Raw genomic sequence first — 57,671 nt, forward strand, 5'->3', positions numbered from 1 at the left:
CATTAGATAAAAAGCCAAAAATCTCTATTGAAACGTTTTCGACTACAACAACAGGACTCTTGGCTTTAAGTGATTGGTTAACTACCCTTCAGGTATCCGATGTTGTGATGGAAAGTACCGGAGTCTACTGGAAACCAATATGGAATATACTCGAAGGATCTTTTCACCTTGTTCTGGCCAATGCCAGGCATGTCAAAAATGTTCCAGGGCGTAAAACTGATGTAAAAGATGCCGAATGGCTTGCCAAGCTTCTAAGATGCGGACTTATTGAAAGCAATTTTGTCCCACCAGAGGATATTCGTGATTTACGTGATCTTACTCGTTATCGAAAAAAATTGATTCATCATCGCACATCAGAGCAGAATCGCATTCACAAAATTCTTCAAGATGCTAATATCAAGCTAACATCCGTTCTATCAGACATATTTGGTGTATCGGGACGCCGTATCCTTGAAGCCATTCTAAACGGTGAAAAAATAGAGACCGATGGTCTTCGAAAAATGGTGGATTGGCGAACAAAAGCAAGTATTACTGACATTGCCCATGCAATTAATGGTCGTATTCGCCGTCATCATCGTGATATGTTGCGTTACCATTGGGAGCATATGGGTTATTTAGAAAAAGCCATAGAACAATTGGAAAAACAAATCGATCAACTTCTGTCCCCATATCATAAGGAAGTAGAATTATTGGATAGTATACCTGGTGTGAACAAAGCTGCCGCAGCTACTTTTATTGCAGAGATGGGCGTTGATATGTCCGTATTTAAGTCGGCTAAACATCTTGCCTCTTGGGCTGGTGTGAGTCCCGGAAATTACGAAAGTGCTGGTAAAAAAAAACGAGTAAAACCACACAAGGTAACAAAGCTTTGAAAACGATGGCCGTAGAATGTGTATTAGCGACATCAAGACAAAATAATCGAATTGCTTCACATCGAAAAAGAATTACCAAACGGCAGGGAAAAATGAAGGGACGAATCGCTTCTGCCCATTTACTAGTAACGATTGCTTACAACATCTTAAAAACAGGAGAACCTTATCATGAACTTGGCTCAAATTACCTTGAAGAAAAACAAAACAACAAAGAATTAAAAATGATCGAATACCTAAAAAAGAAAGGCTATACAATTGCTCCATATGAACAACAAACTGCGTAACCAGTTAAAATAACGCAATAGTACATTTACCCCCATCAAAAAAATAATGAGAATATGGAGGGTTTATTTTAGCATGGCTTTTTTACTAATGTATTTTCATACAAAAGGAGCTGCCTTAAAGACAGCTCCGATCTTCAGCTAACGCACCCGTTAGTTCATTAAGGCTTATTGTAGAGTTGGCACAAGCTGCGAAATTATGAAACCTAATTTAATCAGCAACATATTTAGTTAGCTCTTTCAATTCTTTGTCATTAATATACCGATGTTTGTATGAAATCACACTATATTTAGTATATTTTTCTCCTGGTATACGAATAGTCATTTGAATTAACTTAAAAGGTGGGTTGAGGGGTCCCTCATATCCAATTACATGTAATGACACATCATATGTATCATTTTGAATATCTCTTGAAATTTTTTCAATTCTATTAAATGTGAATAATTGACGATCACCGTGTTTTTCCATAACTTCAAGAATGGATCCACCAAGATATCTTAAAAAAGCTAATTCCATAATGGAAGGTGGCTTGTTTTGAGGAATTGTTTCAATTGTGTTTTTTGCTTCAGTAGCACTACTAGACGAAATGAAAAGGATAAGAAAGAGTAAGGCTATTTTTTTCATTATTAAGTCTCCTCGTGAATTATTATCTTATTTTTCACAAGAAGATAGGTTTTATCCATAAAATTCTTTATTGCACATTTAGAATACACAATGCTTGTTGAACTATCCTGCCCCTTAGTTCCATAAAGAAAGAGCTGCCTTAAGACAGCTTCGATCTTCAGCTAACGCACCCGTTAGCCATCCATGAAGCTCTGCTTCACCACAGAATATATAAGATAATTACGTTCTTTCATGGTAGTTGTATAAGCGTTATCACTATCGCCTATACAATAATTGAAGTTGAATTTGAATTTGTTCTTAGTTTAAGTCCTTATTTCTTAAAATAAAGTTATAGTCAACTTCTTCTTCCACGACCGTTTCTGGATAGTAATGTAAAATAACTTTTTCATTAGATATATCTTTTGGAACTCGTAAATATCGCGAATACAATTCAGTACCTGATTGAAGTTTTTCATCAAATAAATTAAAACAATCTATCGACTCTACAAATTTCCATTCAACCATTTCATCATATGGATTTAAGTAATCAATTTCTGCCCTTTTTGCTTCCTTTTCAGCACTTACATAAGCCTGATCAAAAGAAGGGGCCTTAACAAGAATAATGCTTTCCTCAAATGTCTTATGTGTATTAGAGTAATTTTCATCAATTGTTTCTGGAGAAGGGTTTCCTGAGATGTTGCATTCATACAATACCTTTACTGCATACCATTCCCATTCATTGGACAATTTTTTTCGAAGCCTTTTTTTCATGTTCCCCCTCCTAAGGAAAGTCATCTTATCTTATAAAATCTATTATATATTAAATTTCTTAATGAACTAAACTGCCCCTTTAGTTGCATAAGAAAATGGCGCTGTTTCAGCACCATAAAAAAGTAAAGTACCTGTTAGCTCAACAAAAAGCTTTTTCATTTGAAATGGTTCCAAGATACAATCTCGACATCATTAATTTCAACCTCTCCAAGACTTAATAAATGTGGTATGTATGGAAAAAGACCAATTCTGTTACCCTTTTCATTTTCAATTTTGTAATATTCTATTGATGCTGAGGGTATTTCTTTAAGTTCTTTATAAGTCTCAATATTCAATAGCTTAATTTCATCTTCTTCAATTTCTTCAGCTGGACCTTTGTATTTCTCTTTTGTGTAAAGATATATAGCATTCGTATTATTTGTTAGTTTTTCAATTGGGATTTTTAAAAATTGTTGTTCTTCTTTAGTTTTTATTCCTAAGCTTGTGAGAGCTTCGTAAACGTAATAAGGATGTAGAGGTATAAAATGAAGGACATCATTCCATAAACAATTAAGTTTAGGAATTTGTTTTTTTAGCAGTTTCGGTCTCTCAGGGTGGTCAAAATACTTCTTCGTATATTTCTCATACAAATGAGGAGATATCTTACCTAAAGCATTCAATGGTATAAGTTTGTCACCAATCATCTCTTTAGGAACCATATGATATATATATTCTTGCATTGTGGCACCTCCACTTCTAATTATATACACTTCAACAAAAGATCAACATTCTCCTCTTTCATCTCGGTTCTCTTGTTGAACTAACCTGCCCCGTTAGTGCCATAAGAAAAAGGCTGCCGCAGCAACCCCTGTTAATGAACTAAAGCACCCGTTAGTTCCGTAAGAAAAAGGTTGCCGAAGCAACCTACCTTATTGAAGTAAAGTACCCGTTTTTGTTAAATAAGACAATAAATCATTCTCCAACTAAACTGTTTACCTTAATTAAGTAAATGTACTTCAAAATGTTTTTTCACTTTGGCCCATTCTTCATTAATGATACTATACAGGACAGTATGACGAAGTATCCCTTCTTTTCGAATCATATGACTTCGAAGAATACCTTCTTTTACTCCACCAATCCGTTCTATCGCTTTTTGCGAACGGAAATTTTCATGTCCTGTTTTTATTTGTACACGATTAAAGCCTAGTTCTTCAAAACAATATTTCAACAATAAGTATTTACAATTCGTATTAATATTTGTTCGCCAATAAATAGGGTTAATCCAAGTTGATCCGATTTCAAGTCGTTTGTGTTGTTTTGAAATATCGAGAAACCAGGTAGCACCAATTATTTTGTCTGTTTTTTTATTTATAATCACATACGCAATATCTGTACCATGCTCACGTTTTTGTAACGCATCTTGTACATAATGAAGTACACAACTTTTCTCCGTTAAATCAACAGACATATGCTCCCATATACGTTTATCTTGCGTTGCTTCATAAATCCCTTCAACATGTTCGAGTCCCATTGGGATTAAATGTACAACATTATTTTCTAATTTTTTCATTTTTATCACTCCTTGCATATAATTAAAACCTTTTTCTGATATGATAAAAATAACCAAAAATGAGTTTTTATATAATACCAAGGGATGATGAGATGGAACTTCAAATTCTACTAACGGACGACAAACCCAAATATAGGCAAATTTATGAACAAATTCGACAAGCGATTTTAGAAAAAAAGCTATTCGCTCATACTAAACTTCCTTCTAAACGACGTTTGGCTGATCAATTAAACATAAGTATCATGACTGTTCAAATTGCTTACGAACAACTGCAGAGTGAAGGATACAGTTATTCTGTTGAACGACAAGGTTATTTTGTTTCGGAAATTGCAGATGAATGGCACTATACTGAGAATGCTACAACTTCTCTAAAGAAAACGGCGCAATCTGATTATTTTATTAATTTTAAAAATGGTCAGGTTGATGCAGCTGTATTCCCCTACAAACAATGGAACCGACTATATCGAAAAGAGCTTAATGAATTCAACGGATGCAATGCACCGTGGCAAGGAGAATATTCGTTACGTGTACAAATTGCACGGTATTTACAACAAGCTAGAGGGTTAGATTGTCAGCCGGAGCAAGTATTTATTTTTAGTGGATTTCAGCAACAGTTAATGAATATATGTCTATTTTTTAATCGGAAAACTGTTGGAACAGAAGAACCAGGGTTTATTCGAGCAAAATCTGTTTTTGAGCAATTACAACTACAATGTCATGCGGTTTCTGTAGATGAGGAAGGGTGTTGTGTGCCTAATAAGGCAATTAAGCTACTATATACGACACCAGCTCATCAATATCCAACCGGTGCAATTATGTCCATAGCTAGAAGGATACAGTTATTACAATGGGCACTTAAACAAGATGCTTACATTATAGAGGATGACTATGATTCTGAATTTCGTTACAAAGGCGCACCAATTGCAACATTATCTCATTTAGATTCATTTAAACGGGTGCTTTACTTTGGAACATTTTCAAAAACATTGTTACCATCGCTTCGTATGAGTTATCTTATTATGCCAACATCTCTTCGATCGGACTTTGAAGAGTTCAATACTTATCAAAAATCTACCGTTTCAAGAATCGATCAACAAGTCGTCGCAAAATTTATGGAAGAAGGACATTATACAGCACATATAGCAAAAATGAGAACTTTATATCGAACAAAAAGAAGCTGTTTAATTGAAAGCATAACGAAACATCTAGGAGAAGAATTTAAAGTCATGGGCGATGCAGCAGGCTTACATATCATTGTTCAATTACCAGAAAGATTAAATGAATCTATAGCAATAGAGCTAGCGAAATCAAGGGGAGTTAAAGTCGATGCCGTTTCAACAATGTATCAGCTTCACAAGCCAAATCATCAGGTTATGCTAGGGTATGGTGCACCATCCCTGGACGAAATTCAAAAGGGTGTGAGTTTATTAGCTACTGCATGGAAAAATAGCTTAAGTAATTAGCATTTCACTAAGCTATTTGATTTAGTAAGTTGGATGTTTAATTCTGACAAGCCTTGAACTATCCTGCCCGATAGTTCCATAAAGAAAAAGCTGCCTTAAAGACAGCTCCGATCTTCAGCTAACGTACCTGTTGTTATATCTTTAAACAGTAATTCTCTCAAAATATAAATGTAGTTTGTTCTTCCACGAACCTGCCCATTAGCCCAAGAAGCGACTACTCTTCTTGGGCAATCGCACCCTTTCGAAAAACAATTCATATGCCGGAATCTTGTATGCTAACTTTTCAGGCAAATCAGATCCTAATAATAATCAAATATTAATAGGCTTTGAATAACGTATTCAAAAAAACATAAAAACTACGTGAAATTACTTAATTTCATAGTTCAGCCAAACTGCCTTTTGTGCCCCAATTTTGTCATATAACGATTGGGCAGCAAGATTATCATGTGCTGTTTCCCAAATCATATGAGAATAATCATTCTCTCTAATATAATTGACACAGGACTGAAGTAGTTTTTCACCAATTTTTTGTCCTCTTACATCAGGTTTTACAAATAGATCATGAAGGAAAGCCATTCGTTTCACTTCTAATGTATTAAAAGTAAAATATAAAGTGGAAAAGCCAACTAAGTGATGCGGTTCCTTTTCTACAACAAACTGGATACCCTCATAGGGATTTTCAAGTAAATGATTGATCAATTTTTTGAGTGAATCATCACTTGGACGAGGACACTTGTAGAAATCAACGATGTACTGGTTCATTAATTCGAGAAGTTGTGGGATATCATGTTTTGCAGCAGTCCTAATATTTACTGTTTCCATATTATTTCTCCTCCCAATTTTAAACCTTTCAATATTAGGTCATGCAATTTTAATACCAAAAAATAACAGACATATAAAATTAATTCGTATGTTTGCTGAACTAACCTGCCCCGATAGTTCCATAAGAAAAAGCCGCCTCCTTAAAGGCAGCTCCGATCTTCAGCTAACGCACCTAGTTGAAGAAATTATAAATTGTAATAATACCACCCATATTAAAATTAAATCCATCTCTCCGTACAATACACTTTCTTCGCTGTTGCATCTAATTTTATTTTTTTTCCAATTGCTAATGGGTGCATTGGATGCGTGTGACAACAATCAAATTCAGCTAAAATCGGAATATCTTTACCGTCTAGTTGCTCTAATAAAATTTCAAGTGGTTTTCTTCCTGTGCCTAAATCATCAAATCGTTCATGTTTGCCTAAAATAATGCCTGCTACCTTGTCAAATACTCCATGTAGCTTTAACATCGCAAAGTTTTTCTCAACAATTGAAGCATTTTTTGTACAATCCTCTATCAGAAAAATATCTCCCTTTTTAATTTCAGGGAAATATTCTGTACCAATAAATCCGCACAGCGCATTATTATTCCCACCAATTAATCTACCTTTTGCAACACCTGATTGTCCTGTTACCCACTCATTTGAAAAAAGGGGTTTCTCTGTCGTTTTTTCAAGCCAGTTAACGGCTTCATCTGACCAAAATGCTGGTATCGGTACCTCATATGGCAGCGTTGATTCTTTCATAAAATAATTTTCAAAATAAGTATATGTATCGTTTACAAGAGGCTCAAATTCACCAAAAGATGGGATCAGAGCTGGTCCATAATAAGTTGAAATCCCTGTTTTTGCATATAAAGCTAAAAGAATAGCTGTTGCATCTGAATAACCGACAACTAGCTTTGGATTTTCCTTCAATGCTTCATAGTCAATATAAGGGAGCATACTATTGGAGTTTGTTCCACCAATCGTGGACATTACCATTTTAATTTCGGGATCACACAACAATGCGTTTAATTCACTTGCACGTTCCTTGGGTGTACCTGAACGATATGTATCGGCCTTTCCTGTTAGTTTCCCTTCTACGATAATAAAACCTTTTGACTCTAAAAATTGTTTTGCTCGTACATAACGCTTCTGAGCCGTTACAGTTGCAGGAGATGAAGGCGTATAAATACCAATCTTATCGCCTTTTCTAAGATGTTGAATCATGTTATTACTCCTCCTTATATTAATTTACCTATTAACTGCCCAAAAGTTTAAATATTCAAATCTTGTAACATATATCATAATATGAAATTCTTACTTTTATTGTACTTTGAACCTTAACAGAAAAACAGCTTGTGATTTTCCCAACCAACAAGCTGTTTTATCAATCCTTTTTATAAATTATCAGAACTTTATTTCAAAGCCACAGTTCTCTCCTCTTAAAGAACTAATGCACCCGTTAGTTCATTACAAAATAACTAACCATTGCGATTAATAAATTCGGTAATCCAATCAATAAAATTGTATTAGTCATTGAAAATCTTTGTTTTCTATCTTCTTTTGATTCAGATTGTAAATTTCTGCCCAACCTATCTCCATCAACAAATGCTCCAGAAAACAATGCACTTATTATTAGTGAGATTAATGCGACCACTCCAGTAATTTTATACAATAAAGTGAAATCCTTCAAAAACACCGAAATAAGCAGGGCTACCACTACGATGCCTATTCCTACCAGAAATTTTTTCATTAACAACACATCCTATATGTTTTGTTTTTAATGAAATTTCGGCTTACCCCTTTCCAAATTATAACATATTCAGATTTTTAAAAACACATTAAATCTCCTTTAACTTAAGCAACTAACCTGCCCCGATAGTTGCATAAAGAAAAAGCTGCCTGTTAAAGACAGCTCTGATCCTAAGCTAAAGCACCCGTTAGTTCACTAAAAGAAAACTAAAAGTAACCTTAGTTATGAATTTATTTGAGCTATTACAACAACTATTAAAATTGCAAAGCCAATTAGCCACAACAACACAGCCCAAGTACGTGAACTAAAAAGATTAAATAATTGAATAGACATTATATCAAATACAAAGTCGGTTAAAACCTCCCAAAAGGGTACTTTCGGGTCTCCCTTTTTCCATAAGTATGATGCTAGTAAGATTAATATTATTCCTAGTAAAAAAAATATAATTCTAATCATTCAAGTCGATTCCACCTGACAGTAATTCTTATTTTAAAACGATATTAACTTTCCTCCGATTGACTTGTCACTGGTAAGTATAGGGAGGATTTGTTATTAAACTACTGCCCCGTTAGTTCTATAAAAAAAGCGATTCTTATTAAAGAATCGCTCCCAATTGTGGAATACAATCTGTTAGATTTTTTCTCTTGCTTTATTTTTTATGACCAATAAATTTCGGTTGCTAAAAACCTCATCCTAACTTCAACGTTAATGTTCCCAAAATAGTTTGTATTATCATGTAACTTTTTAAGCTTGGAATTGTTTTTTCTGAATATCTTTTTGAACGTTTATTCTTCTCACGATAAAGATGAGGACAAATGCACCCAATAAGCAGGTTGCTCCTCCTGCTCCTATCAAAACGAAAGAAACTCCAAGCCATTTGGCAAGAAGAGAGCCCACAGCAGGTGCAATAAGCATAGAGCAGGTTTGTAATGATGTGGCCGCAGCAGATACTCTGCCCATCATTTGCTTGGGTGTCTCCGATTGTAAGGTAAATCCATAAGGGACCGACTCACCGGAGCCCATGAAACCAAGGAAAAATGCGCCAATCACCCAGGCTAATGCAGGAAGATTTACAATCTCCATACTACCAAGCCCCATTACAATGATTAATGAACCGCTAAAAAGTAATGCACTTGACATAAAGTGAATAGGTTTTCTTTTCCAGTGTGTCCAGTTGCCCATTAAAAGAGAGCCTACCACGCTTCCTAGACCTACAGAACTAATCAGTAACCCAAAATTCCCTTCCGTGAAGCCAAGGTTTTGAGCAATAAATACGAATAGTCCATCGTACAGGAAAATGATAAAAAACGCTACAGAGGATAGGATAACTGAGATTTTTAATAATGGGGTATATGAAATGTGCTTAATGCCATCTAATAGTTCTTTCCAATAGTTACCGTTATCCCTATTTTTCTTTTCAGATTTAATGTCAGCATTCATTTCTTTTTCATCCATGTTGGGAAGAGTAAGTAAAATTAATATAGCGATGAAAAAACCTGCAGCTTCAAATAAAAATGGACTTTTTGCTCCAAATAAAGCTATGACACCTCCACCAAGTGCAGGACCAATAATTTTCATCGTATTAACGGAAAGCTGGCTAAGTGTTACCGCCTCTGGAAGGTGGTTATCAGGGACCGTAAACCTAATCATACTTTGTCTTGCTGGGTCGTAAATTGCTGAGACTGTTCCCTTCAAAAACACAAACAATAAAAGGATATAAAGGTTAGGAGCAAAAAACAGTCCTCCTACAAACATGATCCTTAAAAATAAACAAATGATCATCATTTGCTTTTTGGGAAGTCGATCCACGAATACACTTGCAAAGGGACCTATGATGACCCAAGGTAGCCCTAATACAATGATCACTGAGGCAATGGCTGTTTCATCTAGCCCCCAATGATAAGCAACAATAACCTGTAAAGCAATAAAATCGAGCCAATTACCCAGATCAGAAAATAGCTGCGCGCCAAATAATGAACGAAATGGACGGAATTTTAAAGGCTCAAATATTCCAGCTCTCATGAGTTATTTCTCCTTTTCTCCTTGGGTTGCCTCTCTTCGTCTTGCTAGCAGTTTTTCTGTATTCCCATTTGGATCCTGCCCTTTTGGAAGTTGATTATTTTCCAATGCATTTATCGATTCTTCAATCCATTTCAACTCAGCCTCCAGTCGCAATTCGGCATAGCGGATGGTTAGCATACCCACTTTACTGATGTAAGAGATTCCGTTTGTTGGCCAGTCTTTTACAAATTCAAGTAAATCTTCGGTTGTCTCTTTTCTTTTTAGTAGATGACTCATTAATACAGAGCTTTCCATATCTTCGTGCCAAGTGGACATCTTCATTAATAATTCGTCTCTAATAATTGGATAGGCAGGAGGGAGTCGAAGCCAGTTTTCATATTCCTCCCACCCTTTTGGGGTAAGTTCATAAAGTTTCTTTTTACGCCCCTCTTCCTCTTGTTCAATAGGATAAACTAGTCCTTCTTCTTCAAGCTTCTTTAATTTCGGATAAATACTCCCATAACTCATTCCCCAGTATAAGCCGGCAGCTTTATGCTCAAACTCTGCTTTAATATTGTATCCTGTACTGGGCCAAAAGCTTAAAATAGCTAGAATAGAACTTTCAATTGACAATGTAACATTCCCCTTCCACATATCATAATGATATATCAATTCGATATATCATTATGATATGTCTAAGAACAGGTAAAAACAACCATAAATAAAAAACTATTCCATAATTTAGAAAGTTATTTTTCAGTGATTCAATTTTTTAGAGTTATTGTTTATAATCCGGCCCTATTGTTGATCAAAATTCAAACAGCACTCTTGAACTATCCTGCCCCGATAGTTCCATAAGAAGAAGCTGCCTTAAAGACAGCTCCGTTCTTCAGCTAACGCACCCGTTAGTTTAAGTACAATCCTTCACAATCTTGCTAACCTGCCCCGTTAAAAAAAGGCTGTCTAAACAACAGCCTGACTATTACACCCTAAGTTAGTCTTCTTGTATATACTTATGGTCCAAAAAAAATCATAAATAGCATTAGAAATATGTTTAATACTAACAATATCTTACCAAAGAGATTTTTTATTGCTAAAACAGAAAATACAATAGAAATTAAGAATGAAAAAATTGCTAGTTTTGGTGGGAAATACGCAACGTCTAAAATGCCTGACATGGCAAAAAACAAAAGAAAAATGCTAATAAATATAAATATCATTGAAAAAATTAATGCTATCGTAATATAAATAAAAGTCCTGACTTTTTTCAAATGTTGTTTCTCATAACTATTATCAACCATTTTCCCCTCCTGCTTTTAATAAAAATTTCCAATAAATACAATTATATCATTTTATAAACTATAGAGTAAGCATTCTTCAACTATCCTGCCCCTTTAGTTGTATAAGAAAAAGAGCTGATTATTACTTACAGCTCTTATTTTAGCTTATCTGGAATTACAAACATAAAAGTAGACGTGTTTTTTACTTTTTTACATACATTTTGTTAATAAAGGGTTCAACTGAAGAAATGGTTACATCTTGATAATAATAATTTACAATATCCTTATAATTTTTACCCTCTTGTGCCAACCCGTTAGCGCCATATTGACTCATACCTACTCCGTGACCATTTCCCTTAGTAGTAATAACAACCTTACTACCTTCTCTTTTAAATGTGAAATCGGAAGAATTAAGTTTTAGCTTATCTCTGATCGTTTTCCCACTATATTTCTTATCGTTAATTTCAAAAAGTTTTATTCGATTTCCTTTTGATTTTGAGATAACCATCCCGATACTAACATCATTATTCAATTTGATTCCCAGCAACTCTTCAAATCTAGATACTTGAATAGTTGTTTGGTATTGGAACTTAGGTGATTTTATGTCCCAAGGACTTTCAACGCTTTTTAGATATGGCGTTTTATTACCCCAATAATCCTCAGAATTCTCCGTATAGCCATTACTGGTCGAAAAGAAAGAAGCATCGATTGGTTTCTCATCATAGGTTAAAATCTGACCTTTTGTAGCGTTAACTGCTTTTTGAATTTTAGAGATATTTGATTTATAATCTTTTCCCCACTCATTAGCTAGTTCTTTTTTATTTTTATAGACTTGATGGTATTGAATATTATCAGTTATATCTGTACCGTCTGGTAAATTAATTTTAGAATTAGAAAGCATTTGTTTAACCAAAAATGTTCTAGCTGCTAAAGATTGAGCCTTTAAGGCCTCTAATTCAAAAGTAACTGGCATTTCTGAAGCAACAACACCTACAACATATTCCTCCAAGGGCATATTTTCAATTTCTTTAGTGTTTGTCCTATAAACTGACACTTCCATAGATGGTTCCGTAGAATTTTTATCGTTTTTACTTTCGTTATTCTCAATTGATGTAACGGAGTTCTGTTTTGATGATGTAACAATGTTCTGTTTTGTGTTGTTTGAAAATGAAGCTACTAAAATAGAAGGTACTACTAAAATTACTATAAATACTGTAAGAACGATCCATACTAGTGGTTGGAATTTATTCATCATTCCTCCTTAAAAATAAATCATTTTAAAGAAGGATATGAATAAACATTACTATATATTACCAATCGCGGGTTTTTTAAAAAGATAAAGCGTTTAGTGCTACTGATAGGTATGGTTCAAGTCTACTGCAACTAATCTGCCCCGTTAGCTCCATAACAAAAAAGAGCTGCCAAAGCAACTCCCTTATTGAAGTAAAGCACCCATTAGTTCGATTCACTTATTTCTAGTATATTCTGGAGTATCAAAGAGTAGACATTCCTCATATTGCTTTTCCTTTGCTAGAATAAAGTAAATCCCAAGAATAAAAGTAATTATTAAAATGACACAAATTACCCAATACATCAAAGGATATTGATATAGTACTGTTGCTGTTGTAACTCCTGAATTCATATCTGTTGTTGTTATTTTATTCTCAACAGGATCATAAAGCATGTCCACAATTAAGTATGTTAGTAAAGATGAAAGAGTAAGAAATATTCCTATCGCACGTTTCATCATTTTCACCTCCTAAAACCGTTAAACTGTATACAGTTTAACGTAAAGACCTGCTTCAACTAATCTGCCCCTTTAGTTCCATAGGAAAAGGAGCTGTTGATCAGCTCCTGGCATTGAAGTAAAGCACCCGTTAGTTTGCAATAAAAGTGTTTACTCTTTAATCCACTCTAACAATTCCATACGATTACCAAAAGGGTCGGAAATATAGAACCTTTTAGCTCCTGGAAGTTTATCGTCTTCAATAACATCAATCCCGTTTGTTACCAGATGTTTTTTTAATTCCTCTATATTTTCTATTTCAAAAGCAGGATGTGCCTTTTTGGCTGGATAAAATGGTTCTTCGATTCCTATATGTATTTGATAATTTCCAAATTCAAACCAAACCCCGCCACGTTTCTTTAATTCTTCAGGTTTTTCAACTTCGTCAAAGCCTAAAATATTCTTAAAAAACTTTCTTGCAGTTTCCTCACTACCTTTAGGAGCAGCGAGCTGAATATGGTCAATTGATCTAAAAATAAAGGGCATTTATATCCTTCTCCTCTGACTTCAAATGGATATTCCTTTTGATATTTCCAATTTTACGCCAATTGGAATGATAAGGAAATTTAAAAGTTATTATTTATAACCATAAGTCTTCCTTATGGCTATAAATTTTTTGTTTTTCAACTCCCTCAGTTTGATGCAAATATCTCTCGAATGCTCACTTATTCGCAGGATTTCATCACCCTTGATTGTGAGGTCAAAGTTAAATGGAGTGATTTCAGGACATGAGGATTTCGTGAAGGCATAGTGAAATAAAGGAGTTGTACATCACTCCACATTTTACCATATAATGTACATTCTCCACGCCGCCCCTGGAGGCTTTCCCTCCCATGTCTCAACGGGTCAATTGCCCTATCATTCCTTCGTCATGCCTATCCAAGGGGTGGAGGCCAGTTATGCTAACCTGATGGGTCAGTGCCCTTTTGTTGAAGAAACCTGGTACTCCGTACATATTTGAAATCCTACGAATAAGCCAACATTCGTAAAAAAAGTCTATGAAAATAAGTTTTTGAAGGTTCCCTTCGAGAACCCAATTAAAAAATCCCCTTTAAAACTATGCAACCAGTTCAGTAATAGGTTGAACTTTATCTGCACAATAAGCCTCGTTTCTGCGTGCTATTCCAACAAATATCCTGGCTAGCTTACCTACCAATTTCATAATTGATTTCATTTTCTTCATTTTTTTCACCTTAACATTAAGGGAGTGAATAGCTCGAAATTCCGTGTTATTCATCACAAGGCTCATGGTGGCTAAGTAAAGGAAACGTCTTAGCCTGGATCGTCCTCGCTTAGAGATGACAATTTGGCCTTTCCACTTACCAGAGCTTGCTTCAGCCAGATGCAACCCAGTGTGCCGAAGTAAAGAATTACCGTGTGAAAAACCACTTAGATCTCCTGCTTCACCTAATATTCCGGCTAAAGAAATTTCACTAATTCCCTTAATGGCAAGCAGCTTCTTGGCAAAAGGTATTTGTTTTAATACATCCTTAACCTCTTGCTCCACTCTTTCGAGTTGTAAGACTGCGAGATCATACTCCTCTAATAATTGTTCCAAATGAAATTTATACGCTTCAAGAGCCTGTCTTGTGCCGACAGATTTCCTAGCTAACTGAAGAAGTAATTGGGCTTTCCTTAATCCAGGCTGTCTCTTCATTATTGATTTCCATCCTGAAACAACATCATCAGGTTTCAGGGAACGCAGTTCCATTGGAGATGGAAATAAACGAAGTGTGGCAATTGCCCCTTTTCCAGTAATGTCTTTAAATACCTGCCTGAGTTCGGGAAAGACAATATCAACCCAACGGTTTAATTGATTAATAGTGCTAACGAGTCGTTTAACTACCACATCACGGTTAGACATAAGGACCCTAAGTATTTCAAATGATTCTGAAGTGTCCCTGACGAAGGAGTAGTAACCGTTCTTCACCATATCAGCGATGACCAGGGCATCTTTCTTATCACTTTTCGACTGAGTATTATCACGGTTTTCTTTATTTCTTTTTACTAAGTGAGGGTTTACCGTTACTACCTCAATTCCTTGTTTAAATAGCCATTTCGAAAGATTAATCCAGTAATGGCCTGTAGGTTCCATTCCCACGATGGCTACCTCCAGTTTATTTAATCTTTGAAGCTTATCTATCCATTTTAATAAACTAGCAAACCCATCTTCACTATTTTCAAATGTAAGTGGATCTCCGACTACAATTCCACGGAAATTCACTGCTCTAGCCACATGTAATTGTTGGGCAATATCCACTCCAACAACAAGATGATTATCGGAAATTCTTTCTATTAGTTGATTTTGTTTATCTTGCATTTTAAACTTCATATTAGGGTTCCTCCTAAGGTTTTGAGTTAGAGTGGTTTCTTACTCATATCTTACTGAGGAGCCCTATTTTTTTCAAAGCTGAAAAATAACGAACTACAGGAATGCTAACCTGCCCCGTTAGTGCCATAAGAAAAAGGCAGCCTCAGCAACCTACCTTATTTTTAGAGCAAACTGTGCGATATATCTCTAAAATAGAGGATTGGAATAATCCAATCCTCTTTCACTAAACTTTATGCACCTTGTGTGAGTATACCGATAATGTTATATAAGATTGGGAACACAAATAAAACGATATTAAAGATTATCCCAACCAATGAAAGTTTATCCCGATTCATTTTATATCCTACAAACCCTAATGCAGCTCCTATTGGACACAGGATAAACGGAAACACGAGTGGCATTCCTTGAATTTTCAACGATACGATATCAAATAAAAAGTTAACGATCAATAATGTTAAAACAGACGGGATTAGAATGGATATAAGTCCAGGTATTTTTTGCATAACAATTGCTCCTTATGAATTAGATTATAAAAATTTGTGCCCTTAAAAAAATTAACACTACCGTATTTTAACAATAATAAGAGTTTGCGTGAATATTAAACCACACAGTACGAATACACTGCACTTGTGGAACTATCCTGCCCCTTTAGTTTAAGTACATTTCTTCACAATCCCTCTTTATATTAACAAGGCCTTTTTAAACTTTAATATAATTGATCACTCTTTTTTATAAATCTACAATACTAGTCTCTTTTGGGGAGAAAATATGAACACCGCAGGCGTCAATGGTAAATTTCTGACTGATCGACAGGGAGGGAATTTAAGGAGTTGCCTTTTACTATTCCAAAAAGCTGACCCAAATTCATTTGGTTTGACGGTCATTCAAACTAAAAGGATTGACAAGTGCCGAGCGTGCCCTGCCAAGATTGGCGGGGATGGGGTGGTTGATGTTGGTTTTTATTGAATAACAAACTCATTAGATAATGAACAATAAAAAAAGGAGACGCCCATAAAGGGTATCTCCTTCCTTTACCATATTGATACCGGGCAATTTTCTATTCAGTCCAACCAGTTTGGCGCTTAGGCATAACTTCATCTCCAAATTTATTAATTACCTTTTTAAGTATTAAATTCAGATAAGATTTTTTCTGGATGTCATTCCCGGGGTCATGAATTCCTCTCCAGTTAATTCGGATGCTATTTCGTCTATAAATTGCGTTGAGGCATTTTTGATAAACTCTGATAATAACCAGTTATGTTGACTATTTAAATGTTTAGAAAGAATTACAGGTTCATACCTAGATAATTCACTTAACCTATGCATTGCTGCAAATATTAAAATCATTGAATTTCGTGGTATTATTCCATCTATCTCATCTCGTTTGATGTACCACAGTCTTGATAAGCCAGAAATGTAACTAAGTTGTTTTCTCAATTTATAGTGATAAGATGATAATTTTTTCATTTTGTTAGAATCATCATTTTTCCATCTAAATCTTGTTTTGTATCTAACTACAAAAGTATCAGGAAAATTCATATCCCTCTCAAAGTTTTTTTTAAGTTTATTTAGAGTATGACCATTTGCATACTTTGGATCCACTACTGCAGAAAACCAACTTTCTGAAGAACCCTTTTTTTTAACAAAAAATGCTTTGTGGATAGGTATGTATAACTCTTTTTTTGCTTCAGAGGTATATGTTAGACAATAGGCTCTATGAATGAAAGGAAGGTTATAAAGTAAATTTTTCAGTGTGTATTGTTCATTATCTTGGACTGGATCTCCTAAATAATTGCATAAGGCAGAGAAAATCCCAGATGTTTTAAATTTGATATATTCATTACTTAGGGACACACGACTTTCTCTACTCCAACCTGATACTCCATGTAAATCTGAATAAGAAACCTTATTTACGATTAAAAGTGTCTTTACTGCATTTAAAAAACAATAATATATCGTCAACGGGGATGAGGTTAAGGGTAGCATGGTAGAAGCTTCATAAAACTGACGAGACTGCTGCCAATAGAATACAGCTTCATCATTATGATTATTTCTTTTTAGCCACATTTCTACATAATCCCATGGATCATCCACTAAAACGGTTTTCCCTAGAAAATTAGGGTTTTTTATCGACTTATGTAATGTTAGTTCTTTTCCTTTGTAGCTGATAATATCTGCCATTATTCTATAACCTCATTTCACAAATAAAAAACACACGTTCGATTACATTTATTGTAATTGATAACATGTGCTTTTTAAATAACTATACTGTAAATATAACGACTTTATTTGTAATTAAACAACTTTATTGTCACTACACAGAAACCTTGATAAATGATAAATAGTCAATTATGTGCAGTTTTTAATTATGAGCACTGAAAAAGTATTAGATATTATTGTTATACAAAGGAAAGAAGGTAATTTATGAATTATGAACATGGCGTTTTTATAGAGATAAATCAACATCCGTTGCAATGATGACATCCTTGACATCATTGCGATTCAATTGTGTTTTAACCGATTGAAACTGTTTGCCTGATTGCTTGATCACGACCAATTTCAAAGCAGGCGGCAACATGGGCAGGTCCTCAAGGCGCCACGTTTTATATTTTTCATCATAAGATTCCGGATCTGCATGGGTAACCAAATGACCCAGTGCCCAAGTGACGATATACTGATCGCCTTCAAAAAAGCCATTCCCCTTTTTCCCGCAATTCAGCACTTTTGCTATATCTCTTCCGACCGAAGGTTTCTCGGCCAGTACGACTGTTTTACTCATATTAACATCCTTTCGCTTTTAAACTGGTTCCTCTATTATCTCATATAATTTATGACAGGGCGATAATCCACCATGGCATTGGATCGTTTGGTTCAATTTAAGGATTCCCCGTACCCACATATATGTAAATTAATAGATTAGATAGCATTCCCGTGCAGATTTTAGTATGATGAAACGTAGGGATTTTTTCAAATTAATTGGGAGGTTCAATATAAATGAGCTTACTTTCTATAGATAAATTAGCACACAGCTTTGGCGACCGTACTTTATTCAAGGATGTTTCCTTCCGCCTGATGGCCGGCGAACATGTTGGTCTGGTCGGGGCAAATGGTGTCGGGAAATCAACGATGATGAATATCATTACAGGACAACTCATCCATGATGATGGCCGGGTCGAATGGACACCTGGTGTCGAATATGGCTATCTTGATCAACATACGATACTTTCAAAAGGTAAATCGATTCGCGACGTCTTACGGGATGCCTACTTGCCTTTATTCGAGCAGGAAAAAGCACTGAATGAAGTTACGGAGAAAATGGGTACGGCCACTCCGGAGGAACTTGAAGAACTCTTGGAACAAATGGGTGAAATCCAGGACAAGCTGGAAGCCGGCGGTTTTTACAATCTGGATATTAAAATTGAAGAAGCGGCACGCGGTCTAGGGTTGGATGCAATCGGTTTGGACCGTGATGTCTCTGCCCTAAGCGGCGGACAACGGACAAAGGTTTTACTAGCCAAGCTACTTTTGGAACAGCCTGAAGTACTGCTCCTAGATGAACCTACGAACTACTTGGATGTGGAGCATATCCGCTGGCTGAGCAGCTACTTAAAGGAATATCCTAATGCATTCTTATTAATTTCGCATGACACTGAGTTCATGAACGGCGTCGTCGACGTCATCTTCCATCTTGAATTTTCTAAACTGACCCGTTATACGGCAACTTATGAAAAATTCCTTGAGCTGGCTGAATTGAATAAAAACCAACATATTAACGCCTATGAAAAACAGCGCGAATTCATTAAAAAGCAGGAAGATTTCATTGCCAAGAATAAAGCACGCTATTCAACGACCGGCCGGGCAAAGAGCCGACAAAAGCAATTGAATCGCATGGAACGCATCGATCGTCCGGAAACTGCAATGAAACCTACCTTTGACTTTAAAGAGTCACGTGCGAGCAGCCGTTATGTCTTTGAAGGTGAAGATCTGGAAATCGGATATGACCGCCCATTGCTTCCGAAGTTGTCCATGACCATCGAGCGGGGAGAAAAAATTGCCGTGGTCGGCTGTAACGGAGTTGGTAAATCCACTCTATTAAAAACGATTTTGGGTAAAATCGATCCTCTAGGCGGTAAAAGATCACTTGGCGATTTCCTTTTTTCTTCTTATTTTGAACAAGAAGTGAAAGCAGGCGATACGACGCCGATCGATGAAGTATGGAATGCATTTCCGCATCTGGACCAACCGCAGGTACGTGCGATTCTTGCCCGTGTCGGATTGAAAAACGAACACATTACACGTCCGATGAGCCATTTAAGTGGTGGGGAACAAGCAAAAGTGCGCCTTTGTAAACTCATGCTTACCGAAAGCAATTGGCTGTTATTCGATGAACCGACAAACCATTTGGATGTCGTTGCAAAAGAAGAACTGAAACGTGCATTGAAAGAGTATAAAGGAACGATTGTCCTTGTATGCCATGAACCTGATTTCTATGAAGATTGGGTAACCAAAGTATGGGATGTAGAGGAATGGTCGGCCCAAAATTAATTTTTTTCGGGGATGTCGCAGAAGCGGCATCCCCTTTATTGTGGAATAAATAAAAAGCTGACTGAAAACGCTCCTTCAGTCAGCTTTCATTCCCTCATCATGCAGCTTAAACTCGTTCCGCCACTAAGGTATATGTTTTCGGAAGCCCAATATCATGGATTTTATGATTCGGTTCTTCCTCGAGCACTTTAATAACGAGTCCTGATTGACCTATTGACGTTATAAGTTCCCCGATTGTCCATTTACGCTGTACAACTCTTGAAAGGCTCCCTTTTTCCTCATCCGGCATATGCTTCGAAAATGCGACCTCATTGTTTTCGATTGCCGGAGCGAAATAGTTGCCTGTGACTTTGTGCTTTTTACCATTTGAAGTAATGAGCTTTGTTGAAATCGGATGAAATTCATGCAGTACGAATCGGCCTCCAGGTTTCAGCATCATTTTAATCTTTTCAAATAACGGCTGCAGGTCTATTAAGTAATGAAGTACACCGAGCTCCATTAAAACCAGATCCTGATTCCCCGATTCATGCTCGGATGATAGCGAAAGGACATCCGAAACGATATACTCGATGGAGACATTGGCGCCACTTGCCAGCTCATTTGCAAACATTGCGTTTTCCTGGGAAAAATCAACGACTTTCACTTCTGCTCCCAATATGGCCAGTGCAACTGCCTTAACACCGTTCGATCCCATCAAATGTGTGATTTTTTTGCCGGATATTTCCCCCATATATTTATAAAAAGGGTGCAGTCTCCATTTTGGGTTTTGTTTGATTTTTGATGCCAATTCAACGGGATCTCCATAGCGATTGACAAGCGCTAAATAATTATTCTGGTTCCAGGCCTGTTCATTTTCCGCTGTGAACCCCTTCTGCTCGGATGATAAGTAAGCATGAATCTCGGCACTGAACTTTCCCATTTCCTCTTCGTATAAATAACTGTATAACGACCTGCACCAAACCTCCATATCCCCCATCTTTATGGATAAACGATAAGGGTCCGTTTTAATGGTCGTGTTAAACCGGCAGCGAACAGTGACAGAAACCCCCTCGACATCCATTAGAAAGAATGCAGTCTCAGGACTTCTTTCAGGCTTTGTTGGCGCGTATTCGGAAAAAAGATCCAAAGCCTCATTAAAGACATCCCATTGTACATCCATGTCGATTTTCTTATATTCATCGATATCCACTCCTTGTACGAAAAGAGCAGATCGACCTGTATATTGGTAGGGAATATTAGCTTGATCCAATATGTTCGCCATTAATGTGATTGTATGATAATAACTTGCCTTCATATGTACCTCCTAAACATCAAAAGAGCATGACAATTATTCTTCTATAGCAAATTCCAAACCGGTACTCGTAATGGCAATCAGCTCTTCATCTTGGCGATCTATGCCATAAACGAGTAATGTAACAAGCATATATATCGCTCTGAACCGGGCTAGGCTCTCTGTTTCCTTTTCGATTTCACCATAGATTTCGAAAAAAACCCTGCGCACCTCTTTTGGGAAATAACTGTATAAAAAGGAGAAATCAATGGCTGGATTCCCTATATGGACATCTCCCCAATCAATGACACCTGCGAGAACGCCCTCGTCATCAAGTAAAACATTCCGGATATGAATATCTCCGTGAACGAGTGAAATCGGATGCGGAACATCCAATTCACATAAGGTTTCAACAAAATCCTTAACTGCATGCGCCTGTTCAAAGTATCCTAGCTTTATTAAATTCGAGACATTTTCCATAAGTGATTTCTTTCGATAGGGAACATCAAGCCTCATCATCCCATCAGGCTGCACACCCAAACACATAGCCCTTTCGACAGGAAAACTGTGAAGAACCTTCAAAAAGCGGGCAAATCTTTTTGCCGATTCGACCTTATTTGCTTTTGTTCCTTCTACAGGCAAGTATCCCTTCACCATTTTATAACCGGTAAAAGGATAAGGATACAAAGTGCTTGGTTTTCCAAAAAAGATTGGTTCAGGGATAGCAAGCGGAAAAGTGCCTGCAATGGATGGCAAAAGCTGATTTTCCACTTGAATCAGCGTAACTGCAATAGGGCGGCGGGGAAAACGGAATACAAATTGCCCATTGATTTGTATGACTGTGTTATCGAAACCCTCCCCAAGTTGCTTGATCTCTTTCAACTCAATTTCCGGAAACTGCAGCAGGATCAATTTCCTTGCCAGCTCCAAAGAAACTGGATATTCTGCCAACCAAGGCTTGTTCACTCCCGTCTCCCCCTTTTACCGGTTTCTCCCTCTATTAGGGCTGCTGCCAGAACCACCTCTGCGATTAATCGCCCCTTGTGTACTAGATGATCTACGGCTGTCTCTTTGACCTCCTCGTGGATTGTCACTCTTTTGTCCACGGCTGTCTTCCGAGCGGCCACTCCGCGGATTCTCTCGCCTTGGTCCACGGCCGTCTTCCGAACGGCCACTCCGCGGATTCTCTCGCCTTGGTCCACGGCCGTCTTCCGAGCGGTCACTCCGCGGATTCTCTCGCTTTGGTCCACGGCCGTCTTCCGAACGGCCTCCCCGTGAATCCTCACGTATAGGTCCGCGGCTGTTTTCCATCCGGCCTCCCCGTGGTTTCTCCCTCTCGACTTCACGATTGTCCGCTTGATTTACAGAACGGTGACTGCCCCGATTCGGTCCTCTCGTATCAATCCTTTCCCGATGTTTCCTTCCCCCTCCCGAGCGCGGGCGGCGGGTCCCCTCATCAGAAGGATCTTCATGGCGCTTCCTTTTTTGCCTCACCTCATCGGGTTGGAACATTTTCACTCCTTCAATCGTCCTTCTTTCGATTTTCATGGAGATCCCTTTTTCAATATCGCTTAATAGCTGAAGATCCTTCGTTGCTATGAAGGTGACAGCCAAGCCATTCTCACCCGCGCGGCCCGTCCGCCCGATTCGGTGGATGTAACTTTCTGCATCCTCAGGAACATCGTAATTAAACACATGGGTCACGCCTTCTACATCAAGCCCTCGTGCAGCAACATCCGTCGCCACTAAATATTGAAGCTTTGCGTCTCTGAAGTTTTTCATGACACGTTCCCGCTTTGCCTGTGAAAGGTCACCATGAAGCTCTTCAGAATTGAATCCAGCCGCCTTCAGGGCATCATTCAATACCGAAACGCGACGTTTTGTACGGCAAAATATGATCGCAAGGTATGGCTGTTCTTCTTTGATGATGTTGATTAATGAAGATTGTTTGGCACGATCGGTCGTCTCGATGACAAGCTGCCTGATTTTCTCGACCGTTACTTGCTCAGCCTTCACAGCGGCAGTTAATGGTTTAGTCATATAGCGTTTAGCCAATTGATGAACCTGTTCTGGCATCGTCGCTGAAAAGAGCAGCGTTTGGCGCTCCTCTGGAAGCTGTTCCATGATTTCTTCCACTTCCGGTAAAAAGCCAATATGAAGCATTTGATCAGCTTCATCCAGCACAAGCGTTCCAGTTTGTGAGAGATCGATGGTGCCTCTTCGTAAATGATCTAATAACCTGCCGGGCGTGGCGACCACCACGGAGATGTTTCTTGTCAGCTTTTTCATTTGCTGCTCGACATCCTGTCCGCCATAAACTGCAAGCACTTGAAGTCCTTCGATTTCATCAGCGAATTTTTTCAATTCAGCAGTGATTTGCAAAGCCAATTCCCTTGTTGGCGTGACGATCAGTGATTGTATGTGGGATGCGGCGGGATCAACTTTTTCCAGGATTGGCAGCAAAAAGGCCAAAGTCTTCCCCGTTCCTGTCTGCGCCTTCGCGATGACATCCCTTCCAGCAAGGATATCGGGTATCGATTTCTCCTGAATCGGGGTAGGGGAGGATATTCCTATTTGCTTTAATATGTTGTTAATCGCCGGGCTGACGCCAAGGTCGATGAATTCTGTCATGTATGGGCCTACTTTCTGAATTTCTTCATTTAATTTACTGATAAATCCACTTAAATGGTAACAGCTTCCTTCATTTCGAGTCATTATCCTTAGTCTAAGCTATTTGTTAGTATATCATTATCTATTTTCGAGAAAACCTGTACCTTAAAATTTTTCATCCTATTGTACTTTAGTTATTTTTCTAATATAATTTATAAGATTTATTATCCATCTATCGAGCTACTTACTTGAAATAGGGTAAGCATCTCCTCCTTGTAGATTTTTGCAAGGATTTTTTGTATATAAAAAAGGAGTGACCGCATGTTTAAATTAAAAGAACGGAATTCAAATATTAAGACGGAAGTACTTGCGGGGCTTACAACCTTTTTAACACTGGCTTATATCATCGTTGTAAACCCCATGATCCTTTCTGATGCGGGTGTTCCCTTCGACCAAGCATTCACAGCAACCATAATTGCAATAATAGTCGGTACACTATGCATGGCCCTTTTAGCCAATTACCCAATTGTCATAGCCCCGGCAATGGGATTGAATGCGTATTTTGCATACTCGGTATTGGGAACCCATGATATCTCATACACAGTTGCTTTCTCTGCCGTCTTTGTTACCGGTATCATCTTTATCCTTTTATCCTTAACCTCTTTCCGCTCAAAATTGATCGAGGCCATCCCTAATAACTTGAAGCATGCAATCAGTGCCGGAATCGGGCTTTTCATTACCTTCATCGGACTTCGTTTGTCAGGTGTCGTCACAAAGCATGAATCCAACCTGGTTACCCTTGGAAGCTTCAGGGATTCCAGTGTGGCACTTACATTGGTTGGTTTGGTCATAACGATTGTACTGATCGTTCGCAATGTACAGGGAGCGATATTCATCGGAATGATCGTGACTGCCATAATCGCTTTCTTTACAGGCCAATTGGAAATTAACGGTCTGGTTTCCACCCCTTCGTTACCTGAAGGGATAATAGTCGCCAATCCAATCACATCTATCGCTGATGTGATTAACTATGGGCTTTATGGCGTCGTCTTCTCTATTTTGCTTGTCATGCTTTTCGATACGACCGGTGCTTTATTGGGCATTGTCCGTCAAGCTGGATTGCTGAAGGAAAATAAGCTTGAAAAATCCGGCAGTGCCTTCTTTGCAGATTCGATCGGCACTACTGTCGGCGCCATGTTCGGCACAAGCCCGACCGCTGCCTCTGTTGAATCATCGGCTGGTGTAGGAGCGGGCGGCAAGACAGGTTTAACCGCGTTGGTGGTGGCCATCCTATTCCTAATAACCGCCTTTTTCAGCCCGCTGATAGGAGCTGTCTCAAATGTAGCGGCAATCACGGCACCTAGCTTGATCATCGTCGGAAGCATGATGATTAAAAGTATTAATGAAATTGACTGGACACACTTTGATGAATCATTTCCAGCCTTTTTGGTCATTGTCGCCATGCCTTTAACATCAAGCATCGCCAACGGAATAGCACTCGGATTCATCGCCTACCCCATTTTAAAAATGGCAAGAGGCAAATTCCGTGAAGTGCATCCGTTCGTGTACATGTTTGCCGTTTTATTCCTTTACCAACTGATTTTCCTGGCTTGATCATCTTAAGAGGAATCCCTTGTGGTTCCTCTTTTTTTAGCCCCCGCAAAGAAAAAGGAGGATATCCAACTTGTCGTCAGATATCCTCCTTTATGTTCACTGGTTCATTTGATCAAGAAAATCACCCAGGAGATCGTCAAGATTTTCCTCTTCAGGTTCGGTTTCTTCCTCTTGTTGTGAGGGTTCATTCAAATTCCAATCAAAGTCATCCAAATCTTTCTTAGGCAGGTCCTCCTGAACCTCCACGGGTTCCTTTTCCTCGGGCTCGGCCTGCACATACAATTCCTCACTCAATACATTATTATTCAAAGAGGCAAGCAAGGCCGTAGCGCGTAAAGGATCGGATAAAAGGTGGTACATAATCGTTCCAAGCATAGCTTCTGAGTGGGAATGCTTGAGCCAATCACGCTGAGATTTGCTTAGCTTGTTCGGCATGGGCAGGGCAATCATTTCCCGATCCTGATGGGTGGATTGCCCGACTCCATCGAGAACATACTCAGCAATTTTACTGGAAAAATTCCTTCTTTCCGTTTCCTTCAATTTCTGCAGCTGTCTTAACGTATAGTCTGAGACATCCGAAGGGATACGAAAAGTGATGGCTTGTCCTCTTTTAATTTCAGAAGAAGCTGTTTTTTTCATTCTCTCACCTATTTAATGGAACCCGTTCTTTGTTCTTTCTTCTTTTGCTGTGACTGATTCTGTTCCTTTGCATTCCGGCGGCGATTAAAATCCGAAATCAATTTATAATAGGCGTTTGCCATCATCCAAACGCTTTCCCGCTCATCTTCGAAAAAGTCTATATTGTAGCCATCGAAATTTTGGTTCAATGTTTTCAAGTAATCTTTCAAGACAATCGATCCCCCGCCTACAAAATAGCAGATTTCCGTTTGTGAGTTTTTTTGCCATACGTTGCGCAGGTGGCGATATTGCTTTTTGGCCAGTTCTCCCAAAATACGGTCAACGATATCATGAACGCTTGTCCGGCTTCCGCGAACCATGATATGATTGCGATCATTTTTCTTCGTGATGATTTCAACGACGTCGCGCCTGCTATCCAACTCGACACCATGTTTCTTCCTGATTTCTTCACGAATCGATTCAAGGGCTTCAGCTACTCCCAAATTGAATCCTTGCGCTTTGTCATCGTCAACTTTACGATTTTTAATGACAGCGATATCCGTCGATAATCCACCGATATCCTGAATCAGTATTCTTCTATCTATTAATTCACGATTAATGATATTCAAATCTTTATCCATGACCAAATTTATGTATGCTGCAAAACCCTCTGGGTAGACTTTCACTTCATCGAATTTGATATTAATCTTCATACCTTGGTATTTAGGGGTAATTAAAAATTCGACCTGATGGACAGATCCGAGTAATTTCGAACGATACCCGACATCTTTCCCTTCTTTAACCTCCCGAAGTGGCAACCCTGTTCCAAGAGTATAGTTGGCTTCCACAACGTTATTCACTTTTTTGAATGTATCGTTGTCCCCCAACTTGGCAGCGTCTAATGCAAGAGCCGCAAAAAGCATGACTAATGTTTGATCTTCTTCCGATTTACTGCTTCCTAAATCCAATTCGGTAGGATTATCACTTTTTGTCGCCAAGTTCCCAACGCGATAAATCGCATTATTGTCTTGCAGAGCCGGTGAATGGACCCTGATATGAATCCCTTCCAATGGGTTTTTTTCATCAAGTTCCTCAATCCCAATGACCGGACGGTCCTCTATGTCTTTTGCAATGACGTTCGGTATATATAGTTCAGACTCTAGCTTTCCAAAAATAGCCTTGATAGCATCATTTCCTACGTCTACTGCTGCGATTCTAGAACTCATCTAAAAACATCCCCTTTTTCATGGAAAAAATTTAAGTGAAGCATTCCCTTTAAGAATAGGAAAAGTTTCCACTATAGTCAATCCTTCATAAGTTGTAGCTATATTTGTCGAATTGTTTTCAAACTGTTTACAATAGGAACAAATATGTACACACCTTATGTACAGCCATGTGTACGTGTTCGTAAACATGTATATATTTCTGTGTACATACTATCTATTTTTGTTTACATGTATACGTAATTGCAAACAATCCATATAATGTATTTTTTTATATATTTCTTCTTACAAAAATTAGCGGATAAATAGTAGACTTGGGTATGGTAATAACTGGACGATTCACTAATGAACTGTATAGAGGTATTCAACTGGCTGAGAAAACTGCAGAAACTTCCCAAATTCGGGAACACGATTGTCGCAGTCCGTTAAATTCTCCTTCATTATACAGATATCCCACTGACGTCTGCGGGCATGGCGTTCCGTAATTTGCCTTTGAAGAAGTGCATCCTGAACCTCCTGGGACGTCTTAAGCAGCAGAAGCTTATTCGCCATGTAGATTGTTCTATTCCCAACCTTTGTGCAAAATCTTCTTGTGTTAAACCATGCAACTCCAATAGTTTTCCATAAGTCAAAGCTTCTTCAATCGGTGTCAGTTCTTCGGCGGAATTACAGGGAACCAGAAATTAAAGTTACACTGATGGATGCTGGCGAAGTCCTTAACGGAACAACCAACGGGACACACCACATATGGCTGATTTACGATTTTTTTGTTCACTAAAACATGGTGAAGAGAGCCAAACTATATTATGTAGCCAATGCAGAAATAATGGGCTTATAAAAGAATGTAATTTGACTGCAATGCAATGGATACCTATATTCACGCACATACTGATGAATATAAATGTAAAAATCCCAAAAGAACTAACAGCCTATCGAAACTAGCCATTCGCGGGGACCATGCAGAAGAAATTCCTTTCTCCTTTCCTTGTAATTCTTCCATACTCAAACACAGTTTCACCCCTAAAGTATTTAACGGCCCTCCTCTCCACGATTCTGGAAGCTGAAAAAAATTTCCACTATAGTCAATCCTTCATAAGTTGTAGCTATATTTGTCGAATTGTTTTCAAATTGTTTACAATAGAAAAAAATATGTATACACCTTATATATAGCCATGTGTACGCGTTTGTAAACATGTATACATATTTGTGTACAAACTATCTATTTTTGTTTACATGTATACATATTTGTAAACGAACCAAATAATGTATTTTTTTAGTCTTTCTTCTTACAAAAATAAGCGTATAAATAGCGAATTTGGGTATGGTAATAAATGGACGATTCACTATGAACTGTATGGAGGTATTCAAATGACTGAAAAAAATACAGACCTTCCCCGATTTCCGGAACCTTATTGGCGCAGTGCGTTGACATTCCCTTCTTTTTCTAAACTAGATACAGATCTAACCACTGATGTCTTAATAGTAGGCGGCGGAATTACCGGAATCACATCTGCTTACCTACTTGCTAAACAAGGTGTAAAAGTCACACTGATTGAAGCAGGCCAAATCCTTACCGGAACGACAGGACACACTACAGCAAAAATCACGGCCCAGCATGGCCTGATTTACGACCAGTTGATCACTGACCATGGCGAAGAGAATGCCAAGCTTTATTATGAAGCCAATACAGATGGTATGAAGCTGATTAAAGACTTGGTAGAAGAACATTCCATTGAATGTAATTTGACTGCACAGGATGCCTATGTGTACGCAAATACGGACGAATATATAAGCAAAATCCAAAAAGAGCTGAGAGCTTATCAAAAACTTGGCATTCGAGGGGATTATGCGGAGAATATCCCTTTCTCCATTCCATGTAAAGCTGCTGTGATAATGAAAGATCAAGCACAGTTTCACCCATTAAAATATTTAACGGCCCTCATTTCGACAATTCTCGATGCAGGTGGCACCATTTATGAACGGACAACGGCAATGAAAATTGAAGACGGCGATCCACCAACCGTTCTGACTGATACGGGAAATTCCATCAAAAGCAATCAGGTTATCGTGGCCTCCCACTTCCCTTTCAATGATGAGAAAGGCTTATACTTTGCCCGTGTTCATGTAAGTAGGTCCTATGTGCTTGGCATCAGGACCGAACAGGAGTATCCGGGCGGGATGTATTACAGTGCAGACAGCCCTAGCCGCTCCCTTCGCTATACGGAATTGGACAATGGGGAAAAACTTATACTTGTTGGCGGAGATGGCCATAAAACAGGCCAGGGAATCTCGACGATCGAGCATTATGAAGCACTGAAGGACTTCAGTGCCCAGTATTTCGATGTGAAAGACATTCCCTACCGCTGGTCTGCACAGGATATCGTGACACCGGATAATATCCCCTTCGTCGGTCCAGTGACAGCCAACCAACAAAACGTCCTGATAGCTACCGGCTATGCGAAATGGGGAATGACGAATGGATCGATTGCCGCCAGGATCTTAACTGACCGGATTTTGCAAAAAGATAACCGGTATGCGGAATTGTATGATCCTGCCCGTTTAAAAGGCGTGAAGAATATTCTTCAAGATAATGCTGATGTGGCGAAGCATCTCATCAAAGGCAAATTGGCTGTCAATCATAAAACTCCTGAAGACGTAGGAATTGATGAAGGAGCAATCGTGAAGGTGGATGGAGACAAAGCTGGGTGTTACCGTGACCATGATGGCCAGCTTCATATTGTTGATTCCACCTGTACACACATGGGGTGTGAAGTTGCCTGGAATAGCGGCGACCGTACTTGGGATTGCCCATGCCATGGCTCCCGCTACTCCATCGCCGGTGAAGTGTTAAATGGCCCTGCTGTCGAACCATTGAAGAAAATTCGCTGACTGCCAATTTGTGATTTTATCTAATAGTCGACTGGGCCCGCCGTTTTCCTTATACTGAAGTTACTGCATGGTTGAATGGCTGCAAATAACTCTGAAAAGGAATGAATCGAACATGAACGGTAAAAACCGGAAAGATATTACCCCAGGTGCCTCTGTGGAGATTGTACTTAAAGCAGATCAACGCACTGGAAAGCTGACAAGCGGCACTGTAAAGGATATTTTAACCAACTCCAGCACCCACCCTCATGGAATTAAAGTAAGATTGACTGATGGCCAGGTAGGCAGGGTTCAAGTCATTCATAAGTAATGTGCACTCGGTCCAGGCCGAGTGTTTTTTTGTGTGATTGTTCGATGAATTAATGACAAAGGGGGATATTTCAATCATGTTTCCCATTCATAATTCGTACAATAGGGGTGAGATTATCTCTATAAAAAGGCTGGTGTCAAAATGAATCAAGAATACAATGCCCCCTTTAGGGATCATTACCGCACCGATGAACATATATTGAAAGTTTCCGGCTCAGAGACGCTATCTGCCGCTCCGGATCAAGCCACGATCACCCTTGGAGTCATAACAGAGGATGAGGACCCGCAAAAGGCCCAGCAAGCCAATTCCCAAGCAATCGCAAATGTCATCGCATCACTTAAATCCGCAGGCATTCCCGAAGAGCAATTGAAAACGAGTGATTACAGAATCGATCCACAATATGATTATATTGACGGAAAGGAATTGTTCAAGAACTACAAAGTCCAGCACATCATACAAGCACAGACGACCGACATCGAGAAAATAGGCAGCATAATCGACACGGCCGTCAGAAGCGGCGCCAATTCAATCACCAGCATCCGCTTCTCTTTATCCAATCCAGATGCATACTATAACCAGGCACTTTCCCTCGCTTTAAAAAATGCATACGAAAAAGCTCTTTCCATGGCTCGAACGCTAGGGATCTCATTGAACCCAGTCCCTAATAGGGTTGAAGAACTATCTGAAACGGCAACTCCAATGCTTTTTCAAACAAGTACTCTATCAAAAATGACGACTACCCCGATTCAGCCTGGTGAATTGAACATAACTGCCTCAGTAAGGGTGGAATACTCGTACTAGCACTCACTTAATTCCATCCTAAAAACCCCCCTTAACCTAAAGGGGGGTTCAGACTGTAGACAAATTAGAGAAGAACTAATTTACTTTCAATTCGTTTAAAAAGGTTCCAGGTGATTTCAGAAATCCGCTCCCTTGCCGCCGACTGTCTGCCAAGCCTCCTCGCCGGCAAGCGTCTCCGGGGTCTCGGCTAGCCAGTTATTCGGCAGGAGTGTCGCAAATTTCTTCAATCTAGTAAGGTTTTAATTTCTATAATCAAGTTAAAAAACATGCAAGATAATTCATTATTCCACTAAAATCATGGTTCTAGGATGTCAGCAATCCGAACCTCCTTTTGTCGCAAACGGAACCCCCCTTGGCAATCCAAAGGGGGTTTTCCATTTTAAAAGACTACCGTTTTATTTTCATGAACAATGACGCGGTCCTCCAAATGCCATTTAACGGCACGTGCCAGCACCCTGCGTTCAGCTGAACGACCGATTTTCTTCATATCCCCGGCAGAATCACGATGGTCCACACGTTCGATATCCTGCTCGATGATTGGGCCTTCATCCAAATCATTCGTCACATAATGGGAAGTCGCCCCAATCAGCTTAACACCTCTGTCATACGCTCGTTCATAAGGCCGTGCTCCAATGAAGGCAGGTAAAAATGAATGATGGATATTGATGATCCTGTTCGGATGGGCCGCTACGAAATCCGGCGTCAATATCTGCATATACCTGGCTAAAACAATAAGGTCCACTTTGAATTCTTCCAGAAGTCCAAGCTGTTTAGTTTCCACTTCCTTACGTATATCCTTATTGGCAGGAATGTAATAAAACGGGATGCCCATCGATTCGACAATTTCCCTCGTATCTTCATGATTGCTGATGACCAGTGCAATGTCAGCCAATAAATCCCCGCTTTGCCACTCCCATAACAATTCCAGAAGGCAATGGGGTTCCTTCGAAACGAAGATTGCCGTCCTCTTCAGATCACTCACATGATTAAATGTCCATTGCATCGAGAATGCTGTCGAAACTTCCTGGAATGCCAGTTGCATATCCGCTGCCTTGTCATTCAATCCTGGACAATCGAACTCGATCCTAGTGAAAAAGGTACCGCCCTCAGGATTCATCGAATACTGACTCAATTCAACAATATTTGCATCATATTCTTTAAGAAAAGCCGTAACTGTCGAAACAATTCCCGGCTGGTCCGGACATTTTATAATTAAACGGCCTCTATCTTGATTTCTTTCACGATATTCCTGTAACTGCTCTTGCACAAAGTTGCTAACCATTTTCCCAACTGCCCTTCTTCTATTTTGCTATATTATACTTCAATTCATGTCCGAAATTAAAGCCAGTCAATCAAATCGGGACTTTGTTGGTAGACAAAATCAACATTGCCTATAATACTCCACAGTTTTATCCCATCCCATTCATTAGATTTTCGATAGATAAATCATCAGCCTGAATTGTTTCAATCCTAAATTTCTTCTCCTATTAAGGAATTTTTGTCATTTTTTCAGGAAATTACATGTAATTTGGAGGAAATGAAGGCAAAGGCCGAGAACCTTTATGAAATGCATAGTGAAGGGGGATTCTTGGATGAAATGTCGGTATGTGCTGGACAACCTTTTTGGTTTCAGTTTTATTTTCCATAGTTAATAAGGTTATTCATTGCCTCATAAGGGTATAGACCATTCTATTAGTTTTTTCAAAGGGGGAAATGAAATTATCATGAAATCATCCGTTACATTCATTGTATCCATTCTGGCTGTTCTTGGTCTTCTGTCCGGCTGTGCTGAAAAGGACCAGCTGGAGGACGGGAGTAAGCTGATCAATGAGGACCAGTTTGTTTTCGCTGCCTCAGGTGAATTCAAGCCATTCAGTTATGTCAATGATGACATGACCGTAACCGGGTTCGATATTGAAGTTGGCGATGCAATTGCAAAGGAACTCGACCTAGAACCCGTGCCTAAACGGATAAAGTTCAAAGGTATTGTGGAAGGTGTTAAAACCGGTCGGGCAGATGCCGCGGTTGCCAGCCATACAATCAATGAAGAACGAAGTAAACATGTTGCCTTCTCGACCCCTTATTACTACTCAGGTCCTCAAATTTTCGTTCGCCCGGATAGTGATATTAAAACGGTTGAAGATTTAAAGGGTAAGGAAGTTGCTGCTTCTAAAGGCTCCACGTACGCAACCACAGCAGAAAAATATACTACCAATGTAAAAACCTATGACAGTGATATCACCGCCCTGAAGGCATTGAGCGGAGGACGTCATGATGCCGTCATCACCGACTTCGTAACCGGCAAGGAAGCGACCAAGGAAGGTTTCGACATCGAAGGAAGGCAATTGATCGAACGGAGCGAGCAGGCCATCGTACTGCCTGACGACAACCCTCAGCTGCTTGCACGCATCAACGAAGCACTTGAAAACCTCCGTGAAGATGGAACGCTTGCTGAAATCAGCAAAAAGTATTTTGGTGAAGACATCACAACTAAGCCTGAATAAAGATTGATAGAAAGGGAGTCATTACATTGCCAAGTTTTTCACATTTTTTTGATACATTATTTAGCTACTCGGACGTATTCATCCGGGCCATGCTCCTCACATTGGAACTGACGGTAGTCTCCATATTGGTAGGTATCTTCATCGGTTTGCTATTTGCCCTATTAAAAATATCCAATATAAAAATTCTTGCATGGATTTCAGATACATATGTATTCCTGGTACGTGGAACACCTTTAATCGTACAGATATTCATACTCTATTTCGGTATCAGCAATCTCTTCTTACTGCCGGACTTCTGGGCGGCGTCACTTGCCCTGGCCTTCCATAACGGAGCTTATATCTCAGAGATTTTACGTGGTACGATTCAATCCATCGACAAAGGCCAAATGGAGGCCGGACGCTCCCTTGGCATGAGCAATTCGCTCACCTTAAGGAGAATCATCCTGCCTCAAGCCTTCCGCCGCGCATTGCCGCCGCTTGGCAACCAATTCATCATCGGACTGAAGGATTCATCACTGGCAGCCTTCATATCCATGAATGAGCTGTTTAATGTAGCCACTACGTTGGGTTCGAATAATTTCGATGAAATGACTTATTTATTGATTGTAGCGGTCTACTACTTGATTCTAGTGGCTTTCCTGACCATAATCGTCAATTTATTCGAAAAGAAACTGTCCATCAGTGATCGATAGGGGGAATTGAAATGGAACAAAAAGAAATGATTAGGATAAGGAATTTAAATAAGTCGTATGGAAATCTGCATGTACTTAAAGATATTGATATGAAGGTACTCGATAGCGATGTTGTCTGTCTGATCGGACCAAGCGGTTCCGGAAAAAGCACCCTGCTCCGCTGTTTGAATTATTTAGAGAAGAAAGACAGCGGCCAAATCCTCATTGAAGGAACGGAAATCAATCCGGGTACCCATGATATTAATAAAATCCGCGAGAAAGTCGGAATGGTTTTTCAGCATTTCTACCTCTTCCCTCATATGACCGTACTGGAAAATATCATCGAAGCACCGATACACGTCAAAAAAGTCCCAAAGGCCCAAGCGATCGAAGAAGCAAAGGCATTGCTTGCCAAAGTCGGTTTATCAGATAAAGCGGATGTCTATCCAAGCAAACTCTCAGGTGGGCAGAAACAGCGTGTTGCCATCGCCCGCGCCCTTGCCATGAAACCTGATATCCTGCTCTTTGATGAGCCTACCTCGGCTCTGGACCCCGAACTTGTCGGTGAAGTTCTTGCCACGATGAAGGAACTTGCCTTGGAAGGGATGACAATGGTAGTCGTAACACATGAAATGAGCTTTGCACGTGAGGTCGGGGATTGGATTGTCTTCATGCATAATGGGAGGGTTGTCGAAAGCGGACCGCCAAAAGAATTCTTCACCAATCCAAAAGAAGAACGTACAAAAGAATTTTTGCAAACGACGGTCTTTTGATTTTAATTCTAAAACCTGTCTGCCAGCGAGATCATGAGCAATACAGGCGTGAATTCCTGTATTGCTTTTTTTAGATGAAAAAGGTTTAGTTTGTTTCTTTACTATCCAGTTAGGTCGTTCCCTAAATTACATGATCGAAGTTTCAGGGATATTTCCGCTTGGATTGTACAAACTAAATACTTGATGAATTGTTTCAGATAAACCGTGATTCCGGCTCGAACATGGAAAAATATCTGTATTTATGGTATATATACAGGTAAAATTAAAAGAAGTATATAAATGAAAGAGGTCGAATTCAGTTGGAAAATAACTCTTCGAATTTTATTAAAAATATTATAAAAGATGACCTAGAGTCCGGAAAACATGATCATGTCATCACCCGCTTCCCTCCTGAGCCGAACGGATATTTACATATCGGGCATGCCAAATCCATCATTTTGAATTTTGGGGTGGCTGATGATTTCAATGGGAAAACCAACCTTCGTTTCGATGATACGAATCCATTGAAAGAGGATATTGAGTTCGTCAACTCCATTAAGGAAGATGTAAAATGGCTCGGTTACGACTGGGATAACCTTTTCTTCGCTTCCGACTATTTTGATGAAATGTATAAAAGAGCTGTGCTGCTCATCAATAAAGGACTGGCATATGTGGACGACCTTAATGCCGACCAAATCCGTGAATATCGCGGAACGCTGACAGAGCCGGGGAAAGACAGCCCCTACCGCAATAGGACCGTTGAGGAAAATCTTGAACTATTTGAAAAGATGCGTAGCGGCGAATACGAAAACGGCGCAAAAGTATTGCGTGCAAAAATCGATATGAGCTCACCTAACATTAATTTGCGTGATCCCGTCATATACCGTATCTCCCATACTGAACACCATAATACCGGCAACAAATGGTGCATCTACCCAATGTATGCCTTTGCCCACCCGATTGAAGATGCCATCGAGGGAGTCACACACTCCATTTGTACGCTTGAGTTCGAAGATCAACGCCCTCTTTATGACTGGATCGTTGAGAATTGTGAAATGGAAAGCAAACCAAAGCAATATGAATTTGGCCGTCTTAACCTGACCAATACAGTAATGAGCAAGCGAAAACTGAAGCAGCTTGTCGATGAGGGCTTCGTGGACGGCTGGGACGACCCGCGGATGCCTACCGTTTCAGGCTTGCGGAGACGCGGGTATACACCCGAAGCGATTCGTGCATTCTGCCAAGAGATAGGTGTCGCCAAAACAAGCGGTATCGTGGACTCTCAAATGCTTGATCATTTCGTTCGGGAAGACTTAAAGCTGAAGGCTCCACGGACTATGGCCATCCTGAACCCGCTTAAAGTGGTCATCACCAACTATCCGGAAGGCGAGATAGAGTGGCTGGATGCCGAGGTCAATCCGGAAGTACCGGAAATGGGTACACGCCAAATCCCGTTTTCACGTGAAATATATATCGAACAGGACGATTTCATGGAAAACCCGCCGAAAAAGTATTTCCGACTTTTCCCGGGCAATGAAGTCCGTTTGAAACATGCTTATTTCATTAAATGTGAAGAAGTGATAAAGGACGACGCCGGTAACGTCATTGAACTCCGCTGCACATACGATATTGAAACGAAAAGCGGATCGGGCTTCACTGGACGTAAAGTAAAAGGTACATTACACTGGATCGAAGCCTCACAAGCCGTTTCAGCAGAATTCCGCAACTTTCAACCGTTAATCTTGGATAAGGAAAATGGTGAAGAGGAAGAAAAATCATTCCTGGACCGGGTAAACCCTGATTCTATCGAAATTCTACAAGGATTTGTCGAGCCTAACATGAAAGATGCTAAGCCTCAGGATAAATTCCAATTCTTCAGGCATGGCTATTATAATGTTGATTCTAAACTCACTGCGGCCGATCACTTGGTCTTCAACCAAATCGTTGGGTTGAAAAGTTCATTCAAGTTATAGAATCACGAAAAAGAACCAGATTCCTAGCGGATCTGGTTCTTTTCATTTACTGCACCCTTATAGCATTTTTTCTCGTATAGCTTGATCCCTTCTGTTTAAGAGTACTATGTGTCGAAACCTGACTAAAATCAAGACCTATCGATGTCTGGGCCACCTCAGTACGAATCCCGGAAATGGTTGATTGAATGCCTAACAGGTTCAGGGTACTTATCAATTGATAGATCTGTTTGGCAACCATCGTATCCTTATTAAGCGCTTCCAACACTTCGTAAATGGGGTGTCCGATTCAACCCTGCTCTTCGCGACAAGTGTGGCCCACTGCTCCATCGTTTCAATAAAAGCAGTTTTATCTTCAAGTTAAGCACTTGTGACTGTCTTGATGGTCCATGTATTCTGTTCCCTAAGCAGCTTTTCGATTTCCTCATTAGAATCCATTGAATAGATGGACCAAGACTGCTTTTCCCTTAAAGCCAGCCAGTTTTCCGTAATCTTCGACGAGTTATCAAGGATATATCGATATAAATTTTCTCCTATCTTCCTAGTTATTTCATTTTGAATAGTATTAACAAATCTCCATATCCCGCTTTCTCCATTTCATTTCTGGGGATGAATCGAAGGGCCGCGGAATTTATGCAATATCTCGTGCCTTTAGGACTTGGACCATCGGGAAAAACATGTCCAAGGTGTGAATCGGCATCTCTGCTGCGCACCTCGGTCCTGGTCATTCGGTGGCTGAGATCCATTTTTTCATTGACACTTGCCGACATGATGGGCTTCGTGAAGCTTGGCCACCCACAACCGCTATCATATTTATCCCGCGAACTGAATAGGGGCTCCCCGGAAACGACATCCACATAAATGCCTTCTCCAAAGTGATCCCAATAGGCATTATCGAAAGGCGGCTCCGTGCCATTTTCCTGGGTGACATGAAACTGACTCTCCGTTAAGGTCTTTCTAAGGTGTGCATTATCCTTAGGCCAATTTTCTTTAATGAAAGCATCCCGGCCTGAGCCTTTACGATACAATGCATAGCGAAATTGGTTTTTCCGATAGAATTCTTGATGATACTCTTCAGCGGCGTAAAATTGCCCCGAGGGTAGAATACCCGTAACAATAGGTTTCTTAAACCGCCCGCTCATCATTAAATCTTCCTTCGATTGTTCTGCTTCCTGTTTCTGACGTTCATTAAGATAGAAAATGGCTGCCTTGTATTGCATTCCCCTATCCGAGAACTGTCCCTCGTCATCCGTAGGATCGATTTGGCGCCAGAATATCTCTAATAACGTTTTATAGGAAATGATTGATGGATTGAATACCACTTGAACCGCTTCAACATGATCAGTCGCACCGGTAATCACTTGTTTATAACTAGGAGTAGCAAATTTACCGCCTGTATAACCTGATGTCACTGAAATGATACCGTCCATTTCATCAAAGGGAGCAACCATGCACCAAAAGCAGCCTCCTGCAAAGATGGCTGTTTCTTTTCCATCCATCGTCATCCTAAAACTCCCCTTTCACTCCTGTCATTTTATGTATTATATACCAGCAAGCAAAACACCTTCAAATGCAAAAATTCTTCCCTTTCGAAAAAAATAAAGAGGCACTTAGGAGTGAACCCAAGTGCCCTTTTGTGTTAGATCCATTATTTAAAGTATCACACTTACAATGATCGCTGATAGGATGCTGACAAGAGTCGCACCATATAGCAGCTTCAAGCCGAAACGGGCTACAACATTACCCTGTTTTTCATGAAGTCCTTTGACTGCACCGGCAATGATTCCAATTGATGAGAAATTGGCGAAGGAAACCAGGAAAACCGAAACGATCCCTATCGTCCTTTCGCTCAAAGCAGCTGATGCTTCCCCTAAGCTTAGCATGGCAACGAATTCATTGGTTACCAGTTTCGTCGCCATGATTCCGCCAGCAGTCACGGTTTCTGAAATCGGTATCCCCATGATAAAGGCAAAAGGTGCAAAGATATACCCCATGATGTCTTGGAAGCTGATGCCGAAGATCATGTCGAATACACTGTTGATCCCAGCGATTAAAGCAACGAAACCAATTAACATCGCTGCTACAGTGATGGCAACCTTGAACCCATCCATGATATATTCCCCGAGCATTTCGAAGAAAGACTGCTTCTCTGCCCCTACTTCAACAGGGAGAATATCCTCTTCATCCGTTACGGTATAAGGATTGATAATGGATGCGATGATAAATCCACCAAACATGTTAATAACAATGGCCGTCACAACGTACTTTGGTTCAATCATAGTCATATAAGCACCGACGATCGACATTGATACAGTTGACATGGCTGATGCACAAAGCGTATACATGCGAGATGGCGGAATGGCACCGAGTTGTTTTTTCAAGGTTATGAAAACTTCGGATTGGCCTACTATTGCTGATGCAACCGCATTGTAAGATTCCAATTTACCCATCCCATTCACTTTACTTAGAACGAATCCAATCCACTTCATGATGAACGGAAGGATCTTGAAGTGCTGTAAAATCCCGATTAATGCTGATATGAATACGATAGGAAGAAGGACATTTAAAAAGAAGGGCGATGCCCCTTCGTTTACAATCCCGCCAAATACAAAGGTGATCCCTTCATTTGCCCATTCCAAAAGTTTTCCGAAGCCATCGGCAATTGAATTGATGATCACTAAGCCAAACTTCGTGTTTAATAATAAATAAGTTAAAACAAGCTGAATGACCACCATGAGGATGATCGGTTTTATTTTAACTTTCTTCCGGTCACTGCTGACTAAGATAGCTAGTCCAAAAACAATAAGCAGTCCTAAAATTGCAATCAGAAATTTCATATATTCTGCCTCCACTAAGGGTGAATTTAATGTTCGTGCATTAATAGTAGGATACCCTCAAATAATTTATGCAAACGTTTTCTCTTTCATCCAAAATACATGTACGTACCTCTCCAGAAGTCTATATTAAACTAATATTTTTTTAAGTGCAATTATTATTTCACTTTTTAAAATAACAATTAGTGACAATAATGGGTTTCGCGAATTAAAAAAGAAGGCTCCCCTTCGAAAGGAGCCTTCTCTTGCCTCAAGTAATATCGACTATTCAGGCAGCTGTTCTGGATATCACCGTTGTCGCTAATCCAGCGACTCCAATTACAAAGATGATGATGGATGCGGCCAAGCCACCCGCCCCTTTATAAAAGTCGATGAATTTACCTGCAAAAGAGTCTCTGCCTGGGAAGCTGCCGCCGCTTGGCATTTCTCCTGGAGTCCCGGAACCATTAGGCCCCCCTTGTGGAGTTCCCTGCGTTTCATTAGTTGCCGTATCCGTCGATGAATCATCGGTCGCCGTACTGCCATTAGCCGATTCTGTTGTGTTGCGGTCGGCAGGCTGGCCCATCACCGCCTGTCGATTCATGGTTTCATTGCCGTTGCCATCCACATACATCATGATCCCGATGACTGCTTGGGCCATTAAGAGGACCGAAGCCAATATTCCAATTAAAAAATTTAACTTACCAAGTCTATTCATCAATGATTCTCCTCCGAAAATAAATATATTTATAAGAGGATTATCTAAAAAGACCCTTAATTTTCCCTTAAGCAGCAAGGAAGAAAGTAAGAGTCTTTTTCGTATTGGATGGCAGCTAATTTTTCCTTTGATTTCTCGGAAAAGTGATTTCAAAACGGGTCCGTTCATTCTGCTCACTTGTAACCTTGATGGTCCCTTGATGTGTGTTTACAATCCATTGGGCTATGGATAGACCTAATCCAGTGCCTTCATTTGCCGAACGGGATTGCTCCACTTGGTAAAAACGGTTAAAAATCAACGGGAGTTCTTCCTGCGGAATGCCTATTCCATTATCTTCTACAGTAAGAATGATGGATGAAGCATTCTTGATGCAGGATAAGGAAATTTCCCCGCCTTCCTCGGTGAATTTCATGGCATTATCCACCAATATCACCAACAGCTGGTGAATTCTCTCTTTATCCCCATGAAACACTACCTGTTCGGGAGCATGACTAATGATTGATTTCTCTTGAAAAGAAGCTATATCCGTATACTGTTCCACGATATCCATAAGTAAGTCATCAAGGAAAAAGTTCGATTTCTTAACCTCCATTTGATTCGAATCCGTTCTGGTCAAAGTTAAAAGTCCGTTAACAAGCTTATTCAACCGGCGGACTTCTTTCGAAATGATGGATATATCAACGGCTTTTTCCTCGATTGTCGCGTTAGGCGATTGAAATAGCAAATCAGCCCGCGATTGAATGACTGCAAGCGGCGTTCGAATTTCATGCGAAGCATCCGAGACAAACTGCTGTTGCTGCTCCCAGGATTTCTTGACCGGGATCAAGGCCCGTCCTGCCAGAAGATAGCCAGCGCCCACCGCCACTAGACTTCCAATTCCTCCACCAACAAACAATATGAGCAGCAAGCGATCGAGCATTTCCTTTTCTGTATCCACATTCCTGATGAATTGTACGGCCATCTGTCCATACCCCGTATCGACCTGGGTGGAAAGGGCCCGATATGTGTATCCATTCACTGAAATTTCTTCAATGTCATCAAAAGTTTTAGGGAAAAATTTTTGTTCATTGACCTTAAAAAAATTATCTACACTCAGTCTTGGCTCAATGATCGTATCATCCGGCCCCCAAACAATGACGCTTGGCCCCGGTCCTAAGAGAAACTCACCTTGCGGACGACCGCCTGGCATGCCGCCATTATTGAAATCCCGGTAATCCTTTATAAGTGAATCATTGACATCCCTATAGATCTGGTCTTCCGTATAGAAATAAATCGTTCTGCTTAATATGGCTATTAAGACAATAAAGACGATAGAATTCAATATTGTTAGTTGAAGCCTTGTTTTTTGGAACATAATGATCCCCTTATGGTTGTTTTAGCATATAACCAATACCCCGAACGGTTTGAATATCTTTATGATAATTGAAAGGTTCCAATTTTTTTCTAAGGTGATGGATGAACACTTCCACAATGGCAATGGTCGTATCTGAATCAAACCCCCAAATACGGTCGAAAATCTGCTCACGGGTCAATATTTTCCCATTATTTTGAATCAGGTATTCCAGTAATTCATACTGTTTCAAGGTCATTTTAATGACCTTTCCATCGACCAAAATATCCTTTTCTTTTTCCAACAATTCAATATTACGGTATTTCACATGCTGTTCTAGCGAAATAATGCCACTCCTTCGAAGCAGGGCACGAATCCTGGCCTTAAGTTCCGGTGCCTGAAACGGCTTGACTAAATAATCATCGCCACCCATTTCCAACCCTCTGACACGATCCTCAAGTGCATCTTTTGCCGTCAAAAACAAGACACTTGTATCTATTTTTGCTTCCCTGATTTTCCGTACGATTTCAAATCCATCGATTCCCGGAAGCATTACATCCAAAATGATGATATCGTAAATGCTTTGTTGGGCCATGAATAGCCCATCTTCCCCATTATCCGCTGTATCGACTTCATATTCTTCCGTCAGAATCTGTCGGATCGACTCTAATAATGAAACATTATCTTCTACCACCAAAACCTTCATTCAGGATACCTCCCAACCGCCTCAATTGTGATATATGTTGATTTTATCCTTTTTCATATGCAAAAGAAAGCGGGCTTTTAATGCCTGCTTTCTTTCAAAATGGTATGTTCATTCGTGACGCAGTGCCTGGATTGGATTTAATTTGGATGCCTTATTGGCAGGAAATACACCAAACATTATCCCGATTAAAATGGAGAATAAGAAGGCAAACAATGTCACCGACCATGAATAACTAATCGTTAAACTTGTAAAAACCGAAATCAATTTTGCGATTCCCAAGCCAATTCCAACTCCCAACAGTCCCCCGAAGCAGCTCAGGACCATCGCTTCAATTAAAAACTGAAGAAGAATCGATTTCCGATTTGCCCCAATTGCTTTTCTAATCCCGATTTCCTTTGTCCTCTCCGAGACGGAAACCAACATGATATTCATGATCCCGATTCCGCCTACCAGTAACGAAATACTGGCAATACCGCCAAGCATGAGTGTGAACGTATCTGATACAGAGCTCATTGTATCCATCAGATCTTCTTGATTGGAAACCGAATAGTTATCACTCTGTTCCGGGAATGATGTGGTCATCGCACCTTGTACCTGGTACATTGCCCTATCCATGATATTCTCGTTCTCCGCTTTTAAATAGACGGTTCCGATTGTCGTGCTGCCTGTAGCCCTTTCGGCAGTGGTGATCGGTGCAATGATGACATCATCCCCGCTCGATCCCATTGAGGTGCCTACCGATTTCAGGACACCGATCACGCGATAGGAAACACCGCCGATCAGCACGTTCTGGTCCACGGCTTTTTGATTTTCAAAAAGCGTGGTGGCTGTATTCGATCCCAGGACAACGACCTTGGAGCGTAATTCCGTTTCCATATCCGTCAAAAACCGGCCTTGACTGAGCTCTAGATCCCTGACTGATAAGTAGGATGAAGTTGCACCGGTCATCAAAACCTGTGACGCAGCTTCTCCGTTCTTGGCATACACGCGTCCAGTGACAACAGGCGCCACTTCCGATATCCCGCTCAGCTCTTTAAACTGTTCAATTGTATCATCCGTCAGCTCCACGGAGTCGGTATCCGTGACACTTACCGTTATCAGGTTCGTTCCCAAGCTATTGATCTCATCCTGAACGGACTGTGAGGAACCCTGCCCAATCGAAACCAGGACGATTACGGAGGCAACTCCAATTATGATCCCAAGCATGGTTAAAAATGCTCTGACTTTATTGGTTTTGATACTGCGTATAGCCATCTTCATTGATTCGTTCAGGTTCAATCCAATCACCTCCGTTTTCAAATAGCTGCCCATCCTGTATCCGGACGACACGAGTCGCTTCTTTTGCCACTTCCAAGTCATGAGTTATAAGAATGATTGTTTGTCCCTTTCCGTTCAATTCTTTCAGCATCTGCAGCACTTCTTTACTCATTTTACTATCAAGCGCCCCCGTCGGCTCATCCGCCAATAAAACGGGGGGATTACCGGCAAGTGCCCTTGCAATCGCAACTCTTTGCTGCTGTCCACCCGACAGTTGGGTCGGCAGATGATTCTTCCGGTCACCAAGGCCCACCATATCAAGGCACGCATTGGCCACTTCTCTTCTTTCCTTCACGCCTGCCCCTCTATAAACCAGGGGAAGTTCGACATTCTCCAACGCTGTCAGTTTTGCCAACAGGTTGAAATTTTGAAAGATAAATCCTATTTTAATATTACGAATGGCAGCTAACTCATTATCCTTCATCTTTTCCACTTCTTTACCATCAAGAAGATATTCACCTATGTCAGGCTTGTCAAGGCAGCCAATCATATTCATGAACGTCGATTTCCCTGACCCAGAAGGACCGATGATCGAAATGAAATCGCCTTTATCGATTGTAAGACAGACATCCTGAAGTGCCTTGACCGTTTCACCGCCTAATTCATAAGATTTAGACATGTTCTTAATTTTGATGATGGGTTTCGCCATTTTACTGACCTCCCTTTCCACTCGGCATTCCGCCACCGTTTGGCATTCCGCTGCCGCTCTGCATTCTTATCTCGCCTCCTTGGTCTCCCCTCATTCCTTCGCCGCCGCTGCCAGTGGAGCTTTCATTGATAGTGATAGGCAAGGAAACAAACTGTCCCTCTTCAAGCCCTGAAGTTATTTCAATATACCTATCGTTGCTGATTCCAGTCTCAACCACTTTCTTTGTACTGGCAGCTCCTTCAGTTGTACCGGATTGTTGTATATTCACATATTTCTCTTCCCCGTCGATTTGGACTGCTTCAATCGGAACATATAGTGCATCTTTTACACGATTCGTCAAAATGCTCACCTCAGTCGACATCCCAATTTTTATATCGCCGGGTTTGTCAATTTTGATAGTGACATCGAATGAAGAAACCCCATTCTCATATGTACCTTCCTTTGCTACACTGGTTACCTCCCCCGTAAACGTTTCATCTTCAAAAGCACTGGCTTTAATTTCAACCGTTTGTCCTTTTTTAACACTTGGAACATCCAATTCATCAACACTGATCGTGGTTTTCAATTTTTTATAATCCGTAACATGTGCCAACACTTCACTGTTTGATACACGGTCCCCTTCTTCAACATCCATTGTTGTAACGGTACCATCGAATGGAGCTGTTATCGGATCACTACCATCCGCGAAGGTAATTAGTTCATCACCTTTCTCAACCAATTCATTCTTCTCTACAAGGACTTCGTCCACTTCACCCGTTACCGAAGATGTAATGTCTTCACTATTGATTGCGGCGACCGATCCGGAACCGCTTATTTGCACTTCAAGATCTCCCTTTTCAACTGTAGCCGTCACCGATTTCGCAATGACAGGCTTAGCATGGTCCTTCATGAAAAACCAAACGCTTCCCCCAATCGCCAGCACTAAAACCGTACCTATCGTTATCAACTTTTTCATCACTTTTCTCCTTTCAGATTTCCTTCGTTGAAACCAGTATCGTGAAAGAAACTTAACTTTTCCTTAATGGTTTTGCTTGTGCGTAAAAAGAAAAAACGATGTCGAACGAAAAAAACTTTAATTTCAGCATTTAAATTTACAATATATTCTGAAAAATATATACTGATACTGTTATCAGAAATTGGTAATGAAAACCAAATCAATAATGATGAAGGGGGAACCAACTTGGCATCAAACGATTCAATCGCTAAAGAAACCGAGGTAAGCGCTTCCACGGACTACACCAAGATCGTCCAATCACAATCTTTTCAAGAACTCTTAAGGAAAAAACGCAATTTCATCGTCCCGCTATCCATCTTTTTCATGGTCTTTTATTTCACCCTACCCATACTAACTTCCTATTCTAAAGTTCTTAACTCAATTGCCTTCGGGGCAATCAGCTGGGCCTGGATTTTTGCCTTCGCCCAATTTATCATGACCTGGACATTATGCATCATCTATTCCAGAAAAGCTGCGACATTTGACCAATTAGTAGAAAAAATCGTTAAAGAAGCGAAAGGATAAAAGGTGAATTCACAATGAATATTCTTGCTTTTATATTATTTCTTATCATTGTCGGACTAACATTGGTCATTACCTATTTTGCTTCACGGCGCACCAAAACGACCGCGGACTTTTATACGGCGGACAGCAGCCTCACTGGCTGGCAGAATGGCTGGGCCATTGCGGGAGATTATATGTCCGCCGCCTCATTTTTGGGAATAGCCGGCATGGTCGCACTCTCTGGATTTGATGGTTTTTTCTATAGCATAGGTTTTCTGGTTGCGTATCTGGTCGTTCTTTATATCGTGGCCGAACCGCTTCGTAACCTTGGCAAGTATACATTGGCGGACATGATTGCTGCCCGTTTCAATGAAAAGAAAGTACGCGGGGTTGCTGCCCTTAACACCATTTCGATTTCAACCTTTTATATGATCGCCCAATTAGTCGGTGCAGGTGCACTTATAAAACTCTTACTTGGAATTGATTATCTTTACTCCGTCATCATTGTAGGTATTTTAATGACCGTATACGTCGTATTCGGCGGTATGACGGCCACCAGTTGGGTCCAAATCGTTAAAGCCGTTTTATTGATGGCTGGTACATTCATCATATCCATCATCGTTTTGGCGAAATTCGACTTTAGCGTGATCGAGATGTTCAGGCAGATGAAAACAGCCACCCCTTTGGGCGGGGATTTCCTTAACCCCGGTAACAAATTCAAGGATCCTTTGGATACTTTATCCCTTAACTTAGCGCTTGTACTCGGTACGGCTGGACTGCCTCACATTCTCATCCGTTTCTTTACCGTGAAAGACGCCATCACAGCCCGAAAGTCCGTGGTATATGCCACATGGATCATTGGCATCTTTTATATAATGACCATTTTCCTCGGCTTCGGAGCGGCAGCCTTTGTCGGTTACGACAAGATCATAGCCGCGAATGCTGCCGGCAATATGGCTGCTCCGCTGCTTGCCGAAGCCATTGGGGGCGACTTCCTATTCGCGTTTGTCTCTGCAGTTGCTTTCGCTACCATTTTAGCGGTTGTGGCAGGTCTCGTTCTATCGGCAGCATCTGCTTTTGCCCATGACTTCTATGGCCACATCATCCGGAAAGGTCAAGCCACCGACAAAGAACAAGTCGTTGCTGCTCGTTGGGCATCCATCGGAGTATCCATCCTTTCCATCATCCTGGCCTTATTTGCCCAAAACATGAATGTCGCCTTCCTTGTTTCACTCGCCTTTGCCGTCGCTGCCAGTGCCAATCTGCCCATCATTGTCTTCACAGTATTCTGGAAACGTTTTAACACGACTGGGGCTGTCACTGGCATGTTAGTTGGACTGGTCAGTTCTTTATTGCTTGTATTCCTAAGTCCCAATGTCTGGTCTCCGGTGGAGGGAGCGGCAATATTCGTTGGGGAACCATTATTCCCACTTGCCAACCCAGGCATCATCTCCATCCCGATTGGTTTTATCGCAGCCATCGCCGGAACACTTCTGTCAAGCAAGAAAGCTGATGCCAAAAAATTCGACGAAATTTTGGTTACTGCCAATACTGGGATGAAAGATCCTATATAGACTAGATTCATTATTATTTTAAAATATTAAAAAGAGAAAGGAGAGCAGGCTTCGCCCTGCTCTCCTTTCTCTTTATTCAGAACCTATTCATCAGGAAAATTCCCGCTAACTTCTCAATCTTACCTTCCTTCTATTGTACTTAGTTACTAACTGGTTCATGACTTCTGCAAAGATAAGTCCCATCGCAATGGCACCAGCAAGCATGAAAACCTTGGCTGCAAGCTGAACGGCGACATAAAAATCATTTCCGACAAAGTGCTTCATCGCATCATACGACAAACCTCCAGGCACGAGGGGGATGATTCCCGATACATTGAAAATCGTGATCGGCGTTTTATACCTTTTAGCAAAATACTGGCTGATGACCGCAACGATAAATGCAGACGCTAATGTTGCAATGATGCTGTTTATCTCATTTTCAACCAGAGCAAAGTATAAGATCCACCCCAACATCCCTACGAAACCACATTGAAACAATGAATTTTTTGGTACATTGAAGATGACTCCAAAGGCGGCTGAGGCAATGAAACTTGTAATAAGCTGTGCAATCATCATTCTTCCCCCCCTAAAATCATAAGAAAACAAACGCGGCCGATATCCCTGCCCCAATGGCTAAAGCAGTCAATCCTGCATCCGCACCCTTGGATAGACCCGAAACCAAATGCCCTGCAATTAAATCCCTGGCTGCATTTGTTATTAACAGCCCTGGCACAAGCGGCATCACCGCTCCGATGATTATCGTGTCCAAATGACTCCCTACTCCAATCTGGACAAAAAACATAGCTACTAATCCTACGACTAAAGAGGCGATGAATTCAGCAAAAAAACGGACTTCCAGTAACCAGTGCAAATAAAGCAGGCATGAGAATCCCATTGCTCCAGCTACACAGGACCAGATGAAATCACTCCACTGTCCTTGGAACATGATTAAAAAGCAGCCGCTCGCTATAAATGCAGCAAAGACCTGCACCCACATTGGATACCCCATCCCGGCCTTTTCGATTTGTTTTAACCGTAAATATGCTTCCTCCGGTGTCATTTCCTTGCTGGAAATGCTTCGGGATATACTATTAACCTGCGTCACCTTATGTAAATCTGTAGATCGTTGGGAAACTCGGATCAATTTTGACGCTGGGTGCATGCCATCCAGCGAAAAAATAATTCCAGTAGGCGTCGAAAAACTGTGTGATTCACCGCACCCAAACGCTGCAGCGATTCTAACCATCGTATCTTCCACCCTTGATGTTTCCGCTCCGTTCTGAAGCATGATTTTTCCCGCAAGTAAACATACATCTATAATTTCATTGTATGGTAAACGATCATCCATTTTATCCTCTCCATCACTTTCTGCATGAGTTTCTCTCAATAACAGATAACGATCACACCAATTTAAATCCACCTCATAATAGCCCAATTCCTGTGAAAAGGATATAAAAATATTACCCATTTAATTTATCAATTCCATTACCTCTGCACCAATGACGTCCTTAGTATCAGTATTCCCTTTATTTCTTACCGAAACCGTTCAGTTAAAAAAATCCAGTTAGAAACTATTAATAATGACACCTGCTACAATAAAAAAAATGCGGGGCACTACTTGCCCGCATCCATTCATTATCACCTTATATCCATTTAACCATATTTTATAAAAACGACATGGCGTTTTCTAACTAAAGGGTAACACCTGTTTTAAAAATGGCAAGTTCCCTAAAGTCATTTTTCTCATTGTTTACAAATTCACCATTAGCTATTTGAATGGTATAATTAATGAATTTCCGTAAAATGGCTTCAGAGGACATGTCATCATCCAGTAAGATACCTGCATTAAAATCAATCCAATGCGGTTTGGAATGATAGATTGATGTATTAGTAGATACCTTCATCGTCGGAACGAATGTCCCGAATGGTGTTCCTCGTCCCGTGGTGAATAATACCATATGACAGCCAGTGGCAGCGAGTGCTGAAGAAGCAATCAAGTCATTCCCTGGAGCATTCAATAGGTTTAAGCCCTTCGTTTTCAGTACTTCCCCATACTTTAATACATCGACAACTGGAGATGATCCGGACTTTTGCGTGCACCCCAACGATTTATCTTCAAGCGTTGTAATGCCCCCTTTTTTATTTCCAGGGGAAGGATTTTCATAGACTGGCTGGTCGAACTTTAGAAAGTACTCTTTAAAATCATTGATTACGGCAACAATTTTATGGAAGACCTCCTCGTTGTTTGCTCGTTCCATTAAGATGGTTTCCGCACCGAACATTTCAGGTACTTCAGTTAAGACGGTCGTTCCACCTTGTGCTATCAGGAAATCTGAAAACCTGCCTAAAAGGGGGTTAGCCGTTATTCCTGAGAATCCATCAGACCCCCCGCATTTTAAGCCTATTTTCAATTCCGATAATGGAACGTCTTCCCTTTTATCACCCTGAACATAAGCATGGATTTCTTTAATTAACTTTACTCCAGCCTCAATTTCGTCCGTAACGTCTTGTGATACAAGAAATTTAATTCGGTTTTCATCCACATTTCCCAGATCTTTTTTGAATTGGACCATTTCATTATTTTCACATCCCAGCCCAAGTACGAGAACGCCTGACGCATTTGGATGGTTCACTGCATTCAATAGAATTTGCTTTGTATTTTCATGGTCATCCCCTAATTGTGAGCAGCCATAATTGTGTTTAAAGACAAGCATATTATCAAAAGGAGTAATATTACCTACCTCTTTTTCGAACCTTTTGATGATTTTCTCGGCAATGCCATTAACACATCCTACTGTGGGAACAATCCAGAGCTCATTTCTGATTCCAACGGATCCATTTTCCCTTTTATATCCTTTAAATGTTAAATTTTCATCATGGTAAGGATTTTCCGTAAGCTTCCGTTCATAGCTATATTCCTGAGTACCTGATAAATTGGTTACTGTATTATGCGTATGGACCCACTCTCCAATTTCCACCTCTTGCAATACATGACCAATTGGAAAACCGTACTTCATTACTTGATCATCTTTTAGAAGATTCTTTAATGCCACTTTATGTCCTCGTTCAACATCTTCCTGTATCACTAATTCTGTTCCATTGACAATGAGGCGTTCATCTTTTGATAATTTTCTTAAGGCTAGTGCTATATTGTCATTTTCATGTATTTGAAAAATATCTTTCATGATAAAGGCCCTCCCTATTTTACGGATTGCTCCCTCATCATTGCTTCCAACGAGGGTTTAATACCTAAGTCTTCCATTTGATGTACATATTCTGCCACCAATTTCGTAAGTCCGCTTACTCCATTCAAATCCATCCCCCAAATATCTTGGTTACCGAGAATCGTCTCGACAAGCTCCTCGATTTTCGTGGTACCCTCAGCCACCGATTTCCACGACGCCTTAAATAATTCAAGGACACTTGGATCATCCTCAAGTGGAATCATTTCTTCTCCCCTTTTCCCTTTATAAAAAATGAGTAAAGCACTCAAGGAAAAAACCATTCTTCGGGGCAACTCTTGTTTCTTTTCCATATAATCAAGTAATGCCGGGATATTCCTTGTTTTAAATTTTGATAGGGAATTCAGGCTAATGCTCAATAAATAATGTTTAATATAAGGGTTTTTAAAACGGTTAAGAACATCATTTGCAAAGGCTCTCAATTCTTCAGTCGGCATGTCAAGGGTCGGGATGATTTCTTCAAAAGTCAATTCCTTTATAAATTGTCCAGTGGTCTCATCTTCCATCGCCTCTGCCACTGTTCCCACCCCTGCTAAATAGGCAACAGGGGTCATCGCTGTATGGACACCATTCAGAATACGCACTTTCTGTACGCGATATGGAGTTAAGTCATCGACAAAAAAAGTATTTAGGCCCACTTGATCGATTGGGAATTCCTTTTTGATCCACTGAGGACCCTCGATAACCCACTGATGGTATAGTTCGCCTACCACTAATAAATCATCTTGATACCCTAACTCTTCTGTGATTTCATCTACCCTATCTTTTGGAAAACCTGGTACGATTCGATCAACTAAACTGTTGCAGAATGTATTGGCGTGGAGAATCCACTCGATAAACGCTTTCCCGAGATTCCAACTACTAGCAAGCTGGAGAACAATGTCTCTAAGCTTAGCTCCATTTTCTTCTATTAATTCACACGGGATTATAATGCAGCCTTTTTGATAATCCCCCTTAAATGCTTTGAAGCGGTGAAATAAAAAGGCTGTTAATTTACCCGGAAAACTTTTTTGAGGACGGTCTTCCAATCTGTCAGTCGCCTCTAAGTAAATTCCTGCCTCCGTGGCATTTGAAATAATAAATCTTAGCTCTTCACTACCTGCTAAATCCACATATTTATCATAGTCCTTAACTAGATCGATGCCTCTGCTTATCGAATTGACAATCATATGCTCATTAACAGCTTTTCCCTCTTTCATTCCTTGCAAATATAAAGTGAATAATCCATCTTGTTCGTTCAAACGCTCAATTTTTTCAGAACCTCTTGGCTGGACAACCACTACACTGCCATTGAAGTCCGTTTTTTTATTCAGTACATCAATTTGCCAATCAACAAATGCCCTTAAGAAATTACCCTCTCCAAATTGAAGGATTTTTTCCTGGTATACGGGATGCTCACCACATATTTTCTTACTTATTTTTTCCATCCTCTATTCCTCCTCGACAATTGCACACGTGAACATTCTGTTTTAAAAAAAAGGAGAATCATTTTACTGCCCATTTATTATGTATATTCAAATAAATGGGCATGTTTTTTTCACTTCAATTTTTTCACAGAATCCCGCATCATTAATTCTGTATTCACAAAAATCCGCTTCCCGTTTTTCCCGGGGTTTTCAATTAGGGATAATAAATTCTCTGCCCCCTTTATACTTATCTGCTCAATCGGTCTTTTTACCGTTGTTAACCGCGGCGTTGTATATTGGGCAAATCCTATATCATCAAACCCTATAATGGATATATCATCTGGAACCTTGAAACCATTGGCAAAAACAGCATTCATCGCCCCTATGGCCATATCGTCATTGGAACAGAAGACTGCAGTCGGCATCGTCTTAACGGCAAGCAGTTTTTCCATAGCCTGGTACCCACTATGCATATCATAATTCCCTTTGACAGCATATTCACTTTTGATTTCGATTTTGTAATCAATCAACGCCTTTATAAAGCCATCTTTCCGCTTTTTAGTTGATTTAAATCCTTCTTTACCTTCGATAATCGCAATATTCTGATGACCATTTTGAATCAAATGTTCAATCGCTTGATAGGATCCCTCTGAATCATTTGATAAAATATTAATCAGTTTCTTTTCATCAACTTGCCTATTTAACACGACAAGAGGTATCTTTTTTTCCAATACATAATAAATAAAAACATTATCTACATCACTTTGGCTCATCAAAATAATGCCATCGAACCTGCCACTATTAATAGCTGAAAAATCCTCATAATCATCTATACCGCGTACAAATAAATTGAAATCCTCATTAATGACACTATTGACTCCCTTTATTGTATCTGTAAAGAAGCTGGGTGATGTACCATTTGAGATGCTTGTAAAAAACAATCCGATCGTGTGTGATTTCTTCATTACCAAGCTTTTAGCATTATAATTAGGGGTATAATTTAGCTGAGAGGCTAGATCCAGTATTTTCTTCCTTGTATCCTCTTTAATCAAAGGACTATTATTCAAGGCCCTTGATACTGTTGTATGAGATACATTCGCTATCTTAGCAATATCTTTTATCGTCACCATTCCACTCATCCTTTAAAATCACAAAGTATACTTTCTACTAGCATACCATGTTTATCAGGCAATTCCAGATTACAATCCCCCTAATAGAAAATCCATGAGTCAATAAGGGATGAAATCTGCAAAGTGTTTTGCCAAAACTATACCTTTCATTATATATCCCCATTACCTGGTTTCAAGTTTTCTAATGATTTCTGCATGTTTATCATCTGTTAATTTATACATCATTCCAATTATCAGCATGGCTATTGTCAGCGCAACTGCAGGGTAAAGGGTCAGTAAACCCTTGATCCCAAGCAGGGTCCCTGCTGTTTGAGCCACATTGGGTACATAACCTATTAAACTCAGTCCTAGTCCTGAAAGAAAGCCGGCTAAAGACTGAGCCAATTTCCTTGAAAAATTGAATAGTGAATATGTAGTTGCTTCTTTGCGCTCCCCTGAGACCCACTCTCCATAATCAATGATATCGGAAACAAGTGCCCAAGTTATGCCATTTGGAATACTTATCCCGATGAAAGCAATCGCAGATAAAATTGTGAATGAATAGATATTGGTAGGAATAAGGAAATTAATTAAATCGGCGGCAATGCAAATAGCGAACCCCAGCATCGCCGTATGCTTTTTTCCGAATTTCTTGACAAGTTTAGGCATGAGGATAACCCCTATGAAAGAGGAACCAATAATGACAAAACTCATATTGGCCACCAGGGTTACGTTACCTAAATTATATTGTGCAAAATAGATTAATAATGCTGACTTGATATTATAGGCTGAGATTGAAAAAATCGTCATCAATACCAGTGTTAATAAGGGCTTATTCATTACAAATGTTTTGACAATAGATTTAAAAGATAATTTTTCCCTTGGAGACTTTTTAACCATAACTCTTTCTTTAGTATTTCGATAACAAATATAGAAACCAATGATTCCGACAATGCACATGATTCCCATTACAACCGGGTAACCCACTTTAGGATTCTCAAACTTCACGATCAATGGCATAACAATGACGCTAGTGATCAGCAAAGCTCCCAATGAACCTATTTGCCTGAAAGTGGCAAGGGAAGTCCGGTCTTCGGCATTTTGTGTCATTGCAGCCCCAAGTGAACCGTAAGGAATATTGGTAAAGGAATAAGCAATGCCCCAAACCATATATAAAGCATAAGCATATATAAGCTTACCTGTATTTGATATCTCAGGTGAAATAAACAGTAGCACAGTGAATATAGCTAATATTAAACTTCCAATAATTAAGTATGGTTTGAACTTACCTCGCTTTCCAATGTTCTTGCGATAATCTATTGAAGAGCCAACGATCGGATCCATAATGGCAGCAAAAAGCTTACTGACTAAAAAAATTGTACCTGCCGCCGCTGCAGGTATACCAGCAATATCGGTAAGAAATTTAAGCAGGTAGAGTTGACCGAGATCGAACATGAAACCGTTTCCAAAATCGCCGAAGCCATAAGATATCTTCTCTTTCAAACTCAATTTCTCGTTTTTCACTTCTATCGGATCTTTTTCTGGAGCAAGGGCTGTATTCATATTATCCTCCTGATAATCTACATTTTGTTCCGACGTTAAACTACCTATAAATGGAACTCTCTATTCTACCTATGGGGAAGGGGGAATAGAGAGCTATATTTATTCTTTAATATCAAATCCAAAGTAATTTTTTGCATTATAATATGAAATCCCTTGCACAATATTTCCTATTAAATCCATATCATTTGGAACCTCTCCATTTTCCACCCATTCTCCTACTAGTTGGCACACTAGCCTTCTGAAGTACTCATGCCTTGTATAGGAGAGAAAGCTTCTTGAATCCGTCAGCATACCAAGAAATCTGCTAAAGAGTCCTACATTCGCTAGTGCTTTCATTTGTTCTAGCATGCCATCCTTATTGTCATTGAACCACCATGCGGTTCCAAACTGAATTTTCCCTGGTTGCTTTCCATCTTGAAAACTATTAATAATGCTGGCTATGACATGATTATCATTTGGATTTAAAGAATATAGAATCGTCTTCGGTAGAGCATCTTCTTTGTCCATTGCATCCAATATTTTCACAAGTGGCTTTGCTATTCCATCATCATTCATTGAATCATAACCGGTGTCCGGTCCTAGCCGATTATACATTTTTGAATTATTATTGCGCAGGGCATTTATATGAAATTGCATCGTCCAACCTAATTTGGCATACATGCCGCCAAGGAAATTCAGTGTATATGTTTTGTATTTTTTCTCATCTGATTGAGAGACTGCGACACCTTGCATTCTTTTTGTAAATATATCAGCAATCTCTTCTTTAGTTGCTTCTTCATAGACCATTACATCCAAAGCATGATCAGATACCCTGCCTCCAATTGAATGAAAGTAGTGGATTCTTGACTCCAAGGCCTTAAGGAAACCATCGTAATCTGCGATTTTTTGATCTGCTGCCTGCTCCAGATTACTCACCCACTCGAGATAACCATTACGATTAATTTCTAAAGCCTTATCTGGACGGAAGCTCGGTAAAACGCTTACATTAAAATCATGATCTTCCCTCAACAGCTTGTGGTATTTAAGAGAGTCGACTGGATCATCCGTCGTACAGATCACTTTTACATTCGATTTCGAGATTAAATCCCTTGCGCCAAAACCTCCGCCATTTAATAAATTATTGACTTTTTCCCAGATGCTAGAAGCCGTATCTTCATTTAAAATATCATATACATCGAAAAAGCGTTGCAATTCCAAGTGTGTCCAATTATATAGCGGATTTCCAATTGTCATCGGAACCGTTTTCGCCCATGCTACAAATTTATCATAATCATCAGCCTGCCCCGTAATGTAATACTCCGGGATACCATTTGCCCGCATTACCCGCCATTTATAATGGTCCCCATATAACCATGCTTCAGTAATATTTTTGAATGTCTTATTTTCATAAATTTCTTTGGGGCTTAGATGGCAATGATAATCAATAATCGGCATATCCTTTGCATAATTTTGATAAATATGAACGGCCGTTTCATTTGTTAGTAAAAAGTCTGATCCCATAAAAATTTTCATCATTTTCACCGCTTTCTTAATAGGTATAATGTTATCGTTAACATTTTTGAACCTATAAACTTCGTAAAAGTAGTACTTCGCTTTATGTTAACGTTAACATTTTTAGGTTAGATTCATTTTACAGACTATTCTCTAAAATTACAATATTTTTATTTCAGATAGTAGAAAAACAAGAAAAGAACAAATTATACAATGAGTGTGATCAATGGGGAATAAAGTAAAATGGCCCCGGTACAATACCGGGACCATATATAAGCCGAATAGGCACTTTTTTTCATTTAATTTTTGAAATAAAACCATTCACGGTTTCATTAAACAAGTCGCTTTCTTCCATGAACGGACAATGGCAACTATCTTCAAAGATTACTAGTTCGGAATTCGGAATGTTTTTATGCAAATGTTCCCCAGCTGCTACAGGAATGACTTTTTCATGCCTTCCAAAACAGAGAAGTGTGGGTACATGGATTGCTGGCAAGAAGTCACGATAGTCCACAATCGATTGGTCAAATAGAATGCTGCTAGCAATGGATTCCGGCATTCTGGTCACTTCCCCAAGCATCCAGCCTGCATCCTCTGCAGATAATTCATTGTTGAACATGGAAGCAAGGAATTTTTGCAGAAACGGGGTACGATTCGTTTGAATTTCTGTCATGAAGGCAATCAACGTTTCCATATCAAACGCACCGATATGAAAATCGGGCCACTTAAAATCAGAGGCCAATTCATCCACGATCACAGTTGAATGAATATTTCCCTCACCGAATTGCTTAAGATAATCCCAAACGACAAATGCCCCCATCGACCAGCCTGCAAGTATGACATCCTTTAATCCCAGTTCACCAATGAACGCATGAAGGTCTTTTGCATAAACGGAGACCGTATTTCCGTAATGTACATGATTTGACTGGCCATGACTTCTTAAATCAAGCAATATCGTTCTATATTTTTCTGAAAAGTACGGCAGCTGACTTTTAAAGAACCGG

General features: G+C 39.8%; 54 protein-coding genes and 2 pseudogenes (1 of these 56 running past the window's edge). 14 read left to right on the top strand and 42 right to left on the bottom strand.

Going from position 1 to position 57,671, the window contains the following annotated elements; translation table 11 throughout:
- Both J7I90_RS14325 and J7I90_RS14330 read left to right on the top strand, forming a co-directional pair.
- Positions 1–872 (top strand): IS110 family RNA-guided transposase (locus J7I90_RS14325; RefSeq protein ID WP_214772461.1); only part of this gene is annotated, 872 nt, incomplete at its 5' end.
- Entirely contained in the window at positions 869–1,156 is a 288-nt protein-coding gene (locus tag J7I90_RS14330; RefSeq protein ID WP_214772462.1) for a hypothetical protein, read from the top strand. The genes J7I90_RS14325 and J7I90_RS14330, both read left to right, overlap by 4 nt.
- 208 nt (positions 1,157–1,364) lie before the next feature.
- Here the strand turns inward: J7I90_RS14330 and J7I90_RS14335 are convergent, their stop codons facing one another.
- From J7I90_RS14335 to J7I90_RS14350, 4 genes are all read right to left on the bottom strand, one after another.
- Positions 1,365–1,778 (bottom strand): hypothetical protein, encoded by a 414-nt coding sequence (locus J7I90_RS14335; RefSeq protein ID WP_214772463.1) that lies wholly within the window; start codon positions 1,776–1,778, stop codon positions 1,365–1,367.
- A 297-nt stretch (positions 1,779–2,075) separates the two neighbouring features.
- Positions 2,076–2,528 carry a DUF4288 domain-containing protein gene (locus tag J7I90_RS14340; protein WP_214772464.1) on the bottom strand — a complete coding sequence of 151 codons (453 nt, stop codon included), beginning with the start codon at positions 2,526–2,528 and terminating at the stop codon, positions 2,076–2,078.
- Positions 2,529–2,683: 155 nt separating this feature from the next.
- A complete protein-coding gene (locus J7I90_RS14345; protein ID WP_214772466.1) occupies positions 2,684–3,247 on the bottom strand; it encodes a group-specific protein in 564 nt (187 codons plus the stop codon).
- Between the two features lie 257 nt (positions 3,248–3,504).
- Positions 3,505–4,077, bottom strand: a complete 573-nt coding sequence (locus J7I90_RS14350; protein ID WP_214772467.1) for a GNAT family N-acetyltransferase — start codon at positions 4,075–4,077, stop codon at positions 3,505–3,507.
- A gap of 59 nt (positions 4,078–4,136) precedes the next feature.
- Here J7I90_RS14350 and pdxR point away from each other — a divergent pair, with 59 nt between their 5' ends.
- The gene (pdxR, locus tag J7I90_RS14355; RefSeq protein WP_251025288.1) at positions 4,137–5,540 is read left to right on the top strand and encodes a MocR-like pyridoxine biosynthesis transcription factor PdxR; all 1,404 of its coding nucleotides are present in this window, start codon (positions 4,137–4,139) and stop codon (positions 5,538–5,540) included.
- A 366-nt stretch (positions 5,541–5,906) separates the two neighbouring features.
- Here the strand turns inward: pdxR and J7I90_RS14360 are convergent, their stop codons facing one another.
- The 14 genes and pseudogenes from J7I90_RS14360 to J7I90_RS14425 all read right to left on the bottom strand — a co-directional run.
- A complete protein-coding gene (locus J7I90_RS14360; RefSeq protein ID WP_214772469.1) occupies positions 5,907–6,362 on the bottom strand; it encodes a GNAT family N-acetyltransferase in 456 nt (151 codons plus the stop codon).
- 218 nt (positions 6,363–6,580) lie between these two features.
- Entirely contained in the window at positions 6,581–7,573 is a 993-nt protein-coding gene (locus J7I90_RS14365; protein ID WP_214772471.1) for a S66 family peptidase, read from the bottom strand.
- A gap of 235 nt (positions 7,574–7,808) precedes the next feature.
- A complete protein-coding gene (locus J7I90_RS14370) occupies positions 7,809–8,099 on the bottom strand; it encodes a DUF5316 domain-containing protein (protein ID WP_214772473.1) in 291 nt (96 codons plus the stop codon).
- Positions 8,100–8,321: 222 nt separating this feature from the next.
- The gene (locus J7I90_RS14375) at positions 8,322–8,555 is read right to left on the bottom strand and encodes a hypothetical protein (RefSeq protein ID WP_214772475.1); all 234 of its coding nucleotides are present in this window, start codon (positions 8,553–8,555) and stop codon (positions 8,322–8,324) included.
- 288 nt (positions 8,556–8,843) lie between these two features.
- Complete coding sequence (locus J7I90_RS14380) at positions 8,844–10,121, bottom strand: MFS transporter (RefSeq protein ID WP_214772477.1); 1,278 nt, start codon at positions 10,119–10,121, stop codon at positions 8,844–8,846.
- A gap of 3 nt (positions 10,122–10,124) precedes the next feature.
- Entirely contained in the window at positions 10,125–10,733 is a 609-nt protein-coding gene (locus tag J7I90_RS14385) for a PadR family transcriptional regulator (RefSeq protein ID WP_214772479.1), read from the bottom strand.
- Positions 10,734–11,113: 380 nt separating this feature from the next.
- On the bottom strand, positions 11,114–11,401 hold the full coding sequence (locus tag J7I90_RS14390; protein WP_214772481.1) for a hypothetical protein: 288 nt from the start codon (positions 11,399–11,401) through the stop codon (positions 11,114–11,116).
- A gap of 181 nt (positions 11,402–11,582) precedes the next feature.
- Positions 11,583–12,632 (bottom strand): stage II sporulation protein D, encoded by a 1,050-nt coding sequence (gene spoIID, locus J7I90_RS14395; protein WP_214772483.1) that lies wholly within the window; start codon positions 12,630–12,632, stop codon positions 11,583–11,585.
- A 213-nt stretch (positions 12,633–12,845) separates the two neighbouring features.
- A complete protein-coding gene (locus J7I90_RS14400; RefSeq protein WP_214772485.1) occupies positions 12,846–13,127 on the bottom strand; it encodes a hypothetical protein in 282 nt (93 codons plus the stop codon).
- Between the two features lie 150 nt (positions 13,128–13,277).
- Positions 13,278–13,652 carry a VOC family protein gene (locus tag J7I90_RS14405; RefSeq protein ID WP_214772487.1) on the bottom strand — a complete coding sequence of 125 codons (375 nt, stop codon included), beginning with the start codon at positions 13,650–13,652 and terminating at the stop codon, positions 13,278–13,280.
- 571 nt (positions 13,653–14,223) lie between these two features.
- On the bottom strand, positions 14,224–15,498 hold the full coding sequence (locus J7I90_RS14410) for an IS110 family RNA-guided transposase (protein ID WP_214772489.1): 1,275 nt from the start codon (positions 15,496–15,498) through the stop codon (positions 14,224–14,226).
- Positions 15,499–15,728: 230 nt separating this feature from the next.
- Complete coding sequence (locus tag J7I90_RS14415; protein ID WP_214772491.1) at positions 15,729–16,001, bottom strand: hypothetical protein; 273 nt, start codon at positions 15,999–16,001, stop codon at positions 15,729–15,731.
- Positions 16,002–16,632: 631 nt separating this feature from the next.
- Positions 16,633–17,679 (bottom strand): YaaC family protein, encoded by a 1,047-nt coding sequence (locus tag J7I90_RS14420; RefSeq protein ID WP_214772493.1) that lies wholly within the window; start codon positions 17,677–17,679, stop codon positions 16,633–16,635.
- Between the two features lie 283 nt (positions 17,680–17,962).
- Positions 17,963–18,277: pseudogene (locus J7I90_RS14425) on the bottom strand (toprim domain-containing protein); the annotation flags it as partial.
- A 215-nt stretch (positions 18,278–18,492) separates the two neighbouring features.
- Between J7I90_RS14425 and J7I90_RS14430 the strand changes: the two are divergent.
- Positions 18,493–20,043 (top strand): ABC-F family ATP-binding cassette domain-containing protein, encoded by a 1,551-nt coding sequence (locus J7I90_RS14430; RefSeq protein WP_034316019.1) that lies wholly within the window; start codon positions 18,493–18,495, stop codon positions 20,041–20,043.
- Between the two features lie 106 nt (positions 20,044–20,149).
- On the opposite strand, the gene J7I90_RS14435 is transcribed toward J7I90_RS14430, so the two are convergent.
- From J7I90_RS14435 to J7I90_RS14445, 3 genes are read right to left on the bottom strand one after another with little or no spacing between them, the layout of a single operon-like run.
- Positions 20,150–21,337 (bottom strand): class I SAM-dependent methyltransferase, encoded by a 1,188-nt coding sequence (locus J7I90_RS14435; protein WP_251025289.1) that lies wholly within the window; start codon positions 21,335–21,337, stop codon positions 20,150–20,152.
- Between the two features lie 33 nt (positions 21,338–21,370).
- Entirely contained in the window at positions 21,371–22,279 is a 909-nt protein-coding gene (locus J7I90_RS14440) for a phosphotransferase (RefSeq protein WP_214772495.1), read from the bottom strand.
- 15 nt (positions 22,280–22,294) lie between these two features.
- Positions 22,295–23,944, bottom strand: a complete 1,650-nt coding sequence (locus J7I90_RS14445; protein WP_214772497.1) for a DEAD/DEAH box helicase — start codon at positions 23,942–23,944, stop codon at positions 22,295–22,297.
- Positions 23,945–24,244: 300 nt separating this feature from the next.
- On the opposite strand from J7I90_RS14445, the gene J7I90_RS14450 reads away from it, so the two are divergent.
- A complete protein-coding gene (locus J7I90_RS14450; RefSeq protein WP_214772499.1) occupies positions 24,245–25,537 on the top strand; it encodes an NCS2 family permease in 1,293 nt (430 codons plus the stop codon).
- A 96-nt stretch (positions 25,538–25,633) separates the two neighbouring features.
- Here J7I90_RS14450 and J7I90_RS14455 read toward each other — a convergent pair whose 3' ends face one another.
- The 3 genes and pseudogenes from J7I90_RS14455 to J7I90_RS14465 form a co-directional block, all read right to left on the bottom strand.
- On the bottom strand, positions 25,634–26,176 hold the full coding sequence (locus tag J7I90_RS14455) for a hypothetical protein (protein ID WP_057278234.1): 543 nt from the start codon (positions 26,174–26,176) through the stop codon (positions 25,634–25,636).
- 8 nt (positions 26,177–26,184) lie between these two features.
- Positions 26,185–27,381 carry a ParM/StbA family protein gene (locus tag J7I90_RS14460; protein WP_214772501.1) on the bottom strand — a complete coding sequence of 399 codons (1,197 nt, stop codon included), beginning with the start codon at positions 27,379–27,381 and terminating at the stop codon, positions 26,185–26,187.
- Positions 27,382–27,843: 462 nt separating this feature from the next.
- Positions 27,844–28,037: pseudogene (locus tag J7I90_RS14465) on the bottom strand (nucleoid occlusion protein); the annotation flags it as partial.
- Between the two features lie 709 nt (positions 28,038–28,746).
- On the opposite strand from J7I90_RS14465, the gene J7I90_RS14470 reads away from it, so the two are divergent.
- The 3 genes from J7I90_RS14470 (at position 28,747) to J7I90_RS14480 (ending at position 31,375) form a co-directional block, all read left to right on the top strand.
- A complete protein-coding gene (locus tag J7I90_RS14470; RefSeq protein ID WP_214772503.1) occupies positions 28,747–30,267 on the top strand; it encodes an FAD-dependent oxidoreductase in 1,521 nt (506 codons plus the stop codon).
- A 112-nt stretch (positions 30,268–30,379) separates the two neighbouring features.
- Positions 30,380–30,574, top strand: a complete 195-nt coding sequence (locus J7I90_RS14475) for a YwbE family protein (protein ID WP_214772633.1) — start codon at positions 30,380–30,382, stop codon at positions 30,572–30,574.
- Between the two features lie 141 nt (positions 30,575–30,715).
- Positions 30,716–31,375 carry an SIMPL domain-containing protein gene (locus tag J7I90_RS14480; protein ID WP_214772505.1) on the top strand — a complete coding sequence of 220 codons (660 nt, stop codon included), beginning with the start codon at positions 30,716–30,718 and terminating at the stop codon, positions 31,373–31,375.
- A 379-nt stretch (positions 31,376–31,754) separates the two neighbouring features.
- Here J7I90_RS14480 and purU read toward each other — a convergent pair whose 3' ends face one another.
- Complete coding sequence (purU, locus tag J7I90_RS14485) at positions 31,755–32,657, bottom strand: formyltetrahydrofolate deformylase (RefSeq protein ID WP_034316032.1); 903 nt, start codon at positions 32,655–32,657, stop codon at positions 31,755–31,757.
- Between the two features lie 442 nt (positions 32,658–33,099).
- Between purU and J7I90_RS14490 the strand changes: the two genes are divergently transcribed.
- The 4 genes from J7I90_RS14490 (at position 33,100) to J7I90_RS14505 (ending at position 37,275) form a co-directional block, all read left to right on the top strand.
- Complete coding sequence (locus tag J7I90_RS14490) at positions 33,100–33,879, top strand: transporter substrate-binding domain-containing protein (RefSeq protein WP_053536955.1); 780 nt, start codon at positions 33,100–33,102, stop codon at positions 33,877–33,879.
- A 26-nt stretch (positions 33,880–33,905) separates the two neighbouring features.
- Positions 33,906–34,571, top strand: a complete 666-nt coding sequence (locus J7I90_RS14495; protein WP_214772507.1) for an amino acid ABC transporter permease — start codon at positions 33,906–33,908, stop codon at positions 34,569–34,571.
- Between the two features lie 11 nt (positions 34,572–34,582).
- The gene (locus tag J7I90_RS14500; RefSeq protein ID WP_285289431.1) at positions 34,583–35,323 is read left to right on the top strand and encodes an amino acid ABC transporter ATP-binding protein; all 741 of its coding nucleotides are present in this window, start codon (positions 34,583–34,585) and stop codon (positions 35,321–35,323) included.
- A gap of 299 nt (positions 35,324–35,622) precedes the next feature.
- Positions 35,623–37,275, top strand: coding sequence for a glutamine--tRNA ligase/YqeY domain fusion protein (locus J7I90_RS14505; protein WP_214772509.1), 1,653 nt, complete (start codon positions 35,623–35,625; stop codon positions 37,273–37,275).
- Positions 37,276–37,321: 46 nt separating this feature from the next.
- Here the strand turns inward: J7I90_RS14505 and J7I90_RS27970 are convergent, their stop codons facing one another.
- From J7I90_RS27970 to J7I90_RS14550, 9 genes are all read right to left on the bottom strand, one after another.
- Entirely contained in the window at positions 37,322–37,540 is a 219-nt protein-coding gene (locus J7I90_RS27970; RefSeq protein WP_311381008.1) for an STAS domain-containing protein, read from the bottom strand.
- 277 nt (positions 37,541–37,817) lie between these two features.
- A complete protein-coding gene (gene msrB, locus J7I90_RS14515; RefSeq protein WP_214772511.1) occupies positions 37,818–38,777 on the bottom strand; it encodes a peptide-methionine (R)-S-oxide reductase MsrB in 960 nt (319 codons plus the stop codon).
- A 147-nt stretch (positions 38,778–38,924) separates the two neighbouring features.
- On the bottom strand, positions 38,925–40,109 hold the full coding sequence (locus tag J7I90_RS14520; RefSeq protein WP_214772513.1) for a NupC/NupG family nucleoside CNT transporter: 1,185 nt from the start codon (positions 40,107–40,109) through the stop codon (positions 38,925–38,927).
- Positions 40,110–40,374: 265 nt separating this feature from the next.
- The gene (locus J7I90_RS14525; protein WP_214772515.1) at positions 40,375–40,803 is read right to left on the bottom strand and encodes a hypothetical protein; all 429 of its coding nucleotides are present in this window, start codon (positions 40,801–40,803) and stop codon (positions 40,375–40,377) included.
- A gap of 115 nt (positions 40,804–40,918) precedes the next feature.
- Positions 40,919–42,157, bottom strand: a complete 1,239-nt coding sequence (locus J7I90_RS14530; RefSeq protein WP_214772517.1) for a sensor histidine kinase — start codon at positions 42,155–42,157, stop codon at positions 40,919–40,921.
- A gap of 10 nt (positions 42,158–42,167) precedes the next feature.
- Complete coding sequence (locus J7I90_RS14535; RefSeq protein WP_214772519.1) at positions 42,168–42,839, bottom strand: response regulator transcription factor; 672 nt, start codon at positions 42,837–42,839, stop codon at positions 42,168–42,170.
- 108 nt (positions 42,840–42,947) lie between these two features.
- Positions 42,948–44,138, bottom strand: a complete 1,191-nt coding sequence (locus J7I90_RS14540) for an ABC transporter permease (protein ID WP_311315220.1) — start codon at positions 44,136–44,138, stop codon at positions 42,948–42,950.
- Positions 44,065–44,805 (bottom strand): ABC transporter ATP-binding protein, encoded by a 741-nt coding sequence (locus J7I90_RS14545; protein ID WP_251025290.1) that lies wholly within the window; start codon positions 44,803–44,805, stop codon positions 44,065–44,067. Before J7I90_RS14545 ends, J7I90_RS14540 begins: the two co-directional genes overlap by 74 nt.
- 1 nt (position 44,806) lies before the next feature.
- The gene (locus J7I90_RS14550; RefSeq protein ID WP_214772521.1) at positions 44,807–45,760 is read right to left on the bottom strand and encodes an efflux RND transporter periplasmic adaptor subunit; all 954 of its coding nucleotides are present in this window, start codon (positions 45,758–45,760) and stop codon (positions 44,807–44,809) included.
- 225 nt (positions 45,761–45,985) lie between these two features.
- Between J7I90_RS14550 and J7I90_RS14555 the strand changes: the two genes are divergently transcribed.
- Both J7I90_RS14555 and J7I90_RS14560 read left to right on the top strand, forming a co-directional pair.
- Positions 45,986–46,324, top strand: a complete 339-nt coding sequence (locus J7I90_RS14555) for a DUF485 domain-containing protein (RefSeq protein ID WP_251025291.1) — start codon at positions 45,986–45,988, stop codon at positions 46,322–46,324.
- A 14-nt stretch (positions 46,325–46,338) separates the two neighbouring features.
- Entirely contained in the window at positions 46,339–47,877 is a 1,539-nt protein-coding gene (locus tag J7I90_RS14560) for a solute symporter family protein (protein ID WP_034316065.1), read from the top strand.
- Between the two features lie 105 nt (positions 47,878–47,982).
- Here the strand turns inward: J7I90_RS14560 and J7I90_RS14565 are convergent, their stop codons facing one another.
- The 8 genes from J7I90_RS14565 to J7I90_RS14600 form a co-directional block, all read right to left on the bottom strand.
- The gene (locus tag J7I90_RS14565) at positions 47,983–48,432 is read right to left on the bottom strand and encodes a threonine/serine exporter family protein (protein WP_170956501.1); all 450 of its coding nucleotides are present in this window, start codon (positions 48,430–48,432) and stop codon (positions 47,983–47,985) included.
- Positions 48,433–48,448: 16 nt separating this feature from the next.
- The gene (locus tag J7I90_RS14570) at positions 48,449–49,204 is read right to left on the bottom strand and encodes a threonine/serine exporter family protein (RefSeq protein WP_214772640.1); all 756 of its coding nucleotides are present in this window, start codon (positions 49,202–49,204) and stop codon (positions 48,449–48,451) included.
- 343 nt (positions 49,205–49,547) lie between these two features.
- Positions 49,548–51,041 (bottom strand): UxaA family hydrolase, encoded by a 1,494-nt coding sequence (locus tag J7I90_RS14575; RefSeq protein WP_214772525.1) that lies wholly within the window; start codon positions 51,039–51,041, stop codon positions 49,548–49,550.
- Positions 51,042–51,055: 14 nt separating this feature from the next.
- Positions 51,056–52,525: a tagaturonate reductase gene (locus tag J7I90_RS14580; protein WP_214772528.1), complete on the bottom strand. Its 1,470-nt coding sequence runs from the start codon at positions 52,523–52,525 to the stop codon at positions 51,056–51,058.
- A gap of 110 nt (positions 52,526–52,635) precedes the next feature.
- Positions 52,636–53,634, bottom strand: coding sequence for a LacI family DNA-binding transcriptional regulator (locus J7I90_RS14585; protein WP_214772529.1), 999 nt, complete (start codon positions 53,632–53,634; stop codon positions 52,636–52,638).
- Positions 53,635–53,796: 162 nt separating this feature from the next.
- A complete protein-coding gene (locus tag J7I90_RS14590; RefSeq protein ID WP_214772531.1) occupies positions 53,797–55,176 on the bottom strand; it encodes an MFS transporter in 1,380 nt (459 codons plus the stop codon).
- A gap of 99 nt (positions 55,177–55,275) precedes the next feature.
- Positions 55,276–56,688 carry a glucuronate isomerase gene (gene uxaC / locus J7I90_RS14595; protein WP_214772641.1) on the bottom strand — a complete coding sequence of 471 codons (1,413 nt, stop codon included), beginning with the start codon at positions 56,686–56,688 and terminating at the stop codon, positions 55,276–55,278.
- Positions 56,689–56,962: 274 nt separating this feature from the next.
- Positions 56,963–57,671, bottom strand: the 3' portion of a protein-coding gene (locus J7I90_RS14600) for an alpha/beta fold hydrolase (RefSeq protein WP_214772532.1). Its footprint extends 98 nt past the window's final position; 709 of the gene's 807 nt are visible here — the last part of the coding sequence; its start codon lies off the right edge, out of view; its stop codon occupies positions 56,963–56,965.

It is taken from the genome of Bacillus sp. ISL-57, assembly GCF_018613135.1.
In the GTDB taxonomy this organism is placed as follows: domain Bacteria; phylum Bacillota; class Bacilli; order Bacillales; family DSM-1321; genus Peribacillus; species Peribacillus frigoritolerans.

Excerpts from the sequence above, each read along its gene's own strand:
- J7I90_RS14335 (WP_214772463.1), bottom strand. The coding sequence starts at position 1,778 with ATGAAAAAAATAGCCTTACTCTTTCTTATCCTTTTCATTTCGTCTAGT.
- J7I90_RS14340 (WP_214772464.1), bottom strand. The coding sequence starts at position 2,528 with ATGAAAAAAAGGCTTCGAAAAAAATTGTCCAATGAATGGGAATGGTAT.
- J7I90_RS14345 (WP_214772466.1), bottom strand. The coding sequence starts at position 3,247 with ATGCAAGAATATATATATCATATGGTTCCTAAAGAGATGATTGGTGAC.
- J7I90_RS14350 (WP_214772467.1), bottom strand. The coding sequence starts at position 4,077 with ATGAAAAAATTAGAAAATAATGTTGTACATTTAATCCCAATGGGACTC.
- pdxR (WP_251025288.1), top strand. The coding sequence starts at position 4,137 with ATGAGTTTTTATATAATACCAAGGGATGATGAGATGGAACTTCAAATT.
- J7I90_RS14360 (WP_214772469.1), bottom strand. The coding sequence starts at position 6,362 with ATGGAAACAGTAAATATTAGGACTGCTGCAAAACATGATATCCCACAA.
- J7I90_RS14365 (WP_214772471.1), bottom strand. The coding sequence starts at position 7,573 with ATGATTCAACATCTTAGAAAAGGCGATAAGATTGGTATTTATACGCCT.
- J7I90_RS14370 (WP_214772473.1), bottom strand. The coding sequence starts at position 8,099 with ATGAAAAAATTTCTGGTAGGAATAGGCATCGTAGTGGTAGCCCTGCTT.
- J7I90_RS14375 (WP_214772475.1), bottom strand. The coding sequence starts at position 8,555 with ATGATTAGAATTATATTTTTTTTACTAGGAATAATATTAATCTTACTA.
- J7I90_RS14380 (WP_214772477.1), bottom strand. The coding sequence starts at position 10,121 with ATGAGAGCTGGAATATTTGAGCCTTTAAAATTCCGTCCATTTCGTTCA.
- J7I90_RS14390 (WP_214772481.1), bottom strand. The coding sequence starts at position 11,401 with ATGGTTGATAATAGTTATGAGAAACAACATTTGAAAAAAGTCAGGACT.
- spoIID (WP_214772483.1), bottom strand. The coding sequence starts at position 12,632 with ATGAATAAATTCCAACCACTAGTATGGATCGTTCTTACAGTATTTATA.
- J7I90_RS14400 (WP_214772485.1), bottom strand. The coding sequence starts at position 13,127 with ATGAAACGTGCGATAGGAATATTTCTTACTCTTTCATCTTTACTAACA.
- J7I90_RS14405 (WP_214772487.1), bottom strand. The coding sequence starts at position 13,652 with ATGCCCTTTATTTTTAGATCAATTGACCATATTCAGCTCGCTGCTCCT.
- J7I90_RS14410 (WP_214772489.1), bottom strand. The coding sequence starts at position 15,498 with ATGAAGTTTAAAATGCAAGATAAACAAAATCAACTAATAGAAAGAATT.
- J7I90_RS14415 (WP_214772491.1), bottom strand. The coding sequence starts at position 16,001 with ATGCAAAAAATACCTGGACTTATATCCATTCTAATCCCGTCTGTTTTA.
- J7I90_RS14420 (WP_214772493.1), bottom strand. The coding sequence starts at position 17,679 with ATGGCAGATATTATCAGCTACAAAGGAAAAGAACTAACATTACATAAG.
- J7I90_RS14430 (WP_034316019.1), top strand. The coding sequence starts at position 18,493 with ATGAGCTTACTTTCTATAGATAAATTAGCACACAGCTTTGGCGACCGT.
- J7I90_RS14435 (WP_251025289.1), bottom strand. The coding sequence starts at position 21,337 with ATGAAGGCAAGTTATTATCATACAATCACATTAATGGCGAACATATTG.
- J7I90_RS14445 (WP_214772497.1), bottom strand. The coding sequence starts at position 23,944 with ATGACAGAATTCATCGACCTTGGCGTCAGCCCGGCGATTAACAACATA.
- J7I90_RS14450 (WP_214772499.1), top strand. The coding sequence starts at position 24,245 with ATGTTTAAATTAAAAGAACGGAATTCAAATATTAAGACGGAAGTACTT.
- J7I90_RS14455 (WP_057278234.1), bottom strand. The coding sequence starts at position 26,176 with ATGAAAAAAACAGCTTCTTCTGAAATTAAAAGAGGACAAGCCATCACT.
- J7I90_RS14460 (WP_214772501.1), bottom strand. The coding sequence starts at position 27,381 with ATGAGTTCTAGAATCGCAGCAGTAGACGTAGGAAATGATGCTATCAAG.
- J7I90_RS14470 (WP_214772503.1), top strand. The coding sequence starts at position 28,747 with ATGACTGAAAAAAATACAGACCTTCCCCGATTTCCGGAACCTTATTGG.
- J7I90_RS14475 (WP_214772633.1), top strand. The coding sequence starts at position 30,380 with ATGAACGGTAAAAACCGGAAAGATATTACCCCAGGTGCCTCTGTGGAG.
- J7I90_RS14480 (WP_214772505.1), top strand. The coding sequence starts at position 30,716 with ATGAATCAAGAATACAATGCCCCCTTTAGGGATCATTACCGCACCGAT.
- purU (WP_034316032.1), bottom strand. The coding sequence starts at position 32,657 with ATGGTTAGCAACTTTGTGCAAGAGCAGTTACAGGAATATCGTGAAAGA.
- J7I90_RS14490 (WP_053536955.1), top strand. The coding sequence starts at position 33,100 with ATGAAATCATCCGTTACATTCATTGTATCCATTCTGGCTGTTCTTGGT.
- J7I90_RS14500 (WP_285289431.1), top strand. The coding sequence starts at position 34,583 with ATGGAACAAAAAGAAATGATTAGGATAAGGAATTTAAATAAGTCGTAT.
- msrB (WP_214772511.1), bottom strand. The coding sequence starts at position 38,777 with ATGACGATGGATGGAAAAGAAACAGCCATCTTTGCAGGAGGCTGCTTT.
- J7I90_RS14520 (WP_214772513.1), bottom strand. The coding sequence starts at position 40,109 with ATGAAATTTCTGATTGCAATTTTAGGACTGCTTATTGTTTTTGGACTA.
- J7I90_RS14525 (WP_214772515.1), bottom strand. The coding sequence starts at position 40,803 with ATGAATAGACTTGGTAAGTTAAATTTTTTAATTGGAATATTGGCTTCG.
- J7I90_RS14530 (WP_214772517.1), bottom strand. The coding sequence starts at position 42,157 with ATGTTCCAAAAAACAAGGCTTCAACTAACAATATTGAATTCTATCGTC.
- J7I90_RS14535 (WP_214772519.1), bottom strand. The coding sequence starts at position 42,839 with ATGAAGGTTTTGGTGGTAGAAGATAATGTTTCATTATTAGAGTCGATC.
- J7I90_RS14545 (WP_251025290.1), bottom strand. The coding sequence starts at position 44,805 with ATGGCGAAACCCATCATCAAAATTAAGAACATGTCTAAATCTTATGAA.
- J7I90_RS14550 (WP_214772521.1), bottom strand. The coding sequence starts at position 45,760 with ATGAAAAAGTTGATAACGATAGGTACGGTTTTAGTGCTGGCGATTGGG.
- J7I90_RS14560 (WP_034316065.1), top strand. The coding sequence starts at position 46,339 with ATGAATATTCTTGCTTTTATATTATTTCTTATCATTGTCGGACTAACA.
- J7I90_RS14565 (WP_170956501.1), bottom strand. The coding sequence starts at position 48,432 with ATGATGATTGCACAGCTTATTACAAGTTTCATTGCCTCAGCCGCCTTT.
- J7I90_RS14570 (WP_214772640.1), bottom strand. The coding sequence starts at position 49,204 with ATGGATGATCGTTTACCATACAATGAAATTATAGATGTATGTTTACTT.
- J7I90_RS14575 (WP_214772525.1), bottom strand. The coding sequence starts at position 51,041 with ATGAAAGATATTTTTCAAATACATGAAAATGACAATATAGCACTAGCC.
- J7I90_RS14580 (WP_214772528.1), bottom strand. The coding sequence starts at position 52,525 with ATGGAAAAAATAAGTAAGAAAATATGTGGTGAGCATCCCGTATACCAG.
- J7I90_RS14585 (WP_214772529.1), bottom strand. The coding sequence starts at position 53,634 with ATGGTGACGATAAAAGATATTGCTAAGATAGCGAATGTATCTCATACA.
- J7I90_RS14590 (WP_214772531.1), bottom strand. The coding sequence starts at position 55,176 with ATGAATACAGCCCTTGCTCCAGAAAAAGATCCGATAGAAGTGAAAAAC.
- uxaC (WP_214772641.1), bottom strand. The coding sequence starts at position 56,688 with ATGAAAATTTTTATGGGATCAGACTTTTTACTAACAAATGAAACGGCC.